General features: G+C 59.7%; 46 protein-coding genes and 1 pseudogene (1 of these 47 only partly in view). 19 read left to right on the top strand and 28 right to left on the bottom strand.

Annotated elements, in window-relative coordinates; translation table 11 throughout:
- Window positions 1-57 precede the first annotated feature (57 nt).
- From ACA072_RS22725 to ACA072_RS22710, 4 genes are all read left to right on the top strand, one after another.
- Window positions 58-1,161, top strand: coding sequence for an extracellular solute-binding protein (locus ACA072_RS22725; RefSeq protein WP_109634373.1), 1,104 nt, complete (start codon window positions 58-60; stop codon window positions 1,159-1,161).
- Between the two features lie 194 nt (window positions 1,162-1,355).
- On the top strand, window positions 1,356-2,264 hold the full coding sequence (locus tag ACA072_RS22720) for an ABC transporter permease (RefSeq protein ID WP_497620724.1): 909 nt from the start codon (window positions 1,356-1,358) through the stop codon (window positions 2,262-2,264).
- Window positions 2,261-3,109, top strand: a complete 849-nt coding sequence (locus ACA072_RS22715) for an ABC transporter permease (protein WP_094470951.1) — start codon at window positions 2,261-2,263, stop codon at window positions 3,107-3,109. Before ACA072_RS22720 ends, ACA072_RS22715 begins: the two co-directional genes overlap by 4 nt.
- Before the next feature lie 17 nt (window positions 3,110-3,126).
- The gene (locus ACA072_RS22710; RefSeq protein WP_497620721.1) at window positions 3,127-4,182 is read left to right on the top strand and encodes an ABC transporter ATP-binding protein; all 1,056 of its coding nucleotides are present in this window, start codon (window positions 3,127-3,129) and stop codon (window positions 4,180-4,182) included.
- 152 nt (window positions 4,183-4,334) lie between these two features.
- On the opposite strand, the gene ACA072_RS22705 is transcribed toward ACA072_RS22710, so the two are convergent.
- Window positions 4,335-5,264 carry an AraC family transcriptional regulator gene (locus ACA072_RS22705; RefSeq protein ID WP_497620719.1) on the bottom strand — a complete coding sequence of 310 codons (930 nt, stop codon included), beginning with the start codon at window positions 5,262-5,264 and terminating at the stop codon, window positions 4,335-4,337.
- A 335-nt stretch (window positions 5,265-5,599) separates the two neighbouring features.
- Here ACA072_RS22705 and ACA072_RS22700 point away from each other — a divergent pair, with 335 nt between their 5' ends.
- Both ACA072_RS22700 and ACA072_RS22695 read left to right on the top strand, forming a co-directional pair.
- Complete coding sequence (locus ACA072_RS22700) at window positions 5,600-5,953, top strand: antibiotic biosynthesis monooxygenase family protein (RefSeq protein ID WP_497620717.1); 354 nt, start codon at window positions 5,600-5,602, stop codon at window positions 5,951-5,953.
- 41 nt (window positions 5,954-5,994) lie between these two features.
- On the top strand, window positions 5,995-6,225 hold the full coding sequence (locus ACA072_RS22695) for a hypothetical protein (RefSeq protein ID WP_497620715.1): 231 nt from the start codon (window positions 5,995-5,997) through the stop codon (window positions 6,223-6,225).
- On the opposite strand, the gene ACA072_RS22690 is transcribed toward ACA072_RS22695, so the two are convergent.
- The 8 genes from ACA072_RS22690 to ACA072_RS22655 all read right to left on the bottom strand — a co-directional run bounded on the left by ACA072_RS22690 (window position 6,226) and on the right by ACA072_RS22655 (window position 23,720).
- Window positions 6,226-6,855, bottom strand: a complete 630-nt coding sequence (locus ACA072_RS22690) for a flavin reductase family protein (RefSeq protein WP_497620713.1) — start codon at window positions 6,853-6,855, stop codon at window positions 6,226-6,228.
- Window positions 6,856-7,096: 241 nt separating this feature from the next.
- The gene (locus ACA072_RS22685) at window positions 7,097-8,416 is read right to left on the bottom strand and encodes an MFS transporter (RefSeq protein WP_497620711.1); all 1,320 of its coding nucleotides are present in this window, start codon (window positions 8,414-8,416) and stop codon (window positions 7,097-7,099) included.
- A gap of 297 nt (window positions 8,417-8,713) precedes the next feature.
- On the bottom strand, window positions 8,714-10,048 hold the full coding sequence (locus ACA072_RS22680) for a sigma-54-dependent transcriptional regulator (protein ID WP_497620709.1): 1,335 nt from the start codon (window positions 10,046-10,048) through the stop codon (window positions 8,714-8,716).
- Entirely contained in the window at window positions 10,042-11,808 is a 1,767-nt protein-coding gene (locus tag ACA072_RS22675) for a sensor histidine kinase (RefSeq protein ID WP_497620708.1), read from the bottom strand. Before ACA072_RS22675 ends, ACA072_RS22680 begins: the two co-directional genes overlap by 7 nt.
- Before the next feature lie 86 nt (window positions 11,809-11,894).
- A complete protein-coding gene (locus ACA072_RS22670; protein WP_497620706.1) occupies window positions 11,895-14,645 on the bottom strand; it encodes an RHS repeat domain-containing protein in 2,751 nt (916 codons plus the stop codon).
- A gap of 40 nt (window positions 14,646-14,685) precedes the next feature.
- Window positions 14,686-17,442: an RHS repeat domain-containing protein gene (locus tag ACA072_RS22665; protein WP_497620704.1), complete on the bottom strand. Its 2,757-nt coding sequence runs from the start codon at window positions 17,440-17,442 to the stop codon at window positions 14,686-14,688.
- A complete protein-coding gene (locus tag ACA072_RS22660; protein WP_497620703.1) occupies window positions 17,439-21,959 on the bottom strand; it encodes a SpvB/TcaC N-terminal domain-containing protein in 4,521 nt (1,506 codons plus the stop codon). The genes ACA072_RS22665 and ACA072_RS22660 overlap by 4 nt, the downstream gene beginning before the upstream one ends.
- A 237-nt stretch (window positions 21,960-22,196) precedes the next feature.
- Window positions 22,197-23,720 carry a fumarate hydratase gene (locus tag ACA072_RS22655; protein WP_461976267.1) on the bottom strand — a complete coding sequence of 508 codons (1,524 nt, stop codon included), beginning with the start codon at window positions 23,718-23,720 and terminating at the stop codon, window positions 22,197-22,199.
- A gap of 521 nt (window positions 23,721-24,241) precedes the next feature.
- Between ACA072_RS22655 and ACA072_RS22650 the strand changes: the two genes are divergently transcribed.
- Genes ACA072_RS22650 through ACA072_RS22640 form a run of 3 tightly spaced genes read left to right on the top strand, consistent with a single transcriptional unit; the run spans window position 24,242 to window position 27,057 of the window.
- Window positions 24,242-25,348, top strand: coding sequence for a GGDEF domain-containing protein (locus tag ACA072_RS22650; RefSeq protein ID WP_497620701.1), 1,107 nt, complete (start codon window positions 24,242-24,244; stop codon window positions 25,346-25,348).
- Entirely contained in the window at window positions 25,341-26,276 is a 936-nt protein-coding gene (locus ACA072_RS22645; RefSeq protein ID WP_497620699.1) for an iron-sulfur-binding ferredoxin reductase, read from the top strand. Before ACA072_RS22650 ends, ACA072_RS22645 begins: the two co-directional genes overlap by 8 nt.
- Before the next feature lie 31 nt (window positions 26,277-26,307).
- On the top strand, window positions 26,308-27,057 hold the full coding sequence (locus ACA072_RS22640; RefSeq protein ID WP_497620698.1) for an enoyl-CoA hydratase-related protein: 750 nt from the start codon (window positions 26,308-26,310) through the stop codon (window positions 27,055-27,057).
- A 171-nt stretch (window positions 27,058-27,228) separates the two neighbouring features.
- Here ACA072_RS22640 and pyk read toward each other — a convergent pair whose 3' ends face one another.
- Window positions 27,229-28,680: a pyruvate kinase gene (pyk, locus tag ACA072_RS22635; RefSeq protein ID WP_438662260.1), complete on the bottom strand. Its 1,452-nt coding sequence runs from the start codon at window positions 28,678-28,680 to the stop codon at window positions 27,229-27,231.
- Between the two features lie 157 nt (window positions 28,681-28,837).
- On the opposite strand from pyk, the gene ACA072_RS22630 reads away from it, so the two are divergent.
- Together ACA072_RS22630 and ACA072_RS22625 are read left to right on the top strand one after the other, a co-directional pair.
- Window positions 28,838-29,221 (top strand): tetratricopeptide repeat protein, encoded by a 384-nt coding sequence (locus tag ACA072_RS22630; protein ID WP_462028430.1) that lies wholly within the window; start codon window positions 28,838-28,840, stop codon window positions 29,219-29,221.
- A 245-nt stretch (window positions 29,222-29,466) separates the two neighbouring features.
- Complete coding sequence (locus ACA072_RS22625) at window positions 29,467-29,826, top strand: PilZ domain-containing protein (RefSeq protein WP_497620696.1); 360 nt, start codon at window positions 29,467-29,469, stop codon at window positions 29,824-29,826.
- Window positions 29,827-29,973: 147 nt separating this feature from the next.
- Here ACA072_RS22625 and ACA072_RS22620 read toward each other — a convergent pair whose 3' ends face one another.
- The 8 genes from ACA072_RS22620 to ACA072_RS22585 all read right to left on the bottom strand — a co-directional run bounded on the left by ACA072_RS22620 (window position 29,974) and on the right by ACA072_RS22585 (window position 37,866).
- Entirely contained in the window at window positions 29,974-30,357 is a 384-nt protein-coding gene (locus ACA072_RS22620; protein ID WP_497620695.1) for a DUF6124 family protein, read from the bottom strand.
- A 259-nt stretch (window positions 30,358-30,616) separates the two neighbouring features.
- Window positions 30,617-30,832: a hypothetical protein gene (locus ACA072_RS22615; protein ID WP_497620693.1), complete on the bottom strand. Its 216-nt coding sequence runs from the start codon at window positions 30,830-30,832 to the stop codon at window positions 30,617-30,619.
- Window positions 30,833-30,973: 141 nt separating this feature from the next.
- Window positions 30,974-32,305: a DUF58 domain-containing protein gene (locus ACA072_RS22610; RefSeq protein ID WP_497620691.1), complete on the bottom strand. Its 1,332-nt coding sequence runs from the start codon at window positions 32,303-32,305 to the stop codon at window positions 30,974-30,976.
- A gap of 175 nt (window positions 32,306-32,480) precedes the next feature.
- Window positions 32,481-33,482: an AAA family ATPase gene (locus ACA072_RS22605; RefSeq protein ID WP_497620690.1), complete on the bottom strand. Its 1,002-nt coding sequence runs from the start codon at window positions 33,480-33,482 to the stop codon at window positions 32,481-32,483.
- Window positions 33,479-34,642 (bottom strand): DUF4350 domain-containing protein, encoded by a 1,164-nt coding sequence (locus tag ACA072_RS22600; protein WP_497448599.1) that lies wholly within the window; start codon window positions 34,640-34,642, stop codon window positions 33,479-33,481. The genes ACA072_RS22605 and ACA072_RS22600 overlap by 4 nt, the downstream gene beginning before the upstream one ends.
- Window positions 34,639-36,180, bottom strand: a complete 1,542-nt coding sequence (locus ACA072_RS22595) for a DUF4129 domain-containing protein (protein ID WP_497620689.1) — start codon at window positions 36,178-36,180, stop codon at window positions 34,639-34,641. The genes ACA072_RS22600 and ACA072_RS22595 overlap by 4 nt, the downstream gene beginning before the upstream one ends.
- Window positions 36,167-37,144 carry a stage II sporulation protein M gene (locus ACA072_RS22590; RefSeq protein WP_497620688.1) on the bottom strand — a complete coding sequence of 326 codons (978 nt, stop codon included), beginning with the start codon at window positions 37,142-37,144 and terminating at the stop codon, window positions 36,167-36,169. Before ACA072_RS22590 ends, ACA072_RS22595 begins: the two co-directional genes overlap by 14 nt.
- On the bottom strand, window positions 37,141-37,866 hold the full coding sequence (locus tag ACA072_RS22585) for an RDD family protein (RefSeq protein WP_497620686.1): 726 nt from the start codon (window positions 37,864-37,866) through the stop codon (window positions 37,141-37,143). Before ACA072_RS22585 ends, ACA072_RS22590 begins: the two co-directional genes overlap by 4 nt.
- A gap of 182 nt (window positions 37,867-38,048) precedes the next feature.
- On the opposite strand from ACA072_RS22585, the gene sbcB reads away from it, so the two are divergent.
- Window positions 38,049-39,479, top strand: coding sequence for an exodeoxyribonuclease I (gene sbcB / locus ACA072_RS22580; RefSeq protein WP_497620684.1), 1,431 nt, complete (start codon window positions 38,049-38,051; stop codon window positions 39,477-39,479).
- 99 nt (window positions 39,480-39,578) lie between these two features.
- Here the strand turns inward: sbcB and mvaT are convergent, their stop codons facing one another.
- Window positions 39,579-39,956 (bottom strand): histone-like nucleoid-structuring protein MvaT, encoded by a 378-nt coding sequence (gene mvaT / locus ACA072_RS22575; protein WP_007933316.1) that lies wholly within the window; start codon window positions 39,954-39,956, stop codon window positions 39,579-39,581.
- Window positions 39,957-40,296: 340 nt separating this feature from the next.
- On the opposite strand from mvaT, the gene purU reads away from it, so the two are divergent.
- Window positions 40,297-41,145 (top strand): formyltetrahydrofolate deformylase, encoded by an 849-nt coding sequence (gene purU, locus ACA072_RS22570; RefSeq protein WP_262172206.1) that lies wholly within the window; start codon window positions 40,297-40,299, stop codon window positions 41,143-41,145.
- Between the two features lie 154 nt (window positions 41,146-41,299).
- Complete coding sequence (locus ACA072_RS22565) at window positions 41,300-41,476, top strand: hypothetical protein (protein ID WP_497620682.1); 177 nt, start codon at window positions 41,300-41,302, stop codon at window positions 41,474-41,476.
- On the opposite strand, the gene gpgF is transcribed toward ACA072_RS22565, so the two are convergent.
- The 5 genes and pseudogenes from gpgF to ACA072_RS22540 form a co-directional block, all read right to left on the bottom strand.
- Window positions 41,463-42,458, bottom strand: a complete 996-nt coding sequence (gpgF, locus tag ACA072_RS22560; protein WP_497620680.1) for a glucosaminyl phosphatidylglycerol flippase — start codon at window positions 42,456-42,458, stop codon at window positions 41,463-41,465. The two genes, ACA072_RS22565 and gpgF, sit on opposite strands and share 14 nt — an antisense overlap.
- Window positions 42,455-43,231 carry an N-acetylglucosaminyl phosphatidylglycerol deacetylase gene (gene gpgD, locus ACA072_RS22555; protein WP_497620679.1) on the bottom strand — a complete coding sequence of 259 codons (777 nt, stop codon included), beginning with the start codon at window positions 43,229-43,231 and terminating at the stop codon, window positions 42,455-42,457. Before gpgD ends, gpgF begins: the two co-directional genes overlap by 4 nt.
- Entirely contained in the window at window positions 43,224-44,345 is a 1,122-nt protein-coding gene (gpgS, locus tag ACA072_RS22550; protein ID WP_497620677.1) for an N-acetylglucosaminyl phosphatidylglycerol synthase, read from the bottom strand. The genes gpgD and gpgS overlap by 8 nt, the downstream gene beginning before the upstream one ends.
- 191 nt (window positions 44,346-44,536) lie before the next feature.
- Window positions 44,537-45,301 (bottom strand): methyl-accepting chemotaxis protein, encoded by a 765-nt coding sequence (locus ACA072_RS22545; RefSeq protein WP_427701491.1) that lies wholly within the window; start codon window positions 45,299-45,301, stop codon window positions 44,537-44,539.
- 93 nt (window positions 45,302-45,394) lie between these two features.
- Window positions 45,395-46,426: pseudogene (locus ACA072_RS22540) on the bottom strand (HAMP domain-containing protein); the annotation flags it as partial.
- A gap of 188 nt (window positions 46,427-46,614) precedes the next feature.
- Between ACA072_RS22540 and ACA072_RS22535 the strand changes: the two are divergent.
- A complete protein-coding gene (locus ACA072_RS22535; RefSeq protein WP_497620675.1) occupies window positions 46,615-48,102 on the top strand; it encodes a helicase HerA-like domain-containing protein in 1,488 nt (495 codons plus the stop codon).
- Between the two features lie 134 nt (window positions 48,103-48,236).
- On the opposite strand, the gene ACA072_RS22530 is transcribed toward ACA072_RS22535, so the two are convergent.
- Window positions 48,237-48,692 carry a DUF721 domain-containing protein gene (locus ACA072_RS22530; protein ID WP_497343234.1) on the bottom strand — a complete coding sequence of 152 codons (456 nt, stop codon included), beginning with the start codon at window positions 48,690-48,692 and terminating at the stop codon, window positions 48,237-48,239.
- Window positions 48,693-48,999: 307 nt separating this feature from the next.
- Here ACA072_RS22530 and secA point away from each other — a divergent pair, with 307 nt between their 5' ends.
- From secA to ACA072_RS22510, 4 genes are all read left to right on the top strand, one after another.
- Window positions 49,000-51,735, top strand: coding sequence for a preprotein translocase subunit SecA (gene secA, locus ACA072_RS22525; RefSeq protein ID WP_497620674.1), 2,736 nt, complete (start codon window positions 49,000-49,002; stop codon window positions 51,733-51,735).
- A gap of 121 nt (window positions 51,736-51,856) precedes the next feature.
- Window positions 51,857-53,074 carry a bifunctional glutamate N-acetyltransferase/amino-acid acetyltransferase ArgJ gene (argJ, locus tag ACA072_RS22520; RefSeq protein ID WP_497620673.1) on the top strand — a complete coding sequence of 406 codons (1,218 nt, stop codon included), beginning with the start codon at window positions 51,857-51,859 and terminating at the stop codon, window positions 53,072-53,074.
- Between the two features lie 156 nt (window positions 53,075-53,230).
- The gene (locus ACA072_RS22515) at window positions 53,231-53,863 is read left to right on the top strand and encodes a glutathione S-transferase family protein (protein ID WP_497313252.1); all 633 of its coding nucleotides are present in this window, start codon (window positions 53,231-53,233) and stop codon (window positions 53,861-53,863) included.
- A complete protein-coding gene (locus tag ACA072_RS22510; RefSeq protein ID WP_497620671.1) occupies window positions 53,860-54,810 on the top strand; it encodes a Nudix family hydrolase in 951 nt (316 codons plus the stop codon). Before ACA072_RS22515 ends, ACA072_RS22510 begins: the two co-directional genes overlap by 4 nt.
- 126 nt (window positions 54,811-54,936) lie before the next feature.
- On the opposite strand, the gene ACA072_RS22505 is transcribed toward ACA072_RS22510, so the two are convergent.
- The 3 genes in view from ACA072_RS22505 to ACA072_RS22495 are tightly spaced (at most 45 nt apart) and all read right to left on the bottom strand, a layout consistent with a single transcriptional unit that may run on beyond the window.
- Window positions 54,937-55,518, bottom strand: a complete 582-nt coding sequence (locus ACA072_RS22505) for a cob(I)yrinic acid a,c-diamide adenosyltransferase (protein ID WP_497620669.1) — start codon at window positions 55,516-55,518, stop codon at window positions 54,937-54,939.
- Between the two features lie 3 nt (window positions 55,519-55,521).
- Entirely contained in the window at window positions 55,522-57,558 is a 2,037-nt protein-coding gene (locus ACA072_RS22500) for a sensor histidine kinase (RefSeq protein WP_497620667.1), read from the bottom strand.
- A 45-nt stretch (window positions 57,559-57,603) separates the two neighbouring features.
- Window positions 57,604-57,671 carry the 3' portion of a putative 2-dehydropantoate 2-reductase gene (locus tag ACA072_RS22495; protein WP_497620665.1) on the bottom strand. It continues 850 nt past the right edge of the window, so the window shows 68 of its 918 coding nt (coding positions 851-918); its start codon lies beyond the right edge, outside the window; its stop codon occupies window positions 57,604-57,606.

The raw sequence follows: 57,671 nt of genomic DNA, 5'->3' as shown, positions 1-57,671 counted from the left end.
GCGCGGATGCAACAGTTTCGACCTGCCTTATACCTACAAAAACAAAGGGAGTCCGTAATGGGCGAGCATGATCTGAACAGACGTCAATTCATCAAAACCGTGGGCGTGGCCTCGGTGGCAGCGGCGGCCATGAGCTTGCCCTTCGTCAAGGCCAACGCCAGCGACACTCGATTCCAGGGCAAGACCCTGCGCTTGCTGACCTGGTCCGATGACACCGGCCTTGCTGCATTGCGTAACATCGCGGCAACTTTTGAAGACAAGTACGGCTGCAAGGTCATCGCTGACCGCACCGGCAGTACCTCGGAAATGGTCGCCAAACTCAAGGCCGCCGGCGATCGTCCGCAGTACGACATCATCACCCTGGCCGGCGTCGGTGCCGAAGGTTTGGCCGCGGCCAACCTGCTGGAAAAACCCGACCTCAACCGCATCCCCAACCTGGTCGACGTGCCGGAGAAATACCGCACCGGCGCCAACGGCCACGGCATCGGTTACCTGCTGTGGTGCAACAGCCTCGTCTACAGCACCCGCACCATCAAGGAAGCCCCGGACAGTTACGCCGCCCTGTGGGACGCCGAGTTGTCGCCGAACATCTTCCTGCCGCCGCCGAACTGGACCGAGGCCATGGACCTGATCATCATCGCCGCAAAACTGGCCGGTGGTGACGAGCACAACATCGAGCCAGGCTTCAAGAAACTCGCCGAGCTGAAAGATCGTGTGGTGACCCTGGGCGAAAACCCGAACCAGATCGCCGAGCTGTTCCGCACCGGCTCCCTGGACATGGGCGGTCTGTACGCGCCGGCGTTCTTCCCGAAACAGATCCGCGATCCGGCCTACGGCCTGGGCGCCACGTTTGGCATGAAGGAAGGTTTCTACACCGACCTGATGCTCTCGGTGATGCCGAAAAATCGTCCGGGCGATACCGATCTGGTCTACGCCTTCATCAACCACTCTCTGGACCCGCTGGTGCAGGGCAAGATGGCCGAGGACATCTACAACGGTCCGGTCAACAGCAAGGCGATCATCTCCGCCGAAGCGCGCAAGAGCCCGTACATCCTCACGCCGGAGCAGATTGCCGAGAAAGCGATCATGCACGACAACGCCTTCCTGGCCTCCGTGCATGACCAATGGATTCGTCGTTACACGGAAATCTTTTCTTCCTGATCGAGTGACGAACACAAGTCTTCAGAACACTGCAAATCCCTGTGGGAGCTAGCCTGCTAGCGATTGCGGTCTGACATTCAGCATTGATGTCGACTGACGGATCGCTATCGCTAGCAGGCTAGCTCCCACAAGGGGCCAAGGTGATTTTGAGGGCTGTGTTTGTCAGCTGCTTTCCATTGACGAGACCCTTTGCTATGGAACACCAACCTCTGACTCATCCGGTCGCCGCCCCCCCCGTGCGCGCCAACCGGGGTGTTTCGCCGACGACGCGAGCCTGGTTTTTCCTCTCGCCGTCGATGCTGTTTCTGGGCGTGCTGATTGCCGCCAGTCTGCTGGTGCTGCGCATGAGCGTGGGCACCAAAGGCGCGGAATGGACCGGGTTCAGCCTGGCCAGTTACGCCCAGCTGCTCGAACCCTATTACCTCAAGTCCTTGCTGCTGACCCTGCGCCTGGCGCTGATCAGCGCGGTGATCGCGGTGGTGCTGGCGATCCCGGTGGCCTACACCATGTCGCGCCTGACCTCGCCGTTTGTGCGACGGATCTTCCTCGCCGCGGTGCTGCTGCCGTTGCTGGTCAACCTGCTGCTGCAAAGCTATGGCTGGCTGGTGATTCTCGGCCCGGGCGGAATGCTCAATCAGGCGCTGATGGGCCTGGGCCTGATCAAGCGCCCGATCATGCTGCTGTACAACCAGAACGGCGTCTTGATGGGCCTGGTGCAAACCGCGTTCCCGCTGGCGGTGCTGCCGATTGCCAGCGCCATGCGCGGCGTTGCGCGGACGTATGAAGAAGCCGCCGCCACCCTCGGTGCGAGTCGCTTTCAGGTGTTCCGCCAAGTGGTGTTGCCGATGAGCATGCCCGGGATCATTACGGGTGCGACGTTGGTATTCGCCTACAACGCCAGCAGTTTCGTGGTGCCGTTGCTGCTCGGCGGCCGCCGGGTGCCGATGCTGGCGGTGATGGTGCATGACCAGATCGCGCCGCTGATGAATTGGCCCGCCGCGTCCGCTGCCGGCGTAGTGCTGATCGTCACCACCCTCGCGATCATGACCTTGTCCGAATTCATCACTGGCCGTCGTCGGCGCATGCTGGAGGCTTCCCAATGAGCACGTTGACCAAAAAGCGTTATGGCCTGCTGCCCGGCGAGACCGGCAAGTTCGCCGGCATCCTCTCGGGCTTCATCCTGTTGCTGGCGGTGTTGCCGATCCTGACGATGATCGTGATGTCGTTCAGCGGTGCGTCGAACCTCGACTTCCCGCCGAGCAGCTACAGCCTGCAATGGTACAAGGCCGCCTGGCACACCTTTGTGTCGCCGGATTCCAGCGATGTGCTGAGCCTGGGCAAAGCCATGACCACCAGCCTGATGGTGGCGTGCCTGACCATGGTCTTCGCGACCATTGTTGCGGTGCCGGCGGCGTACGCGCTGACCCGTTGCGAGTTCCGCGGCAAAGCCGTGGCGCTGCAACTGATGTCGCTGCCGCTGGTGTTTCCGATGGTGGTGTTGGGCCTGGCGTTGCTGCTGGTGTTCGACAGCCTGCCGTTCCAGATGACCACGTCGCGGCTGGTGATTGCCCACGTGATCCTGGCCCTGCCGTTCGTGGTGAAAAACTGCACCGCCGCGATGCTGTCCATCGGCAGCGAAGTCGAAGAGGCCGCGCAAATGCTCGGCGCCTCGCCGCTGCGGGCAATTATCGATGTGGTGGTGCCACTGATGAAGTCGGGGATTCTGGCAGGGATGCTGCTGGCGTTCATCGTCTCGTTCAACGAGTTCACCGTGACTTACTTTCTCTACACCATCGACGTCATGACCGTGCCGATCTGGATGTACAGCCGCACCGTGTCATCGCTCGACCCCACTGTATTCTCGTTTGCCGTGCTGATCGTGCTGATCGACTTCGTCCTGATCTGGGCGCTGGAGAAGCTGGTCGGTGAAGGTGGCGTTTCGTTCTGATTCTTGAGGTGATTCATATGTCTGGTCTGATTCTGGAAAACGTCGAGAAACATTACGGCTCGGCCTGCGCGGTAAAGGATGTGAACCTGCATTTGCCGGAAGGCAAACTGGTGTGTTTCCTCGGCCCGTCGGGTTGCGGCAAAACCACCTTGCTGCGGATGATCGCCGGGCTCGAAACCCTGAGCGGCGGCGAGATTCGCCTGGACGGTGAAGACATCGGCCACACGCCGGCGCACCAGCGCAATTTCGGCATGGTGTTCCAGTCGTTGGCGCTGTTTCCGCACATGACGGTGGGGGAGAACATCGCCTATCCGTTGAAACTGCGCGGGGTCAGCAAGGTTGATCAGCAGGCGCGGGTGGTGGAGTTGCTTGAGCTGATTCAGCTGAGCGAGATGATTGATCGTCCGGTGGCGAAACTCTCCGGCGGTCAACGCCAGCGTGTGGCGATTGCCCGGGCGATTGCCAACCACCCGAAGATCCTCTTGCTCGACGAACCGCTGTCGGCGCTGGACGCCAAGCTGCGTGAGTCGATGCAGGTGGAAATCCGTCAGCTGCAACAGCGCCTGAACATCACCACGATCATGGTGACCCACGATCAGCGTGAGGCGATGACCATGGCCGATATCGTGGTGGTGCTGGGTGAGCATCGGGTGCAGCAAGTGGGCACGCCGATTGAAATCTACCGGCACCCGGCCAACGAATTTGTCGCGGACTTTATCGGCTCGGGCAACATCTTCCCGGCCACGGCGTTGGGCAACGGCAAGATTGGCTTGCCAGGTGGCGATGCGCTGGAAGTGCCGATCTGCAGCAGCATTGTGGTCGGTGAGAAGGTGAAGATGCTGATTCGCCCTGAGGACCTGCAACTGTCCCATCCGCAGGCGACGGCGGGGAACCGCTTGCTCGGTACGGTGACGTTTGTGCGTGATATCGGCGCGACGATTGAAACGACGGTCGAGTGTTCCGGGGTGTCGTTTACGGCGTTGAGCACGCCGTGTCAGGGGTTTGGGTTGAGCATTGGCAACCCGGTGTCGGTGACCCTTCCGGCCGAGGCTTGCCGCGTGCTCGGCGCCTGAACCAGATTTGATGTTGGCCTTGCTGGCCTCATCGCTGGCAGGCCAGCTCCCACAGGTTACATCGGTGTTCACTTGATTGTGTGATCACCCACAATCCCTGTGGGTGCTGGCCTGCCAGCGATGAGGCCATCAATTACACCCTCAATGCTGAATCAGACACTCAACCGCAACCGCGCCAAATCCCGCAACGGCGGCGCCCCGAACAACCGGCTATATTCCCGGCTGAACTGCGAAGGGCTTTCATACCCCACCCGATACCCCGCCGCCGACGCTTCCAGCCCCTCGGCCAGCATCAACCGCCGCGCTTCCTGCAACCGCAACTGCTTCTGATACTGCAACGGACTCATCGCCGTCATCGCCTTGAACCGGTGATGCAACGTTGACACGCTCAGGTTCACTTCCTTCGCCAGATCATCGATGCGCAGCGGTTGCTCATAATTGCCGTTGAGCCACTTGATCGCCTGGCTGATGCGATGGCTCTGGCTATTGGCGATGGCGATTTCATACAGCCGATGGCCCTGCTGGCTGCGCAACAACCGATACAGAATCTCCCGACGAATCAGCGGCGCGAGCATGGCGATGTCTTTCGGGGTATCGAGCAATCGAGCCAGGCGCAGCACGGCGTCGAGCATCGCCGTGTCGATCTGTTCGACATACAAGCCGCGTCCCGTCGGTCGGGTAGGGACGCCGAGGGGGCCGGCGTCGGCAATCAGTGAAGTGATTTCCGCCGGATCAATGTCCAGCCGCACCGCGAGAATCGGCTCTTCAGACGTGACATTCACCACTCGTCCGCTCAACGGCATCGAGACCGACACCACCAGGTAGTTCAGCGGATCGTAATTGAAGTATTCGTCGGCCAGCCGGACTTCTTTGCGACCCTGCGCCATGATGCACAACGCCGGTTGGGCCAGCACCGGGGCAAAGTCATGGGACTTGCTGTGTTTGGACATGAACAGCGATCCGACGGCAGTGGCATAAGTGCCATCTTCCATCGTGTTGCGACGGATGATAGCGGCCAGTTCCGCGCGCTGCTTCTCCATGTCGGCATCCAGCGGGGCTTGAAAGTGATCGAGCGACGACATGCAAGGCATCCTCGGCGGTGCGTTGGTAATGAAGCGAGCTTAAGTTTGTGCAAGACGATGCGGTAGACACATCCTGCCTCAAGCTTGCCTGATTCTGCACGGGGTGAATTAACGGCGCTTCTATGACAGGCCAGCCCAAGGGAAACTTGCTTGAAAGCCGTGTTTCATTGGCACGAGGACTTTTACAGGTTGTTACAGGTTTTGCGAAACGCCGCGCAGGATTGTGCAAAAAGCCGGCAGGAATCGACTAACCGCGCTTCCACCGGCGCGCTTAACCTTTGATCCTGTCGCAGCCCGTCCCACGGCTGCCACTCGACTACCTGGGAGGGTTGAACATGTCTACGCAGATCCCCGTCAGTCACATGGCCTTTGTCCGTGCCCGCGCCGGGCGTTCGGCGGAACTCGGTGTGCGCCTGAGCGCCTTGATCGAGCCGTCCCGCAGCGCACCGGGTTGCCTGAGTTTTTCCCTGCAGCATTCGCAATGCGATCCGGAGTTGTGGCTGGTGTCCGGTTTCTGGACCCACCAGCAAGCGATGACCGCTTATTTCGGCACCCCGGCGATGGAGATTTTCGCCGAGCTGGTGCAGGAGCTGGTGGTCAACAGCCTGGATTTTCATACCTTCAAGGACGTGTCGGCCGAACAGGCGAAGGGGCAGTCCCGGTCGTGGGTACACAAAATGGCGGGTTGAGGGTTTAATGGCTCCATTCTCAATCAGCCAGGATCCGCGCCATGGCACGTAAAGCCTTTGAAACCTTCGAAGCCGTATCCGCCGTAATGCCGGCCGAAGGCGGTTACAACGCCGCAATCGCTGTTAAAGCGCTGGGTGGCTCAGGTGCACCGCGTTTCCACAAAATTCTCGAAGATCAGGTCTTCAAGACCGCCCATGATGCCGATGAAGCCGCTGCGCTGAGGCTGACCAGCCTCAAGAACGTCAGCGACGACGCCGAACTCGTCTGGTAATTACTTGACCGCCCCCGGGCGGAACATCTTGAACAAGGCCTCTGGTCCCAGCTGAAAGTAATCCGCTGGCCCGCCGCCGCGCAGAATCGGTTCTGCCGCGGCGGTGTCGTACACCCCATCCTTCAACAGCCACTTGGCGATATGCACGGCGACCACTTCGCCCAGGATCAGCCAGCTCGGCACCACGTTCCCGTCCGCCCGCTGCAACTGAATGATCTGCGTAACCTTGCACTCGAACGACACCGGGCTTTCGGCGACGCGCGGTACCTGAATGATTTTTGAAGCCGCCGGGGTCAGGCCAGACAGCTCGAACTCGTTGACCTCGGGCGGGACCATCGCGCAGCTCTGGTTCATCTGCTCGGCCAGCGGACGCGTGGCGAGGTTCCAGGCGAATTCACCGGTCTGCTCGATGTTGTTCAGGCTGTCTTTGCGCCCGACGCTGGAGAAACCGATGATCGGCGGAATGTAGTTGAAGGCGTTGAAGAAGCTGTACGGCGCCAGGTTCAAGCGGCCGTTGGCGTCCTGGGAGGAAATCCAGCCGATGGGGCGGGGGCCGACGATGGCGTTGAACGGGTCATGCGGCAAGCCGTGGCCGTTGGCGGGTTCGTAGTAGTGGATTTCGTCGGGCATGGATGGCGTTCCTGGGGCATATTCGGAGATCGCGCCATAGTGCAAGGCCGAACGGGTTATTTCCAGCGATGAGATTCAAATGTGGGAGCGAGCCTGCTCGCGATAGCGGTGTGTCAGTCAGCCAATTTGTTGCTGATACACCGCTATCGCGAGCAGGCTCGCTCCCACAGGTTTTGTGTCGGGGCAATGAAAAGGGGCAGACCCGCTAAGGTCTGCCCCTGTTTTTGTTGCGCTGACGAAATCAGTCCGTCTCGATCCGCGAATGCTTGCGGGTGTCTTTCATGGTGATGTACACCAGCAGCGACACGGCAATACATGCCGTCACATACCAGTAGTAACCGGTTTCCATGCCGATGCTCTTGAACCACAGCGCGATGTATTCAGCGGTGCCGCCGAAGATCGACACGGTCAGTGCGTACGGCAGGCCGACGCCCAGTGCACGAATCTCGGTCGGGAACAGTTCGGCCTTCACCACCGCGTTGATCGAGGTGTAGCCGCTGACGATGATCAGCGCCGCCATGATCAGGAAGAACGCGCCCCACCAGGATTGAATGGTGTGCAGGGTGGTCAGGATCGGCACGGTGAACAGCGTCCCGAGCACACCGAAGGCAATCAGGATCGGACGACGGCCGACTTTATCCGACAGCCCGCCAATGATCGGTTGCAGGCACATGAACAGGAACAGCGTGGCCGCAGAAATGGTGGTGGAGTCGGAGATGCTCATGCCGACGGTGTTCACCAGGTATTTCTGCATGTAGGTGGTGTAGGTGTAGAACGCCAGGGTGCCGCCCATGGTCAGGCCGACCACGGTCATCAGTTCCTTGGGATGGCGCATCAAGGTGCGCATCGCGCTTTCCTTGGCCTTCACTTTCTTGGTGAACGACTCGGTTTCTTCCATGCCACGACGCAGGTACAACGCGACCACGGCACACAGCGCGCCGATGGCGAACGGGATGCGCCAGCCCCAGGCGTACAGTTCTTCGGTGGTCAGGACTTGTTGCAGCACGATCAACACCGCCAACGCGATGAGCTGACCCGAGATCAGGGTCACGTACTGGAAGCTGGAGTAGAAACCGCGACGCTCCTTGGTCGCCATTTCGCTGAGGTACGTCGCCGAAGTGCCGTACTCGCCGCCGACCGACAGGCCTTGCAGCAGGCGGGCGAAAATCAGCAGGATCGGTGCGCCGATGCCAATGGTTTCATAACCGGGGCTCAGGGCAATCAGCAGCGAGCCGAAACACATCAGGTACACCGAAGCCATCAGTGCTTTCTTGCGACCGGCCTTGTCAGCGTAGAGGCCCATCAACCAGCCGCCGATCGGGCGCATCAGGAAGCCCACGGCGAAGATCGCGGCGGTGTTCAGCAGTTGTGCGGTGGTGTCGCCTTTGGGGAAAAAGGCCTTGGCGAAATACAGGGAGAAGGCAGCGTAGACGTACCAGTCGTACCACTCGACCATGTTGCCGACAGAGCCGCTGAAGATCGACTTGATGCGACTGGCAGTGGTTCTTTCTTTGGCAGGCACGGCAGCCGACCCAAGGGGCAGGGCGTTGGAGTTATCCATTGAAGGATCCTTCGTTTAATTGTTTTTGTGGAGCGCGTTGAAACGCAGCCTGACTGGGCTATAGCAGGAGGTGTGCCAGATCAAAGAGGGCCGGGCTAGAGGGGTTTTGAAAGTCGAGTGAGCGGAAATCCGCTTATGCTGGATTGGGCGTGAGCGGAAAACTGCTTATAGGTCATGAGGTGCTTTGTTTTTGCCGGCCTCATCGCGAGCAGGCTCGCTCCCACAGGGGACTGGTGTACACCGTTCAAATGTGGGAGCGAGCCTGCTCGCGATGGGGCCAGTCCAGGCACTGAAAATTCAGCTGTCTTGCAGGAACATCTCCCGCGTCAGTCCATGCCGCTGCATCTTTTCATTAAAGGTCCGGCGCGGCAGTTGCAGTTCTTCCAACACCGCTTTTACATCGCCCTTGTGCCGGGTCAACGCCGAGCGCAAACAATGCGCTTCGAACGCTTCCGCCTGCGCTGCCAGCGACTGCCCGGGATCGATGCCCGCAGGTTCCGGCTCACCCAACCCCAGCACCTGCCGCTCGGCGACATTCGCCAGTTCACGCACATTGCCCGGCCAGTCGTGGCTCAGCAGATGGCTCAGTTGCGGGCCGCTCAATGGTGGAAAAGTCCGCCCCAAACGCTCGGCGGCGTTCTGTGCAAACGACTCGAACAACAACGGAATGTCTTCACGCCGTTCACGCAACGGCGGTAGCCGCAACTCGGCCACATTCAACCGATAAGCCAGATCCTCGCGAAAACGCCCGGCCCGCGCCTCATCCAGCAGATCCGGTTTGGTGGCGGCGATGATCCGCAGATCCACGCGAATGCTCTGGTTGGAGCCCAATCGCTCAAGCTTCTGCTCCTGCAACACCCGCAGCAATTTCACTTGCTGGGCCAGCGGCATGCTTTCTATTTCATCGAGAAACAACGTGCCGCCATCGGCGTATTCAAGCTTGCCGATGCGCTTGCCCGACGCGCCGGTGAACGCGCCGCTCTCATGGCCGAACAACTCAGCCTCGAACAGCTGTTCGGGAATCGCCGCGCAGTTCAACGCCACAAACGGCTTGTCGGCGCGCGGCCCGAAGTCGTGCAGGCAGCGTGCGACCAGCTCCTTGCCGCTGCCGGTTTCACCGCGGATCAGCACGTTGACCGGCAGTGCCGCCAGATCCAGCACCTGCCGACGCAACGTCTGCAAGCCACGGGATACGCCCAGCAGCGTCGCGTCGAGTTTGGCGCGGTTGTCGGCTTGCTCGTGCAAGGCGCGGTTTTCCAGCACCAGCCGGCGCTTGTCCAAGGCCCTGCGTAAACTGCTCAGCAGGGTTTCCGGGCTGAAGGGTTTTTCGAGAAAGTCATAGGCGCCGTCGCGCATCGCTTCGACCGCCATCGGCACATCACCGTGGCCGGTCAGCAGAATCACCGGCAAGTCGGCATCGCGCCGCTGAACTTCGGCCAGCAGCTCAAGCCCGGTCATGCCGGGCATGCGCACGTCGCTGAGGATCACGCCGGGGAAGTGACGGGGCAATTGCGCCAGGCACTCATCGGCGCGGCTGAACAACTGCACCTCGAAACCCGACAGGCTCAACCATTGCTCAACGGCGCTGCGAATGCTGCTTTCGTCGTCGACCACCATCACGGAATTCAGCATGGGCCGGGAGCCTCCAGGTCGATGGGCAAGGTCACGGTGAACACCGCGCCGTTGGCGTGATTATCGGCGCTCAAGCGCCCGCCCGATTCGTGAACGATGGCAAACGATACCGCCAAGCCAAGGCCCAAACCATCACCCACCGGTTTGGTGGTGAAGAACGGATCGAACACATTCGGCAGATGCTCTTCGGCGATGCCGCCACCGTTGTCGGTGACGGTCAGGCGCCAGAGTTGCTCGTCGGCTTCGAGGCGGATTTCCAGGCGTTTGCAGGGTTTGTCCTGCATCGCGTCCAGCGCATTGCGCAGCAGATTAATCAACACCTGTTCCAGGCGAATCGCATCGCCGCGCACCCACGCCGGACGCGTCAGGTGCAGCACGGTGCTGACCTGCTCATCACGCAAACGGGCGTCGAGCAGTTGTAGCGATTGATCCACCACCGTCGCCAGATCAAGACGTTCGCGCAAACCGCTGGGGCTTTTGCGCGCAAAGGTTTTCAGGTGGCCGGTGAGGGCGGCCATGCGCGTCAGCATGTCGTCCACCGGTTTCAACGCCTTGTAGGCGTCGTCGACCCGGCCGTGATCAAGCAGCAGCCTCAGTGTCGCAAGCTGCATGCGCTGGGCGGTCAGCGGCTGATTGATTTCATGGGCGAGGGCGGCCGACATCTGACCGAGGGCCGCGAGCTTGGCCGATTGCACCAGGCCGTCCTGAGCGGTGCGCAGGTCGCGGGTGCGTTCTTCCACCAGTTGTTCGAGTTCTTCACGGCTGCGCTGGCGCATCTTGGCCAGGCGCCAGCGCTGGTTGAGGAACAGCAACAGAAACACCAGCGCCAGCCACAGTCCGGCAGCGGCGAGCGCGCCGTTGCGGCTGTCTTCGAACGCGACTTGCGGGCGCCGCAGCAAGTGCAAGGTCCAGCCTTCCGTGGTCAACGGCAAGGATTCCCACAGATAATTCGCCGTGCCGTCAGGACCGACGACGCGCGCCAGATCACTGTTGTCGTCGAAGCGCTGCAGCGATTGATAGTCCAGCGGTGTCAGCGGTTGTTTGTCGTATTGGCGAGTGACCTTGAGCTCGGCGTGATCGCTGTCGCTCAAGGGCTTCAACAGGCGATAGCGCCAGCCCGGCTGGTTGGCGATGAAGATGATTCCGCGGGCATCGCTGACCAGCAGCGTGTCGCTGCCCTGGCGCCATTCGCGCTCCAGTTCCGGAAACTCGAGCTTGACCACCATCGCGCCGAGGAACTCGCCGCTGTCGCTGGTCACCGCGCTGGACAGGAAATACCCCGGAATGCCGCTGGTGACGCCCACCGCATAAAAACGCCCGGTGCCCTGGGTGCGGGTCTGGCTGAAGTAGGGGCGAAAACCGTAGTTGTGGCCGACATAACTGCTGGGCAAACGCCAATTGCTGGCGGCCACGGCGAGGCCGGTGCGGTCGAGCAGTTCCAGGGTCGAGGACTGCGCAGCACCGTTGATTTTTTCCAGTTTGCGGTTCAGAGCGTCCTGTTGCTCTGCGGTAACCGGGCCATCGAGCGCGGCGCGCAGCTCAGGGTCCAGCGCCAGCACGGCGGGGAGGGCGCGGTAGCGATCAATCAGGGTGTGCAGGGAATTGGCATAGAGCGCCAATTGCTGATTGGCACGAGCGGCGTCCTCGACCAGCGCCTGACGTTCTGCGTGGCGCAGGGCAAAACCGGCCGCCAGCGCGGCACCGGCGACGATCAGCAAGGTGTACAGCGTCAGGCGTAACGTGCGCGAACGAGCAAGCATGGTGTCTGAAACAATCAGCAATAGGGGCGCGCACCATACCATGACGTCGCCCCGAGATTTCAGGGGCGGCGCCACGGTGCAGTCGGTCAGGCTGCTGATTTTTCGATGAGGTACTGAGAGACTCTTCCCACCAGGTTTCTGGCTTGCTTGATCCCGCTTCGTGCGACTTTGAATTCCTGCTCGAGTCTCGACTTATCAAGGGGGCCGGAATTCATCGGCATGTTCAGGGCACCGATCAGCCTGTCATCGCTGACGGCAGAGTCTGCCAGGGTTTCAAAGGCTTCGTGGACTTGCGCTTCTACGTCATTGAGGTAGGTGTCCAACGCATTCAGATTGGCCGTTATCTTGTCGAGATCGCCTTGGCCAAGGGAATCGTTGAGCGCTTCGGTCAGTTGAGAGGCTTGACGCGCGATGGCCAGGGTTTGTTTGAGGTAAGGCACTTTGAGGTGTTTACCGATGACGCGGGCGGTCGTTTCGATCGCCGTTTTGGTCAGGCCAGCCGAATTTTCCGGGCTGAAGCTTTTCGCCACGGCCGTCACACTGAAGGGCTCGGCGCGGGATTTACTTTTGATGTTACTGACCGAGAAGCCTGTCGGGTCCGGTGTGATGGTGTAGCCCAGCCCGGTTTCTTCGCCGATTTTATCCATGACTTTGGCAGTCGCTTCAGCGGCAAAAATACCTCCAACTGCCGCTGCTACTGGCACCGCAACGGGTGCCGCCGGGCCAGTCAGACTGCCGACTCCCGATCCTATCGCCGCTCCAGCTGCCCCAGCATGAAAAGTGGCGGCAAACGACGCGATGCTATAGAGCAATTTCTTGCCTGCGGTTTTGTAGATGTCGCGGGTTCGAGTGAGATTGTAGAGTTGATAATTGAGTTTCTTCATCTCGCTGTTGACGGTTGAAAGCACGTTTGAAGTGTCGATGACCTGCTTTTCTGCAGCCTCCTCCTTTTGCGTGCCGCCGTTGTCCACATAGCGCAGCGGGTTGTTTCCCACAAACGCATACAGGTTCAGCCCGTCCACTGTCCAGGCCGGATCAGCGCTCACCCAACGCTGTAACCACGGCGCGTAGTAACGCGCGCCATAATAATAAAGCCCGCATTCATCCATTTCCTTGCCTGAATACCGAATGGTTTTGTAATCGGCCTCCACCTCTGAACGCGCGGCCCACCACGCCGTAGCACCGAAGGCGTAATAGAACTCAAGGCTGATCAAGGCGCCATGACGATCCAGTTCCAGTGCGCAGGAACCCAGGTGGTCGTCGAGGCTGTAGCGCAGTTGATCAGGTTCCAGATCACCCGGCCCCCCGCTGGCCCAGTGCAGGCATCGGACGCTGCCGAAGGCGAGCGGCAGGGTAATGACGTGCAACACACGGCCGTCGTCGCGGGTGTGAATGTCCAGCCCCGGCAGGTAAAGGACCTCCCGGCTGTGTGTCATTGACCGGGTGTGGGTGACGTGACGTTTGCAGACCCGTTCACCCTGGCTGTAGAGGTAGCTTTCGGTATCGTCCGCCAGGCCATTGTCGTGGGTGAGCAAGGTCACTTTTTTCAGTTGGTCGCGGGCGTTCCAGGTCAGGGGTTGTGCACCGTCTTGCAGATACAGCTGGTTGCCATGGGGGTCGAAATGCTCCTCGAAAACGGGCTCCTGTTCGCCTGTTTTCCAGCGTACGCCACGGTTGCTGCCAGGATCGATGCGCATGTGCAGGGTGAAATTATGGCCGTCGCGCTGATGGCGCTTCTCAGTCAGATTGTTGCCCTGATCGTAGGTGAAGGATTCGATGTAGCGATAGCGGCGGCCCGGGTCGATGGGCTGGATCAACTCTGGCAAACCGGCTTGTGAATGGGGGACTTCTGCCTCGAAACCGCTGGCGCTGATCAGCCTGTACTTTGAGTCATAGGTGAAATCCCGATGGCCATCGACGCGCTGGTTGGCGAAGTACACCGTGGTCAGGGTGTGATCCTCGATGCGCAGGATGTTGCCCATCCGGTCATAGAAGTAGTGAAGATTCTGCTGCAAGGTCTCGTCGGGTTTACCGGACTTGAGCGTGCTGAGGCGACCATCCTCCGGGCAGTACGTCCATTGGCTGATCACACCATTACCGGCCGTTTGCATCGTGATCTGGCCGGCAGCGTTGTACTGCGCATCCTGCAGGACGCATTGCGATTCGCCTGCGCGTAGTTGCAGAAAAACCTGCTTGAGCTGCCCGGCAATGTCGTAGTGCAAGCGCTGCTGATGGCCACCTGCATCGCTCTGGATCAGCACGTTGCCAAGAGGGCCATAAGTACTATTGCTGCAGAAGGTTCCGGCACCGTCAATCGATCGTTTTTCACTCAGCGGCGATCCCTGGAGGCTGAAACTGCTCAATTGGAGTGAGCCTGCTTGATCGACAAGCTTGATCATCTGGCCACGCAAGTTGAAGTCGGGGTCAGCCGATAGGCCGGCATAGCTGAAGGTTTCGACATTCTGCTGATCGTTTTCATCGACGGCAACGACGCGCAACTGGCCATCGTACCGGGTGCGCCAATGATTGCCGCGTGAGTCCCAACGTCGAAGTTCTGCGCCAGCCGGACAAGGCAAGATCAGGCGCTTGCCGCCGTCTACGCTGTGGATGCTGATCGCTTCGCCAGAGAGACGATAGACGTTGCTCAAATTAGGGATGGGCAGCCGCGGATCCCATTCCTCGATCAACTTCCCGGCGGGGTTATGGACCTGCCGGGAGATGAGTGATTCCAAGGCGTCACCGGCTTTCTTGCGCAGATAGGTCACCTGTCGAATCGGCAGGGCTCTGCTGTCATTGGCAGTGACATCAGGGGTGCGTAAATACACGGATTCGGTCATCGCGGTGACCCTGGAGCATTCATCAAGTCACCTCGCCCCCTCAATTGGATGTCATCTGGGCAGTGTGCTTACGGTATCGATTCAGTCCTGCTGTTGTATTGGCAATGCTATCCAACGCTCGCTCTCTGAAAGGTTGAGCCGTTTTTTTATTGACGGTATTCGCTTTGCTGGTGCCTACGCGCCCCAACCCGAGGTCAACCAGATAATCCATGCCGTGGTGGCTTTGGTCGTAAAACTGATTGATGCCCAGTTCTGCATAGTTCGCATTGATCAACGCTGTGGCTTCGTTTACTGCCTGGCCCAGTTGCTCAAGTGTTGACTCGATCTCATCCAATTCGAAATTGAACAAGCCTTCCTCTGCCCTGTTGGCGTCTTCAGCGACTTTGGCCAAGGCAAAGGCCTCTCCGACACCCGGGATATAAGCCCCGGCAGTTTTCGAGACCAGATCAATCGAGTTTTCCAACAATTCATCACCTGAGTAGGCGCGTAACCCGCTGGGACTTTCAGCGTTTGAGAGTCCTGCTCTTTCTCTAAGCGTGTCGGCGCTGAAGGCGGAAGGGTCCGGCACAATAGGGGTATTAAGTTTCGCTTTACTCATCACCTTTGCATAAATCCCGGTGCTTTTATCGGCGACCCTGTTGCCTAACAGCATGCCGGACACGGCACCTGACAGATGAGGGGAGGCAACGCTGAAGTCGGGAAAGGCTTCACCAGCCTTACCTGCGACATAGGCTGAGGAGTACCATCCGACAGCAATGCTGCCCGCCTGATAGACAACGTTTTTAAGGATGTTCAAACGAAATGCGGCGGGGCGAGACAGGTCGCTCAGTTGCTGATTCAGCGTGTTCATTTCGTGGTGCACGGAGGAAAGGAACTTGAAACCGCTGATGATTTCCGACTTCAACTGGCTGGGTGTTTTCTTTTCGCCAATGTCGTCGAAGTAGTTCAGTGGATTGTTCCCAACAAACGCATACATATTCAGCCCATCCACATCCCCCGCCGGGTCAGCGCTCACCCAATGCTGCAACCACGGCGCGTAGTAACGAGCGCCATAGTAATAAAGCCCGCATTCATCCATTTCCTTGCCCGAGTAACGGATGGTTTTGTAGCCGACCACCAGCAAGGAAACCGCGATCAGCCAGGCGGTGGCGCCGAACGGGTAATAACCTTCGTGGCTGATCAGTTGGGCGTTCTGGTCAAGTTCCATGAGACAGGAACCCAGTTCGTCATCGAGGCTGTAGCGCAACTGATCCTGTTCGATACCGTCGGGTTTTTTGTCGACCCAATGCAGGCAACGCACGCTGCCACGGCCCCCCGACAAGGTGATGACGTGCAGCTTTTCGCCGCTGTCGCGGGTGCGGATTTCCAGCCCTGGCAAGTAGACCACTTGATGAAAATGCGTGAGGGTCGCGTGCCACTCATGGCTCTTGAACACCCGTACGCCCTGGCTGTAGAGAAAGATTTCTTCATCGTTGGAGTCGTTGTCACGTTCAACCAGTGTCGCACTGGCCAGTTGATCGCGGCTGTTCCACTGCAGGGGGCGTCCCGGGGCCGAGGCCTTGAGGCAGCCATTGGGGGTGAACAAGCTGTCGAAATCCGGATCGTCACCTTCTTTCCAGCGCACCCCGCGGTTGCTGGCCGGGTCGATGAGCATTTCGTGGGTGTAACCGCCCACTGCACGTTCATGGATCAACTTGATCAGGTTGCCGCCCAAGTCGTACTTGTATTTCTGTGTGTAGTTGAGGTGATTGTTGGGATCACTCGGCGACGGGCGGCCCGGCAGATCAACGCTTGGGGGGGCGTCATGGCCGGTGGCCCTAATCAACTGATAGATCGAGTTGTAGGTGAATGCGCGGTGGCCATCGATGAGCTGATTTTTGAAGTACACACGTTTAAACGTCAGATCGTCGATGCGCACGACGTTACCGACCGGGTCATACAAGTACTTGAAGTGCTGGAGCGGTTCCTGCCCGGGCACACTGGCTTTCAATGTGGTGAGACGGCCATTGTCGTCATCGTAAATCCAGGTGCTGACCACCTTGTTGCCGGCGCGCTGTTCGATGATCTGGCCGGCGGCGTTGTAGCGGGCGTATTCAAGAACCGGCTGCCAGGTTTCGGTGGAAGCGAGCCGTAGCTGGACCTTTTGCAACTGCCCGGCGCAGTCGTAAAACATCTGTTGCTGATGTCCAGCGGCATCGGTCTGGGTCAACATTTTGCCGAGCGGGCTGTAGGTCCGGCTGCCGGGGAAGGTGCCGACATCGGTGATCGTTCGGCTGTCGTGCAACGGTTGGCTGCGCAGGCTGAAGCTGTGGAAAGCAACGATGCCGGAGGAATCGACCTGTTTGATCAACTGGCCGCGCATATTGTGGTTCGGGTCACCCTGCGCGGTGGCGTAGGTCGAGGTTTCGACGATGCCTTGATCGTTCTCTTCAAAGGTGAGCAAGCGCAACAGATTGTCGTAAACGGTGCGCCAATGGTTGCCCTGTCCGTCCCAGCGCCGGAGGATTTCACCGGCCAGCCCGGGGAGGATTGTCTTCTTGCCGGCATCGACGCTGTCGACCATGACCGGTTGCTCGGTAAGGCCATAGACCGTGGTCAGGTTGGGCTTGAGAGCATCGGCCAGTCGCGGGTCCCGTTGCTCCACCATTTTCCCGAGAACATCATGGCATTGCCGGGTGATCAGGGGTTCAAGAGCATCACCGGGCTCATTGCGCAAGTAATCGATCTGGCGCACGGGCAGGCCGCGCGGGTCAATGGACGTTACCGATGGCGTGTTCCAATGGACAGAGGTCGTCATGGCGTGCCGACCTTGCTTGCTTGCGAAGGTCGCGTACCCTCATCAGTGTCATTAAAGTCCAGACTGCTCTTGTACCAGGGATGGATGAATATGCGTGAGAAGTAGCCTTTGGCGTTGATGATCTTGATCAGGCGACCCAGCACATCGTAGAAACTTTTATCGTGAATGCCGAATTCCTTGAAGCAATCGTCGTTGACGTAGCCGTAACGGTTGACGAAATAGGGACGGTAGGTGCGTACAGGTAATCCCTTGTTGTTGTATTCCACGCGTTCGCTGATACGCCAGCGCTCGTCGGCGGGCGCAACCTTTGGCACGCCGTTTTCGATCACCAGTTTGCCGTCTTCAACGACGTAGGCATCGCCAGCCTCTACCCGTTGCTGGGTTTGCAGGGTGCGGCCGAAGCCATCGACGAATGTCAGGATGATGTGGATCTGGCGCAGTTCGGCTATATCGTAGGCGTAACGATCAGCGCTAAGAACGACGCTGTGCACCGGAATCCGTTCGACGCGCAGCAGCAGGTCCCACAACGCCTGCTCGGCCGACGTCCGGGATTTGAGCCTGCCCAGGCGCAGTCGGGCACTGGCGCGGATGTGCAGGCTTGGCAACACGTAACCGTTAGCAATCCATTCGTTCAGCCAGTCGAGTGTTTGCCTGACGGATTCGGGGAGTTGGCCCATCCAGCTGAACAGGTCCTTGCGAAAGGTACTGGCGGCGTCTTGAAGTGCCTCTTTGGGGAGTTGGATCGCCGTGCCTGGGCTTGCGTCGTCGGGGCGGATGTACTCGGCAATGGGCTTGAAGCCGGCGAGAGCGCCGGATTCTGTTCCAAAATAGGTGAAGGTGTGCGGACCGGACGGATCGTAAATGACTTCTTCAACGTTGTCGTTGGCATCGATGATCTGCATCGGTTGCCCAGAGCAGTAGTCGAACACAACGCTTGTGGTACAGCCATCCGGCCGCTTGACGCTGATGAGCATCAGGTTGTAGTCGTCGTATTGCGCCTTCGTAACACCGTGGCTGAGCGTTTCGTTGTATTCCACCACTCTGTGGAAGTGATTAAGGTCTGCGTACGTGGCAAACGTGTATCGGGCGGACCAAAGATTTTGCTGTTTATCCTCTTCTTCGTCGGCTTCTTTGTCCGTACCCAGAAACAGCTTCATGCACAAATAGCCAATTTTCGTCAGCTCTTCCCGGATGTCGATCGGTGGTTCCACATTGCCGTAGACCTCCAGCGCTGCCTTGTTCAGTTGAGCGATTTCCGTCGGCCCAGCCAAGCCTTCAAACTCGGCAGTGCCTTCCTCCAACTTTTCGTTGGCCGTATTGACGTAGCTTTGCACCGATTGTGAGGTTAACTCTCGCTGAGCCACCCATTCGGCTGAGGGGAACAGAACAATGAACTGTTCATAGGAAATCGTTTCCGGATTCAGACCCGCAGGTGTAGCGCCTTTGGGCAATACCAGCGCATTACCGCGTTGTCGCCAAGGCAGGCCGAGCCTCCAGCCTTGTAGATCGACCAGGTGAATAAACGCGGCGAGGGTTTCTTTCAAATAGTAGAACTGCTGAGCCGGATCATGAGCATCAACCCACCATCTCCTTTCATCGACATCGGTAAACGGTGGCTCGTCTGTCTCGGTCCGGCGCCGGGCATAACTGACCGTGATGGTGTGGGTTGTCAGTCCAAAGGCGTCCCGGCTCAAGTTGATGACATGACGGCACAACGGGTCTTCGACGAAACGCTCATAGTGGTAGCTGATTTCTTCCAGCAACGACGCCATCAACACCGCATCGGGATAGTGTTCGCCACGCTCACGCACTTCACGGACGATGTAGCGGTACTCGACAATCAGGAAGGGAAGCGCCGGGCGCTGGTCATTCGCGGCATAGGTTTCCATTCTGCGTACAGACCCGGCGAGGGCGCGGGCGATTTCGTGAGCGGTAGCTTCATCGGCAGGCTTAATGATTTCTTCGACCTTGTCGCCCGGGTGATATCGACAAAACAGCGTGTCGCCCAGCGCATGTGCCTCATTATCAAGATCGAAGTAACCGTCGCGAGGCATGTCGATCTGTTTGCCGGTATGAAACCAGGTGCACACCAAAGCCGGGTCGGTGAAGCTTTCGTCTTCGCCCGAGCCGGTTTCGCTGTCGGTTTGGTGCAGGCATCCGAAGCCACGCAATTCCCGGTCCAGAGGGTCGTACCAGGCCTCGAAATAACTGAAAAACTGATTCAGGCAATTGCCGGTGATTTCATCCCGCTGGGTTTGTTGACTGACGACTTGCATGGCGAAAGGCAGGTAGCAGACGGGCAGGCGCTTGAGCTTGAGAATTTCCTTTTTTTCGTCCAGCCAGTACTGCGCAGAACTCCTGTGCACCACCTCAGTGCTGCAGCCCATGTTGTTATTGCTGGCGATCATCAAGTACGGCTTGTTGCGGACAAAATCATAACGCCAGTGTTGAGGCTTCATGTGCGTTACGGTGAGGATCAGGCTGGCACAGCCGAGCCCTTGCAGGTCGGCGAAAGTGACCTGACACAGGTTGTCGTAACGCACGCCTTCGGGCCAGGGGACCGAAATGGGCTCCAGTTCAAAACCATTGCCACCGTGGTTGAGGTAAATATCGAAACTGTCGGAATTCAGGTAAATGATGGCAGGGGCACCGGACCCGTTCAGATCCGCGATTCGCACCCGCGCTGCGTCGAACGTTTCGTTATTGAAACGCGGGCCTTTGATGGTAAAGCCCGCACCGAATTGTCCGTGGCCCAGGTTTGGCCAGCATTTGATTTCGTCGTGACGGATTCGGCACAACTCGGTCATGTCGCTGCCCAGCAGATTGCTCAAAATCACCAGTTCGCTGCGGGAGTTGCTGAACGATGGAAAACGGTCGCCTGCCAGCTTATGAGGGACATCCTCGCCTTTGGCAAATCCCTCTGCACGATGATTGGCATAAAGGCGCACGGAGTTGGGGCCGATCAGCGCCAGCGAGCTGAGCCCGTTACCCGTCAAATCGCCCAGCTGGGAAAGGGTGTTGAAAAACTCTACCGGGAAGGCCGAAAACGGTATGAAACCTGACCAGGTGCGATCCGGGTTCAGCGTATAAAAACCACACATTCCAGGTTGGGCGATAATCCAGTCCAGACGACCGTCGCCGGTCATATCCATGAGAGCTTGATGCGCCGGTTTATTGCGGTCGCCCACCGGGATTTTCGTCAGCGCTGTCCACGGTCCGTAGTGGATGTCGTCGGGGCCTGTGGTGGCACGCAAGGGCTCGCGGTAGTACCAGCATTGGTCATAACGACACAGAAAGCCCGGCAGGCCTTCACCGAACAGGTCGACGCACTGATAGAACTGGCCGTCTTCGATACCCGGAATGTTCTCGAACGGGAAGAAGCCACTCGGTTCTTTATTGAGTTCGAAAGCCGAATAGTCGAACTCCACCGGTGGCATGTTTTCCACGGTGCCGCTGGCGTCATACGCCTGATAATGCGCCGCTGCGATCAGGCTATAGGACCAGGGGGCGGTATTGGCCGCGTACTCCAGCAGCAAGCGGCGGACCAGCACCGGCTGGGGACCCAAAACCGGGAAACTATGGAACATCAGCACTTGTTGGCATAGGCGGCGAGTGCCTACTTCAAAGCCCTGTCGATAGGACGAAAAGGGGTCGTTACGGATCAGCCAGGGCTTGAGCGTCGGGCCGTCATAAACAGGTTTTTCAGTCAGGTCCCGCGTGCGTTCGCCGTAATCGAACACCAGGTGGAAATGCCATTCAGGCGTCGGCGTTTGCGGCGTGCTCCAACCGTACAATTGGTCGTACGCCGCAACGTTGCCATACAACACACGATGCACGTAGCGTTGGGCCCGGTAGTCATGTGAGGCATGCTCTTCGTCAGGATCCTCGTCTTTCAGGTACTCGTAGCAGATATGCTCGCCCAGAGCATTCATGCTCTCCTGCAACAACCAGGCAGCAATTCGCTCCGGATTCAGAGGGTCAGCCTTGCGCGCACTCTCGATTTTGCCGAACAGGTGCAGGCTGCCATCGGCCCCGTGCACCAGCCAGAAACCGATGGAGCCGGCCTCGGGAAACCAGTACTCAATCAAATCAAAAGTGCTTTCGACACGTGGCCGATATCGCACGACACTGTGCTTGCCTATCGCCAAACCACGGTATTCAGAGACTTCACTTTTCCAGATCTCACCGTTGACGTCCCGCTCAGCCATCAGCTCCTCACCCGTGGGGCCAATGAACACATCACCCTCGGTATAACGCGGCACACCTTTGCTGGTCTGGCGGGTGATGGCGCTGAGGTCCAACAGCCAACCGATGCCAACCGGTCCGTTGCCCGCCTGGCTGCTGTAACTCAATGAGTGGGCGGGGTCAAAGCCGCGTCCGGGGGACAGCGGCAGCGACAGCTTGAAGGAAGCGGCTCCCGTCCAGCCGACCTTGCCCCATTCCTTACCGATGCTGGTGACTGAAGCACTCTTGGTGATCGACGGTTCAACAATACTCAGGGACGCTTGGTCTTCCATGGGGCTGATCCTGTTTTGGCCTGGCGCTCGCCCGTGGCAACGGTGTCGCTTGATGGATCAGACGCTAACAAGATGGGAGACGTACGTAACCTGTCAGATCTGACAGGTCGGGTGGGTTTGTCTAGATCAAATAGCTGTAAGCGGAAGGCTTTTAATGCCATTGTTGTTCTGCCAGGCAAAAAAAACGGCCGGGTCGTCCATTCAGACGAGCCGGCCGTATTTGGCCAGTTAAAGCGCTTATTGCACTTCGATCGCCAGGCTTTCACTGATCTTTTGCTGCCAGATGGCTGGACCGGTGATGTGTACCGACTCGCCTTTGCTGTCCACTGCAACAGTCACCGGCATGTCTTTGACGTCGAACTCGTAGATCGCTTCCATGCCCAGTTCGGCGAACGCCACCACGCGGGATTTCTTGATGGCTTGCGCCACCAGGTAAGCCGCGCCGCCAACAGCCATCAGGTAAACAGCCTTGTGGTCCTTGATCGCTTCGATGGCGGTCGGGCCGCGCTCGGATTTGCCGATCATGCCCAACAGGCCGGTTTGTTCGAGGATCTGACGGGTGAACTTGTCCATCCGCGTTGCAGTGGTCGGACCGGCAGGCCCAACCACTTCTTCGCGCACCGGATCAACCGGGCCGACGTAGTAGATGAAGCGACCCTTGAGGTCCACCGGCAGGGTTTCACCCTTGTTCAGCATCTCGACCATGCGCTTGTGCGCTGCGTCGCGACCGGTGAGCATTTTGCCGTTGAGCAGGACGGTTTCGCCCGGCTTCCAGCTCTGCACGTCTTCCGGGGTCAGGGTGTCGAGGTTGACGCGACGGGCCGACGGGCCGGCTTCCCAGACGATTTCCGGGTAGGCGTCCAGCGGTGGCGCTTCCAGGGACGCCGGGCCGGAACCGTCGAGCACGAAGTGCGCGTGACGGGTGGCGGCGCAGTTCGGGATCATGCACACCGGCAACGAAGCGGCGTGGGTCGGGTAATCCATGATTTTCACGTCGAGCACGGTGGTCAGGCCACCCAGGCCCTGGGCGCCGATGCCCAGTTGGTTGACCTTCTCGAACAGCTCCAGGCGCATCTCTTCGATACGGTTGGACGGGCCGCGTTTTTTCAGCTCGTGAATGTCGATGGATTCCATCAACACTTCCTTGGCCATCACGGCGGCTTTCTCGGCGGTGCCGCCGATGCCGATGCCGAGCATGCCCGGTGGGCACCAGCCGGCACCCATGGTCGGAACGGTCTTGAGCACCCAGTCGACGATCGAGTCGGACGGGTTGAGCATGGCCATTTTCGACTTGTTCTCGGAACCGCCGCCCTTGGCCGCCACGTCCACTTCCACGGTGTTACCCGGAACGATGGAGTAGTGGATAACGGCCGGGGTGTTGTCCTTGGTGTTTTTACGAGCGCCCGCCGGGTCGGCGAGGATCGAGGCACGCAGGACGTTTTCCGGCAGGTTGTAAGCCCGGCGCACGCCTTCGTTGATCATGTCGTCCAGGCCCATGGTGGCGCCATCCCAACGCACGTCCATACCCACGCGGACGAAGACGGTGACGATGCCGGTGTCCTGGCAGATCGGGCGGTGGCCGGTGGCACACATGCGCGAGTTGATCAGGATCTGCGCCATCGAATCGCGGGCTGCCGGCGATTCTTCGCGCAGGTAGGCCTCGTGCATCGCCTGAATGAAGTCAACGGGGTGGTAATAGGAAATGAACTGCAGGGCGTCGGCAACGCTCTGAATCAGGTCGTCTTGCTTGATCACGGTCATGAGTCGCGCTCCTCTAAAAGACGGGAACATTCAATAAGGTGCTTGCAGCTTGGGTGCATCGGTCGGTTGCAAGCACCTTTCAAGGCACGCCGGGGTAGCTGGCGCGACGCTAAAAAGGCGCGGCAGTATAGCGCGCCTCGGTTCCGGGCACACCCGCCGGTAGTCAATCGTTGGTCGCATAACACCGCGATCCCTGTAGCAGCTGGCGAAGCCTCGGGCCGCGTTCGGACGTTCGGCGGCGAAGCCGTCGTGAAATCGGACACCTCGTTGTGTCAGGCAGACCATAAACACAGGTTTTACGACTGCTTCGCAGCCGAACGTCCGAACGCGGCCCGAGGCTTCGCCAGCTGCTACAGGGACCGTGGCAAGGAGGAGGATCCAGGCGAAAACGGGACATGCTTTTGACGCCAGTTTTCTGCCCCGAAAATTGAATGGTCATTTATCAGACACCCCACTAAAGTGGCATTCGGTCTGTAGAGTAGGACACTCGATCAGCCTCCTTTCCCACGGTGAGTCAACGATTGACCCATAACGCCATCCAACGGCTTCTGCTCAAACGCTTTGCCCTCGCAGCCGGCACCTACGCCCTGGCTTTGGTCTTGCTGTGGCTGGCGTTTTTCACCGGGCATTACGACGAACCGCTGGCCAGCGTGGCCATCGGCAGTGCGCTGGTGGTGATCACTCAGGGGGCGTTGTTCGCGGTGTTTTACAGCGGCTGCAACCTGCGGTTTTCCGATCCGAGCCTGACCGAGGCGCAAGTGTTGATGGGCCTGGGTTGGCAGACATGGCTGATCGCCAATCTGGATGAGGCACGCGGTGCGTTCCTGGTGTTCTACCTGTTGATCATGCTGTTCGGGTTGTTCCATCTTTCCCGTCGTGCGTTTGTACGCTGTGCGCTGCTGGTGTTTTTCAGTTTCAGCTCGATCACGCTGTGGGAGGGTTACCACTTCGAGTTGACCGATCCGGCGCTCGCCGCGTTGCAAGTCTGCGTGTTGTTTATCGTGCTGATCTGGCTGGAGCTCTACGCCCGTTATGTCCAGGCCTCGCGCCAGCGTATGCGCCAACGCCGGTTTGCCTTGCAGGCGCATCAGGACACCCTGCGCGGGATGATGCGCCAGCTCGAAGACCTGGTCGCCACCGACGAACTCACCGGGCTGTTCAACCGCCGGCATTTCCTGCGCCTGGCTTCCCGCGAGCTGAACGCCATGGAGGCGGGCGTGGTGCATGGCTTGGCGCTGATCGACCTCGATCACTTCAAACGGATCAACGATGTGCACGGCCACGCGGCCGGCGATCAGGTGTTGCAAGCCTTCGCCGCCGTGGCCATGGCCTGCCTGCGCGACGGCGATGTATTGGCCCGTTATGGCGGCGAAGAATTCGTGGTGCTGCTGCCCGACTGCAACGCAGAACGCTTGACGTCCTGCTGCGAACGGCTGCGCATCGCCTTCACCGATGTCGAACTGATCGGCCTCAACGTCGCCCACCTCAGCTTGTCCGCCGGCATGACCTTGCTGGAGCTTGGCGATGATCTCGACGATGCCTTGCAGCGTGCCGATCAGGCGCTGTACCGCGCCAAGCGTGACGGTCGCAACCGATGCGCGGCGGCGTGGGAGAACGTCGATGCCTGAGTTGCGCGTCGGCGAGCGTCACTGGTCGGTAGCGCCGGGCAGCAACCTGCTCGATGCCCTGAATCAGAATGGCGTGGCCGTGCCCTACAGTTGCCGTGCCGGCAGTTGCCATGCGTGCCTGGTGCAATGCGTTCAAGGCTTGCCCAGCGACAGCCGCCCCGATGCCTTGAGCGCCGAACAGCGTCAGCAAGGCTGGCGACTGGCGTGCCAATGCCAGGTCATCGAAGACTTGCAGGTGCATACTTTCGATCCACAAGTCGACGGCCGCCCGGCCCAGGTCGCTGCGGTCGATTGGTTGAGCGCCAGCGTGCTGCGTCTGCGCCTGACCACCGAGCGGCCGTTGCGTTACAGCGCCGGGCAGCATCTGGTGTTGTGGGCGGGTAACGTGGCACGGCCTTACTCTTTGGCCAGCCTGCCGGAAGAAGACCGCTTTCTGGAATTCCACCTCGACTGTCGCCAGCCGGGGGAATTCAGCGACGCGGCCCGTCAGTTGAAAATCGGCGACCCGATCCGCCTCGGCGAACTGCGCGGCGGGGCGCTGCACTACGACCCCGACTGGAACACCCGGCCACTGTGGCTGATGGCCGCCGGGACAGGGTTGGGGCCGTTATTCGGTGTGTTGCGCGAAGCGCTGCGTCAGGATCACCAAGGCGCCATCCGCGTCATTCACCTCGCCCATGATGCCAGCGAGCATTACCTGGCCAAGCCCCTGCAAGCCATGGCCGACGGTCGTGAAAACCTCAGTCTCGAATGCTGGACCCCGGCCGAGTTGCCGCAGGCGTTGGCGCAACTGCGGCTTGTTTCCCGGCAAACCCTGGCCTTAGTCTGCGGAGCCCCCGACAGCGTCGACGCCTTCGCCCGGCGTTTGTACCTGGCCGGATTGCCGCGCAACCAACTGCTGGCGGATGTCTTTGTTCCCCGTGGTTGAGCGCTGATCGTTTAACGACGCGAGACTCGCCATGACCGATGCCATCCAGCTTGAACGCGAACGCGGCCTGCTGACCCTGCGCCTGAACCGCCCCGACAAGAAAAACGCCCTGACCCGCGCCATGTACAGCCGTTTGGCCGAGGCGCTGAAACAGGCCGACACCGATCCCGAAATCAACGCCGTGCTGATCGCCGGCAGCGCCGAGTGCTTCACCGCCGGCAACGACATCGCCGACTTTATCCAGCAACCGCCGGGCAACCTCGACAGCCCGGTGTTCCACTTCATGCTCAACTTGCTGGAATGCCGCAAACCGGTGATCGCGGCGGTGGCGGGCGCGGCGGTGGGGATTGGCACGACGATGTTGCTGCATTGCGATCTGGTGTATGTCAGCCGGGATGCACGGTTAAGGATGCCGTTTGTGAATCTCGGGTTGTGCCCGGAGTTTGGTTCCAGCCTGATCCTGCCGCGATTGCTCGGGCATGCCAAAGCGGCAGAATTATTGCTGCTTGGCGAGAGTTTCAGCGGAGAACAGGCCGCCGCTTGGGGCATGGCGACCGAAGCGTTGGGCAGTGGCGAAGCGACGTTAGCCAAAGCGCGGGAGATGGCGTTGCGCCTTGAGTCGTTGCCACCGGAAGCGGTGCGGATCAGCAAGCAATTGATGAAAGCACCGGACCGGGAACAGCTGCGCAAAGTGATCGAAGAAGAGGGCGCGTTGTTCACCCAGCGGTTGCGCTCGCCTGAGGCGATGGCGGCGTTGTCAGCCTTTATCAAACGGCACTGACACCGATCGTTCCCACGCTCTGCGTGGGAATGCAGCCCGGGACGCTCCGCGTCCCTTCAACAGCCGAACGCGGAGCGTCCGCAGAGGCATTCCCACGCAGAGCGTGGGAACGATCACCAAAAAGCCCCGCCATTCACATGGCAGGGCTTTTGTTTTTCAGCAACCGGTCACTCAGACCATCGGGTCGCCAACGTGCAGGATTTTCATCCCGTTGGTGCCGCCGATGGTGTGGTAGCTGTCGCCCTTGGTCAGGATGACCCAGTCGCCTTTCTCTACAACGCCGCGCTTGAGCAACTCGTCGATTGCGGCCTGGCTGACTTGCTCAGGCGGCAGCGATGCCGGGTCGAACGGTACGGTGTAGACACCACGGAACATGGCCGCGCGGGCCTGGGTTTCGCGGTGCGGGGAGAACGCGTAGATCGGCACCGAAGAACGGATGCGCGACATGATCAACGGCGTGTAACCACTTTCGGTCAGGGCGATGATCGCTTTCACACCCGGGAAGTGGTTGGCGGTGTACATGGCCGCTAGGGCGATGCTCTGGTCGCAGCTTTCGAAGACCTTGCCGATGCGGTGGCTGGAGGTCTTGCTGGTCGGGTGCTTTTCAGCGCCGACGCAGATGCGCGCCATCGCCTGCACGGCTTCCAGCGGGTACAGGCCGGCAGCACTTTCTGCCGAGAGCATCACGGCGTCGGTGTAGTCGAGCACGGCGTTGGCCACGTCGGACACTTCGGCACGGGTCGGCATCGGGTTCTGGATCATCGACTCCATCATCTGGGTCGCCACGATCACAGCCTTGTTGTGGCGACGTGCGTGCAGAATGATTTTCTTCTGGATGCCCACCAGCTCGGCGTCGCCGATTTCCACACCGAGGTCACCACGGGCAACCATCACGGCGTCGGAAGCATTGATCAGCGCATCGAGGGTGTCGTCGTCGGCCACGGCTTCGGCGCGTTCGATCTTCGCCACCAGCCAGGCAGTGCCGCCGGCCTCGTCGCGCAGTTGACGGGCGTATTCCATGTCGGCGGCGTCACGCGGGAAGGACACGGCGAGGTAGTCGACCTGCATTTCTGCGGCGAGCTTGATGTCAGCCTTGTCTTTCTCGGTCAGGGCCGGCGCCGTCAGGCCACCGCCGCGACGGTTGATGCCTTTATGGTCGGACAGCGGGCCGCCGATCAGCACGGTGCAGTTCAGTTCGGTGGCGGTCGCGGTATCAACGCGCATCACCACACGGCCGTCGTCGAGCAGCAGCTCGTCGCCCACGCCGCAGTCTTTGACCAGGTCCGGGTAGTCGATGCCGACCACTTGCTGGTTGCCTTCGGTCAGAGGATGGCTGGTGGAGAAGGTGAACTGATCACCGATCTTCAGCTCGATCTTCTTGTTGGCGAATTTGGCGATACGGATTTTCGGGCCTTGCAGGTCACCCAGCAGGGCGACGAAGCGGCCGTGCTTGGCAGCGAGGTCACGCACCAGCTTCGCGCGAGCCTTGTGCTCGTCGGGGGTGCCGTGGGAGAAGTTCAGGCGGGCGACGTCCAGGCCAGCCAGAATCAGCTGTTCGAGAACTTCCGGCGAGTTACTGGCCGGGCCAAGGGTAGCGACGATTTTGGTACGACGGACGGACATGCAAAGACTCCTGAGTTCAAGCGCTGAGTGAGGCTACTATGCTCTCCGGTTGTAGTCATTGTTCATGTGCACTACTTATTCGTTTGTTTATTGAATCGAACATTCCTGAAGATTTTCGCCAACGGGTCGATACAGAGCTCAAGACAGGAGAACCCCCATGCGATTCGTGCCCATTGCCGCCCTTGCCCTCAGCGTCCTCAGCGTCACGGGCTGCACCCGTTGGTCGATGAACCATCATTTGAATAACGCCTACAGCGCGTACGATCGTGGCAATTGCGAGCAGGTGATGCTCGAACTGTCGAAAGTCGAACGCTCCAGCCGTGCGCGGCCTTATGTGTGGCCGGAAGTGTCGATGATGCGCGGCCAGTGCCTGGAACGGCAGAAGCTGTTCATCGATGCGGCGCAGACGTACCAGTACATCATCGCGTCCTACCCGCAAAGCGAATACGCCTACCGCGCCCGCGCGCGTCTGGAAACCTTGCAGAGCCTGGGTCACTACCCGATGCGCAGTGCCGCGGCGGTGCGCCCGACGCGCTTCTGATTGCAGCTGTCATGCAACGGCTGGCCGCCCGGCGGTGGTGAGCTATAGTCCAGAAGATCGGTTTTAGAGCCTTGCCTCTAAACCGAGGTCATACCTGTGATCGGCAGGAGTAAGCGTCAGCGGTTTCATGGACTGACGCACCGGGATCGGGGAGAGCGCGCCAGGCTTTTTCGACAAGAGCAAAAACAGGCACGTTCCGAAGCATTAGTGCGGCCCTGCTTAAGGGCCTAGCTGGGCCATTGCGCATGTTTACCGACCGCCGGATCGAGCGGCATCAACTGCCGTATTTTTTGAAAGTGTTCAACAGCGTCACCGACAAACCCATCGGCTTCCTGGGCAACGTGTCCGCCGACGGGCTGATGCTCATCAGCCAGTTGCCTATGATGGTTGGCGTCGACTTTGACCTGCGTCTGAAAATTCCCACCCTCGACGGCTGCCAGCAGGTCATTGACCTGACGGCGTGTTGCCTGTGGTGCCACGAAGACGAAACCCCCCACCATTACGACGCCGGGTTCAGCCTGCAACGGGCACCGCCGGAGTATGGGCAATTAGTGGAGGCGTTGACGCAGTACTTCAGTTTTCAGCCGTTGCCTGCATCGGCGTGAGGTGAGTCGTCAAAAGCATCGCGAGCAGGCTCACTCCCACATGGATATCGGGTGTTCACAAATGTTGTGGTCACCGAAAATCCCCTGTGGGAGTGAGCCTGCTCGCGATGGCGTCAGCCCAGACAACAATGAAATAAAGGCTGAACGCTACGTCACCTTGATCGCCTTCTCGTTATCCAGCGACCGCTCCACCAGCATCAACCCCAACTCACTTATCCGGTAAATCGCCATCGCCAGATGCCGCGGCTTGTCGTCCAGGCTGTCCGCCAGGTCGAGCAGCAAAGTGCTGACCGTAGAAAAGGTTTCGTAGGTCTCGATGGTCAGGGCCTCGGGATTGGCATCGGGGACAACGGTGAACATTTTCATGGAGCGTTCCTCGGTGGTGCGTTCGTTAGCAAAGCACGATTTGGTATTTTTTTGAGTGAGATAGTGGCTCAGAGCTTTTTGGGCGGCTGCATGTAGTTTTTTTGGATCGAAAGTGGCATAGGGTGAGCACGGAGGCTCGGAAGGGTCAGGTATAGCCGTCGACATCGGGTTAACTCCTTATTGGATCGCTGATGAGCAGCGATAGGAGAACCTTAAATCGGGGTGACCCTCGCTCGCAGTCAGTCGGGGGCATCGCAGGTTGTAGGCAGAAGCGCCTGATTATGTAGCCGTTGTACTGCTGCTTGAATGTACGTGTAGGACCAGAGTGAATGCAGGCTTTAACCATGACCATCAGCCACTGCAAAGCGTTTATCTCCACTGCATCACTCTTAGTTTTGGGCAAAAGGTCTAGAAACTTGAATGCCTACTCTTTGAAGTCAGTTGACACAGAGAGAAGTGCCAAAGAGATAAATTCTTGATTTTGATCCAGTGTTGCTAGCACATCTCTTATGTGACCTGCGACTTCGATCGCACCTCGCTGCTCAGCCCAAATAATGAGCTCATCTATAGCTGCACCCAACGCCAGCTGGTTCTGGTTGATTTTGGTTAGTACAGAGGCGAATAGATATTTATCGTCCATGATTTACTCCTTTATAGGTCTTTGGTTTTTCGGATTTTTATGATCATTGGAAGTATTAACTGCAGCTTTGCTACATCGCCGAGACCTGACATTGCCACCTTTTTTATCACCTAGGGATGGCTACTTACACGACTATCGCTATTACATCGCTCCTGATTTCTTCCAGCCTAGATACCGCGTCACCAACTCGGCCCCCAACTCTGAGGGCCGGGCATCCACCACCGGCACTCCATGAGCACTCAACCGCTCATGGAGCTGCGCTCGGTCATTCAAATAATCCACCGTCCCGCAATAGGTCAGCGCTTCCGGCAAAGTCTGCACCGGCGCGTGTCGCAAATCGTCGAGCAAGTCTTCCCGCAGGCTCGCCACCAACACTCGATGCAGTTTGCTCAGGCGTTTGACGGCGGTGAGCAGTTCTTCATCGTCTTCGTCGCGCAGGTTGGTGACCAGCACCACCAGCGCCCGGCGTTTTTGTCGGGCCAGTAGTTGCGTAGCGGCAGCCTGATAGTCGGCGGGGCGTTGGGTGCTGTCGAGGTCGTAGACGGTGTTGAGCAATACATTGAGTTGGCCCGTGCCTTTGACTGGGGCGAGGTAATGCGCTCGGTCACTGGCGAAGGTGCTCAAGCCCACCGCATCGCCTTGGCGCAGAGCGATGTAACTGAGCAACAGGCAGGCATTGAGTGCGTGATCGAAATGGGCCAGTTCGCCGTCCTGGCTGCGCATCCGTCGGCCGCAATCGAGCATGAAGATGATTTGTTGGTCGCGCTCGTCCTGGTACTCGCGGGCGATGGGCGTGCGTTGGCGGGCGGTGGCTTTCCAGTCGATCTGGCGCAGGCTGTCGCCTTCGCGGAATTCGCGCAGTTGATGGAATTCCAGGCCCAGGCCACGCCGTTGGCGCTGGCGCACGCCGAGTTGGCTGAGCCAGTTATCCACCGCCAGCAGTTCACCGCCGTAGAGACGGGCGAAGTCGGGGTAGACGCGGGTGCTGTCGGTCACGTTGATGAGGCGTTTGCCGGACCACAGGCCCATTGGACTGGGCAGGTTGATTTCGCAGAGTTCGAAGGTGAAGTGACCGCGCTTGAGGGGACGCAGGCGGTAGCCGACAAGGCTCTGTTGACCGGGTTGCAGTTCTGCCAGAAGCGGGAGGTTTTCGAAACTCAGGCCTTCCGGCACATGGTCAAAGATCTGAATGTTCAGAGGTTGAACGAAGTCATGCTTGACCTCCAGTCGCACTTCGCTCCATCGACCGAGCGCGAGGCTGCCGGGCATTTGCCGGTTTACGCGAGGCGAGGGCAGGCGTTTGAGGCGGACGGCATCAAGTGTTGCCAAGGCCAACAGAGCCAGCAGTAATCCCCAGTTGATCGACAACAGGCGCGACGGTACGTCGAACTCCAACGCACGCAATGTGCCCAGCACGATGCCGATGGCCAGCAGGATGGCGAGCCAGATCAGCAACAGGCGAGAGGGTTTCATGACTGTCCGCCTTTTGTGGCAAAAGAGTTTTTTGTGGCGAGGGAGCTTGCTCCCGCTGGGTTGCGCAGCAGCCCCAAAACCATCCGGCGCAGAATGTCAGATAAAACGTGTACTTCTGATTTGCGACTGCTGCGCAGCCGAGCGGGAGCAAGCTCCCTCGCCACAGGGTTTGTGTTCACAGCCGCGGCGCCGGCACTTGATCGAGCAGCTGCCTGAGCACTTGATCAACGTCCAGCCCTTCGATGTCGAGCTCCGGCGCAATCCGCACGCGATGACGCAGCACCGCCAGGGCGCAGCCTTTGATGTCATCGGGAATCACGAAATCGCCACCGCGCAGCAGCGCCCGGGCGCGGGCGCAACGTACCAGCGCAATGGAGGCGCGTGGCCCGGCGCCGAGGGTCAGGCCCGGCCAGGTGCGGGTGGTGCGGGCCAGGCGCACGGCGTAATCGAGGACCTGATCGTCCAGCGGCAGATCGCTGGCAATGCGCTGCAAGGCCATTACGTCTTTGGCTTGCAATACGGTGCGCAGCGGTTGTACGTCGAGCATGTCGGCGCGGGTCGAACGGCTGACCTGACGAACCATGTCCAGCTCTTGATCGGCGTCGGGGTAATCCATGCGCACCTTGAGCATGAAGCGGTCGAGCTCGGCTTCAGGCAATGGATACGTGCCCTCCTGTTCAATCGGATTTTGCGTGGCGAGCACCATGAACGGTTGCACGATGGGCAGGGCGCGACCTTCGAGGGTGACCTGGCGTTCCTGCATGGCTTCGAGCAGCGCGGCCTGGGTTTTCGCCGGGGCGCGGTTGATCTCGTCGGCCAGTAGCAGGTTGGTGAACAGCGGACCTTTGCGCAGTTTGAACTGCTCGGTGTTCAGGTCGTAGACCGCGTGCCCGGTGACGTCGCAGGGCATCAGGTCCGGGGTGAACTGGATACGCGCGAACTCACCGCCGAAGCAGCGGGCGAGGGCACGCACCAGCAGCGTTTTGCCCAAACCCGGTACACCTTCGAGCAGCACGTGGCCGCCGGCGATCAGCGCGGTGAGGACGTCGTCGATCACGCTGTTCTGGCCGATCACGGCTTTCTGCAACTCATTGCGCACGGCCTGGGCCAACTGACTGGCGCGCTGGCGTTGCTGGGCCGCGTGGGTCGCGCTGCCGGGCTCGATCTGTTGACTCATAGCGTGTTCCTCAAGGTTTGCAGGTGCGCGACCTGACGGCTGAAATCAGCGCTGGACAGCCGCTTTTTCGGTCGCGGGCTCATCGCCTGACTGATGGCGCGTGTGGGTTGGCCGGTCAGGCGCGCAAGCACCAGCCATTGCTCGGCAACGCCGAGTTGTTCGAAACCGGGATGACGGTGCCGCACACGCCGCAGAATGTCTTGTTGCAAGGCTTGCAGCAGGTGCTGCTGGCCGTTGCGGCGGAGCATGAAATCGGCGCTGGCGCGCAGATGCTCCTGAAGTTGCCGGCGACCTTTCGCTGCCGGTTCCAGCAGCGGACCCTGGCGCACCGCGACATGCCAGAGCGCAAGACCGATCAGGGCGATGAGGGCGACCAACGCCTGCGGGAAGTTGCGCAACAACAACGTCAGCAGGCTGTCGTGATCGGTGTTGAACAGCAGGGTCACGCTCGTGTCGGCGGTCAGGTACCAGAGCAGCCAGGCGTTGTCGTATTGGTCGATGTCCGGGGTTTTCCACAGGTCGGCATCGGTGACCACAGTGATCGATCCGAGCCCGTGGTTCAGTTGCATCATGTGCGTGGCCTTGCCGCTGTTGGCCCAGGCTTGCGCGAGGTTTTTCGGGTCTTCGAGATGGAACGCGGTATCGAAGCTGGCGTAGGCCGGCGCGTCCTCATCTTCCAGGTACAGCTTGGTCAGTTTGGGGTAAGGGTCGTCGAGAGGGTCCGGCGGCGGGTCCTTGAGGTCTTTGCTCAGCGATTGGTGCAGCTGCACGCGATCAAGCAGCAGGTCATTGCTCTGGCCGGCCTTTTCATCCCACAGCGACTGGGCGACAAACAGCAGACGTCCGCCGGCCCGGGTCCAGTTCATCACCTGATCAATCTGGCGTGGCGTCATGTTGTAGCGATCACCCAGCAACAACAGGCTGTGCTGATGGGGATCGAGGGTGGGCAGCACGTCGAGGCTGTTGGCATGGCCGACGGTCAGGCCCTGTTTACGCAGGAAATGCTCGGCGGCCAGATAGGGATTGGCCTGGGCTTCGGGTGTGGGGCCGTGATCGATTTCTGCCTGATAGGGCGTGGCCTTCAGGTACAGATAAACACTCAGCGCGCCCACCAGCACGGTGATAAACACACCGACCGAAAGCCACAAACGCCGGCTCAACGGGCGGCTCCCGGGCCGAACAATGTTCGCCAGCCGTCACACAGTTCCTGTTGCAAATGCGCGGGTGGCAGGCGATGCCCATAGGCCATGTTCTGCCAGTGCCCGGTCAGGGTTTTGCTGAAGGCGAGCAAGGCCGGTTGCTGCAGTTGCTCGACGCGTTGCAGCACTTCGCCTTCGGTGTCGGCGGGTTTCAGCGCCATGTTGTGGTCGTGCAACAAATGGCTGAGCAGGGCACGGTAAAGCAGCCCGAGGGCCGCGCGCGGATTGGTTTGCCAGAGGCTTTCGGCGCTGGCGGCAATGTCGGCGGGCAGGGTTTCGCGGCTCAGGTCCAGACCGAACGCTTGCTGTGGCAACGGGCGTGCGGCTTTACGGTTTAACACCGGCCGACGGCTGACGAACGCCAGCAACCAGTCGCGGTAACGCCAGATCAACACGCCGACGCCACCGATTAACGCACTCCACAGCAGCACTTCTATCAAGTTGGCGATGAAGCCGAACCGGTGACTGTCGAGCAGGCTGGCCAGCGCCTTCAGCCATTCAGGAGTTTTCCCGTCGTCCGGGGTTTTGCTGTCGGGCTGGTCTTCACCAAATCGATAGCGGGTCACCGTTTCCTTGTTCTTGAACGGCGGTTGATCGAGGAGGGTTTTGATGCTGTCCCTGGAGGCCTGGCTGGTCAGCGGTTGGTCCAGCAGGCGTGGGCTGTCCGGGGTAATGACCGGCTCGGCGGCCCACACGTTTTGCACAGGCACCAGCAGGATTGCCGCCAAAAGCAACGTGACCGCCGTGGTGTTGAGGCGTTGGCGCAATCGGCGGAACACCAGTTCGATGTCCCAGGCTTCGAGCACTGTGCGCCGATTCAGGTAAAGGCTGAAGCCGCAGGCCACGTAAATCGGTTCCCAGACAATCAGCACCAGCACGTAAAAGGCGTTGGTCAGGTGTTCCAGCCATTTCCAGTCCTGTGTGGCGGCGGTGATCAAGGTCTGCCAGCTCCAGTCGAGTTCGACCTGTTGTGGCAGGAACATGTAGAACAACACCATCAAGCCGATCCACAGCGCGCTTTCCAGGTGCACGCCGATGATGGTCAACCACTGCGCGGCACCGGCGTTGCGCTGCAGCAGTACCCGCAAGCGCTGTTGTCGTTCGTCACCCGCCAGGCCTTCGAGTTGCACCACCGGCATCAGGAAACTGCGGCTCAGGCTCAGGCGTCGCCAGGTCAGGCTGGCCAGCAATTGTGGCTTGAGCAGACGCGGCCATTGGCGCAGCGCCTGGGTCAAGGTCGGCGTTTCACCGAACATGGCTTTGGACAGGATGTACAACGGCAGTCGCTCGAACGCCGGTTTCAACCACCAGAAGATGAACACGGCGAGGGAGGGTGAATCCCACAGGAAAAAGGTGAGCAGGGCGAAGATCGGCAAGGTGATGATGGCCCAACTGGTCATCAGCAATCGTCGATGGCGCTGGCTCAGCAGCACGCCCAGGTCCATGGCTTCCCAGGAGGTGCGCGGGCGGATCACCACCGTGGCGTCACTCAGGCGCATGGCGGGTTCGTCCGGCATACAGCAGGTAAGTTGCCACCAACAACCAAAGCGCCACGCCGACCAGGTATTTGGTCATGGGCGCCGGCGCGGTCATCGACGACCAGTAGGCTTCGATAAACGCCGCAATCAGCAGAAACAGCATGACACCGCAGATCAGCAACACGCTTTTACGCGCTGCCAGCCGCAACGCTTCGGCACGGGGCAGGCGCCCCGGTGCGATCAACGCCCAGCCCAGTTGCAGCCCGGCAGCACCGGCCAGGGCGATGGCGCTCAGTTCGAACGCGCCGTGACCGATCACGAACGACCAGAAGGTTTGCCCGAAGCCGATGTGCGTCAGGTGCCCGGCCACCGCGCCAATCATCAAACCGTTGAAGAGCAGGAAAAACGCGCTGCCCAGACCAAACAGCAAACCGCTGGCGAAGGTCTGAAAGGCGATGCCGATGTTGTGCATGATGTAGTAGCCGAACATCACCCAGTCTTCACTGGCGGCGCGTTCCGCCGAGCGGCCCAAATGACCGGCGACCGGGTCGTACATGCTCTGCATCTCAGTGACCTGTTCGGCCGGGATCAGGTTGTAGACCAGGTCCGGGAACAGATACACCAGTAGCGCGAAGCCGATCAGGCTGCCAAAAAACATCAGGCCGGCGGCGAGCACGAAGCGCCATTGTTCGCGCACCAGTCGAGGAAATCCGGCAAGGATGAAGCCCAGTACGTTGGCGCCCAGTCGACTGCGATGCCGATAAAGCTGTTGATGCCCGCGCAGTACTTGTTGCTGCAAGGAGTCGATCAGGAAACTGCTGTAGCCGCGCTCCTGAGCCAGTGCCAAATGCTGGCAGAGCCGCCGATAGTCCTTCGGGAAACTGGCGATTCCGGATGCTTTCCTGCCGCGCTCCAGTTGTACGAGCATCAGGGAAAACTGCTCCCATTCGGCCTTGTGGCGATTTTCGAAAAGGCTTTGTTTCATGCGGGCCCCAACAAACCACGGGCGATGCCGTTGAGTTCAGCCACAGCGCGTGGTTCAGAGACCTGCAACGGTTGGGCAAGGATGGACGCGAGTTCATGGGTCCGCGCCTGGGAGAGTTCACTCTGGCGTTCGGCAAACCCGAGGATGGCCCGTTGTTCGGGCAGCGTCAGGGCAAAGGCCGGGCGTTGAGGCGGGGCGTCGGGCAGTTGTGGTCGGGTCAACGGTTGTTCGCGGTAGATGACCAGCGTGCCGGCGGCCAGGTCGCCGAGGCGTTTGAAGGAGGGGTGTTGCAGGCAGCTGATGGCGCCGAGGAAGTAGCCAAACGGCAACAGGTCGACGAATCGCAACAGGTTACGCAACAGCGAAGCAGACCAACCGATCGGGGTGCCGTCGTCCTGCACGACGCGCAACCCCATCCATTGTTTGCCCGGCGACCGGCCCTGATTGAGCACCTCGAACAGCACCATGTACCACCAGCTCACGCCGAACAGCAGAATCGAGCCCAGCCCGGCGCCGAGTTTTCCGAGAAACGCCAGGACGATAAACAGCACGCCGAGAATCAGCCCGCGCAGTACGAGGTCGATGGAGAAGGCCAGCGCACGCACCATCAACCCGGCCGGGCGCAGTGGCAAGTCGATGCCTTCGGGCGTTTCGACTTGATACCGCGTATCCAGTGGCGGGGACAGCGTCGCTTTCCTTGGCAGTGCTGTGGTCTCGAGCATGGGCAACCTTGATGTGGCCTGTTCGGGATTCGATGTCTGTCCGATGCTAGCAGCCTCTCGGGGGAAAACGACATAACTATGTATTGCACGGTGAGTGGCCAGAGGTGGTTGAATGACAGATTACTGGCCGGGGCGGGATGTGAACGCCTAGACTTTGCCGATCTTCAGTTCAGGAACAGCCCGTGACCTCGATCTTCTGGTACGACTACGAAACCACTGGCATCAACCCCCGATGCGACCGCCCGCTGCAGGTGGCGGGGATTCGCACCGACTTCGATCTCAATGAAATAGACGAGCCGGTCAACCTGTTTTGCCAGCCCAGCGACGACATCCTGCCGCATCCGGCCGCTTGCGCGATCACTGGCATTACGCCCGGTCAACTGGCCGAACACGGGTTGAGCGAAGCCGACTTCATGACCCGGGTGCACGCTCAACTGGCGGCGCCGGGTACGTGCGGGGCGGGTTACAACACCTTGCGTTTCGATGACGAGATGACCCGTTACAGCCTGTACCGAAACTTTTTCGACCCGTATGCGCGCGAGTGGCAGGGCGGCAACAGCCGCTGGGACCTGATTGATGTGGTGCGTGCAGCCTATGCCTTGCGTCCCGATGGCCTCGTCTGGCCAACCGATGATGAAGGGCGGGTGACGCTCAAGCTGGAACGGCTGACCGCCGCCAATGGCATTGACCACGGTAATGCCCACGAGGCGCTGTCGGACGTTCGCGCCACCATCGCCCTCGCTCGCCTGATTCGCGAGAAGCAGCCGAAGTTGTATGACTGGCTGTTTCAGTTGCGCAGCAAACAAAAGGTGATGGATCAGATTCGGCTGTTACAGCCGATGGTGCATATTTCCGGTCGATTCTCGGCGGCTCGCAGTTATGTGGGGGTCGTGTTGCCACTGGCCTGGCATCCGCGTAACAAAAACGCCTTGATTGTGTGTGATTTGCATCTGGACCCCCAGGGCTTGCTCGATCTGGATGCAGAAACCTTGCGTCAGCGGCTGTATACCCGCCGCGATGAACTGGCCGTCGGCGAACTGCCGGTGCCGCTCAAACTCATTCATATCAACAAGTGCCCGGTGGTGGCACCGTTGTCGGTACTTCGCCCTGACGATCAGCAGCGTCTGGGGCTGGACATGGCCCTTTATCAGGAACGTGTACTGCGGCTAAGTGACGCACAACAAGTTTGGCGAGATAAAGTGTTGGCGATTTATGCCGGCGAAGATTTCACCTCGAGCCTGGACCCCGAGCAACAGTTATACGATGGTTTTATCGGTGATCGTGATCGTCGGCTATGTGAGCAAGTCAGAGCCGCCGACCCTGCCCAATTATCACAAGAGCAGTGGCCTTTCGATGACGAACGTTTACCTGAATTATTGTTTCGATATCGCGCACGCAACTTCCCCGATACGTTGAATTTCGAGGAGCAAGAGCGCTGGAGAATATTCTGTCAGCAACGTTTGTCAGACCCCGAGTGGGGCGCGCCAAATACGCTTGAAAGTTTCGTAGAGGCCGCGGCCCAATTGAACATTACTGCTACATCGTTTCAGCGAGAGGTGCTGAATGAATGGCAGAATTATGTCCAGGCATTACGCAAACGTTTGAATCTCTGAAAACGAAAAATGCCCGGTGCTTTATACCGGGCATAAAAAACGCCAGCATCAGCTGGCGTTATTTTTTGTCGCGGATAAGTCTTTGACAACCTGTGGGGATTAGCCCAGCAGGGTAGCCCAACCTTCAACCACGTCACCGCCCCACTTGGCTTTCCACTCTTTCAGAGTCTTGTGGTTGCCACCTTTGGTTTCGATGACTTCGCCGTTGTGCGGGTTTTTGTATTGTTTAACTTTGCGAGCACGCTTGGTGCCAGTAGTTTTTACTGCGCCGCCGCGTGGTGCTTTGGTCTTGGACTCTGGATCAAGCAACGCGATGATGTCACGCAGGGACTTGGAGTATTCGCCCATCAGGGTGCGCAGTTTGCCTTCGAATTCCAGCTCGGTTTGCAGTTTGTCGTCTTGGGACAGGTTCTTCAAACGGGCTTGCAGCTCTTTGATAGCTTCTTCGGTGGCACGATATTCGTTGATCAAGGACATGAGGACTACCTTATGTTGGGCGCTGGATGGCAGGGTGACAGTGCCGCAATAATAGTCAGGGTGTTTCATCAAGTAAACATTTAACCGGTGTTTTATTTAAATTAGTTGCGGTGAATAGGGCGCAAATTGAACGCAGAGTTAAAAGTGTGATGCAGTCATCACAGATATTCACAATTGAACGCTTGAAGATTGACTACAAGAACACCATCGCGCGGGCGGCGAGGGGATGCCAGAACCTGTTCCGCTGACCCGTGTGCAGCTCAATGTGTCATCAATACTGCAGTTTTGCTGCGCAATCGCTAGAATGGCGGCCTTTGCGAAGTTCTGGAGTTTCCCCCTCATGCGCACTTTTCGGCTGGTGATTGCTTGCCCGGACCGCGTCGGCATCGTTGCTAAAGTCAGTAACTTTCTGGCGTCACATAACGGCTGGATCACTGAAGCGAGCCATCACTCGGATAATCTGAGTGGCTGGTTCTTCATGCGTCACGAAATTCGTGCCGATTCGCTGCCTTTCGGTATCGAAGCCTTTCGCGAAGCGTTTGCACCGATTGCCGAAGAGTTCTCGATGAACTGGCGCATTACCGACACCGCGCAGAAAAAGCGCGTTGTGTTAATGGCCAGCCGCGAGTCCCACTGCCTGGCTGACTTGCTGCACCGCTGGCACAGTGACGAACTGGACTGCGAGATCTCCTGCGTGATTTCCAACCACGACGACTTGCGCAGCATGGTCGAGTGGCACGGCATTCCTTATTACCACGTACCGGTCAATCCACAGGACAAAGAGCCGGCCTTCGCCGAAGTCTCGCGTCTGGTCAAACAGCACGATGCTGAAGTGGTGGTACTTGCCCGTTACATGCAAATCCTGCCGCCCGAGTTGTGCAGCGAATATGCACACAAGGTCATCAACATTCACCACAGCTTCCTGCCGTCGTTCGTCGGAGCCAAGCCGTATCACCAGGCCTCCCTGCGTGGCGTGAAGTTGATCGGCGCGACCTGCCACTACGTGACTGAAGAGCTGGACGCCGGTCCGATCATCGAGCAGGACGTGGTGCGCGTCAGCCACAGTGACAGTATCGAAGATATGGTGCGTTTCGGCCGTGACGTCGAGAAGATGGTGTTGGCCCGCGGTCTGCGTTATCACCTCGAAGACCGGGTGTTGGTACACGGCAACAAGACCGTGGTGTTCTGATCGCCACACAACACGGTGCTGATCGTTCCCACGCTCTGCGTGGGAATGCCTCAGGGGACGCTCCGCGTTCCAACTCGCGAAAGGGACGCGGAGCGTCCCGGGCTTCATTCCCACGCAGAGCGTGGGAATGATCTGGTAAAGAGAGGACATGACCATGGCCGATCCACTCGATAAAGCCACCTCCAAGGCCCCCGCTACGTTGGGGGAGGGCTGTTTGAGTCGCTACGACCCGGATGACATGAGCGCCGAGGATGGCACTGAGTTCCCCGGCGCCGCCGAGTTGTGGGAGCAGTTGCAGCAAGAACCCGATGACAAGCCTAAGCCTGTTTGAACTTCATCAACTTCTTGAGCAGCGGCCGCCCCAGCATCAGCAAAAACACCGGGCCACCCACCACCAGGTAGAAGTAATACGTCACCGCCCGCCAGATCAGAATCGCCGCCGCGGCGGTGGATTTCCCCACCATGGGCGCCAACAGCGCCGCCGACGTCAACTCTGCCGCACCGGCACCGCCCGGTAACAGGCTGAATTGCCCGGCACTCAGCGAAAGCATCTGGATCAGGAAACACCAGGCCCACTGTAAATCCGCGCCGAGCCCGCGCAACGCCAGATACAACACGCTATAACGCAGAAGCCAATGCACGCACGTCAGGGCAAACACCTTGACCAACGTCAGAATCGGCAACTTCAGCGTGTCAGTGAACGCCGCCAGAAAGTGCAGGAGTTTGCGTGCCCAGCGCAGGCGCGTGGTGCCTTTGACATTCAGGCGAACGAGCAATCGCCCGCTCAGGCGAATCAGCAGTCGATGGTAGCGGGCCACCACCACGCAGCTGAGCAACCCGCCAAACATCGAGACGGCGCTGACGATCAGCAGCCATTCCAGGCGTTCGCTGAGGTGCTGAAACAACGCATAAATCAGAATCCCGCTCAGCGCGCAGAGGAAAAACAGCAGGTCGCTGAGTTGGTCCATGGCAAACACCGCGCTGCCCCGAGCCGGGCGCACGCCGTTACGCGCCAGCAAGGCCATGATGGTCAGCGGGCCGCCGCTGCCGCCGGGCGTAGCGCAGTAGGCGAATTCGGCGGCCATCACCACGCCCAGGCTTTTCACCCGACCCACCTTGTCGCACTGATCGCCCAGCAACAGGCGCAAGCGCAAGGTGTTCACCACCCAGCACAGCAGGATCATGCCGAACATGATCAGCAGTTCATTCAGCGGGAAATTTTGCAGCCGCGACCACGTCTCGTTGCCGCCCAGCAGCAACGGAATCAGCACCGCGGCGAGCAGGGCGATAAACAGCAGAATCCCCCGGCTCATGCGGCGCAACCGAGACGGTCAGTGTGCCGCGAGAGCCACTGAACCTTGGTCATCGGTACACGCCCCTCATCGAGTAAACGCTTGAGGGTTTGCAGCCAATACCGGCGCGAAAACCCGTGGCGCATGTCCACCGGGTGCAGGCCGAGACGAATCACCGGCGCTTGCCGCCAGCGCTGTTCACGTTGATCGCTGACGAATTTCGACACGCCACGACGCCAGGCACTGCGCGCACTCCAGACCAGCCCCGGCGCATCGATGGCAGTGAAATCCGGCAGCCGATAGAGATGCTGTGAATCGCTGGTGTAGCTCAGCGGCAACTGACGCAACGCCTGACGTGTACCTTCGCTCATCAGCCACGCTGGAGCGACGAAGCCTTCCAGCGGCCAGTGATAGCGATGGAAGACCTCGATGCCGGCACGCAGGCGGGCGAGGGCGGCAGCTTGCGACAAGCTGTAAAACTCGCCTTCGTGGGTATAGATCCGACGCATGAACCAGTCTCTTGGATTGCTGGGAGGAGGGGCTTCATCGCAATGAAAGTAGCCGTGCAACGCCAGTTCGTCACCGCGGGCGACTCGGCGGGTGAGCAAGCGTCTGAATCCCGGATGCTCGTCCAGCTCATTGTGCTTGTGGAAATTCGGCACCACCAGCCAGGTCATCGGCACGTCGCCCAAGGCATCGACGGCTTCGACAAAAGGCTGGTAATCGGCCCAGGTCTGTGGCGCGACGTCGTGCAGCACGAGTAACAGGCTGGGCGGGTTCATGGACTCAACCATTGGCGGTCAGCGGCCATTGGCTGCCGAGTACGGCGTGATAGTGACCCAGAAGGCTGTTGACCACGGTATCCCAGGCGTAATGCTGTTCGACATGGCTGCGCGCTTGTTTGCCCAAAGCGGCGCTGTCCTGACTGAACAGATCGCGCACCGCGTTGGCCATCGCCATGGGATTGTTCGGCGCGCAGAGCAGGCCGCATTGATCGGTCACGATTTCCTGAAAAGCCCCGGCGGCAACCGCCACGACCGGAATGCCACTGGCCATGGCTTCGAGGATCACCAGGCCGAAGGTTTCCTGATCGCCGGCATGCAGCAACGCATCAGCGCTGGCCATTAACCGCGCGACTTGCGTGGCCGGGCAGAACTCATCGACGACGGTGACGTTGTCCGGCACCACGGCGGGCATCGACGAGCCGACCAACAGCAAATGATAACGAGGCCCCAGACGCTGCATGCAGCCAAGCAGCACCGGCAGGTTTTTTTCCTTGGAGCCCCGGCCGGCGAAAATCAGCAGATGAGTGTTTTCAGCGATGCCCAATTCGGCCCGCAAGCCGCTGTCCCTGGCTGCGGGATTAAACGTTTGCAGGTCAACGCCCAGCGGTTGCACAAACACATTCTTGACCCCCAGACCGATCAGCTTGTCGGCCATGACCTGGCTCGGTGCGAGCACCCGGTCGAAGTTGCCATAGAGCTTGCTGACATAGGCTTCGACATTCGGGGTGACCCAATTGCCCATCCGATTGCTCACCAGCAGCGGCAAGTCCGAGTGATAAAACCCGATCACCGGCACATCCAGCTGCCGACGGGCATCCAGGGCCGCCCAGGCGGTGAGGTAAGGGTCGCCGACTTCGATCAGGTCGGGCTGCAGATCCTGCAGGACATTTCGCCAAGGTGCGAGACGGAGGGGGAAACGATAACCCTTGCCGAAGGGCAGGGCCGGGGCAGGAACGGTGTAAACGCCATCCTGTTCACTCAGGTGTGCTCCCGGGATCAGCAAACTGTGGCGAATGCCTGGCTTGATACTCAGGCGACGGTGCTTGGCATCCAGATACGTGCGCACGCCTCCGCTGGCCGGGGCGTAGAACATGGTTATGTCCGCGATATGCACAATGAGCATCCCTCCGGTCCGTTGTTCTCCCTTGGTTGACCTTTATGAAGGATAGATGTTCGGTCGGGGTTTTGTGGCGGGGGGATCCAGCGAGGTTTTTGCGGTGTGTTACAGACCGCCATCGCGAGCAGGCTCGCTCCCAAAGGTTCACACCAGATCCTGTGGGAGCGGGCTTGCCCGCGAAGAGGCCAGTTCAGACACTAAATACGGAAACTACCTACCAACTGCTTAAGACGCGCCGCTTGCTGCTCCAGGTCCGAGCAAGCCCGCAACGTCGACTGCAAGTTCTCGACACCTTCCTGATTCAGCGTATTGATCTCGGTAATGTCGACATTGATCGATTCGACTACGGCCGTCTGTTCCTCAGTCGCCGTCGCCACCGACTGGTTCATCCCGTCAATCTCACCAATACGCAACGTCACGCTGTTCAACCGCTCGCCCGCCAGGTTGGCGATTTCCACGCTGTCCTGGCTGTGGCGCTGGCTGTCGCTCATGGTGCTGACGGATTCGCGGGCGCCGACTTGCAGCTCCTCGATCATGGTCTGCACCTGTTGCGCCGATTCCTGCGTGCGGTGCGCCAGATTGCGAACCTCGTCGGCCACCACCGCAAACCCCCGTCCGGCTTCACCGGCGCGCGCTGCTTCAATGGCAGCGTTGAGCGCCAGCAAGTTGGTTTGCTGGGAGATGCTGGTGATCACTTCGAGAATTTGCCCGATGTTCACGGTTTTGCTGTTCAGCGATTCAATGTTGGTGCTCGAAGCACTGAGCATGCTCGACAGCTGATTCATTGCTTTGATGCTGCGATCCACCACTTGCTGGCCATCTTCGGCGAGGCTGCGGGCATCGCTGGCCTGACTGGACGCCTGGGCGGCGTTGCGGGCGATTTCCTGAGCGGCGGCGCCGAGCTGGTTGATCGCGGCGGCCACGCTGCTGGTGCGCGAGGCTTGCTGGTCAGAGTTGAACATCGACGAGTTCGACGCGGCGACCACACGCAGCGCGACTTCGTTGACCTGGCCGGTGGCCGAGGACACTTCGCGGATCGAACCGTGAATACGTTCCACAAAACGGTTGAACGCAGTGCCGAGGACGCCGAATTCATCGTTGTTGACGATGGTCAGGCGTTTGGTCAGGTCGCCTTCACCGTCGGCGATGTCTTCCATGGCGCGGGTCATGACGTGCAGCGGCTGGATCAGGATGCGGATCAGCATGCCCAGCAGCGCGATGATGATCGCCACGGCAATGATGGTTGCAACGACCGCCGAGGCGCGGAATTCGCTGAGCATCGAGAAGGCTTTGTCTTTATCCACCGACAGCCCGATGTACCAGTTGACCGACGGCAGGCCTTTGATCGGGGTGAAGGTGACGATGCGAGTCTTGCCGTCGACCTCCACTTCACTGAAGTCGCTGCTGATGCGCGGGGTGTTTTTCGGGTACGCCTCGCTCAGGGATTTCATCACCAGGGCTTTGTCCGGGTGCACCAGGATCTTGCCGTCGGCGCTGACCAGGAAGGCATAACCCATGCCGTCGAAGTCCCGGGCGCTGAGGGTGTCGATCAGGGTTTGCAGGCTCAAGTCGCCGCCCACCACGCCGACGCTTTGCCCGGCCTTTTTCGAGGCGGTGGCGATGGAGATGATGGTCTGGCCGGTGGCCGCATCGATGTAAGGTTCGGTCAGGGTCGCTGTGCTGCTGCTTTCGGCGCCTTTGTACCAAGGGCGCACCCGTGGATCGAAGCCGGCGGGCATTTTTGCGTCCGGGCGAATCGTGAAGCTGCCGGTGGCATCGCCCAGGTAGGACGCCATGAAGGTCGACGTCAGGGCTTTCTGTTCAAGCAGGCTGGCAACGTTGGCCTGTTCAGGATTGACCGCGATGTTTTGAGCGAGGTTATCGATCAGCAGGATCCGACCGGCCAGCCAGGTCTGGATGTTGCTGGCGGTGACGTCTCCCATCTCATTGAGGTAATTGTCCAGGTCTTCGCGAATGGCGTTGCGCTGTAGATAGTCGTTGTACAGTGTGAACGAGGCGAAGGCGGCAATGACAATGAGGGCGGCGGCAAGCAAAATTTTATGGCTGAAGCGCAGGTTTTTGTTCATGGCTTGGGGTTCCGCTAAGGTCTTAATGTCCTGAGCATGCTTTTATAAAGGCACGCTAAATGGGCAATGTTGAAAAAAAGCTGATATTTCCATCCTCTCCTTAGGGAATTACCGACGCTATTTTCGGATTGGTCTCACAACTGTTTGTATCGGCCATGCAGGATCAAAGATTAACCATGGGTGACAAAATGCCTGACTCATTGCAACTCGTTATCGGCGCCGACCTGACCGGCCAACCTGTCTCCCAGGCCATGCGCCTGGCGAACCGTCACGGTCTGGTCGCGGGCGCTACCGGGACCGGGAAAACCGTCACGTTGCAGCGTCTGGCCGAAGCGTTCAGCGACGCTGGCGTGGCGGTGTTTGCAGCCGACATCAAGGGCGACCTGTGCGGCCTGGGCGCCGCCGGCAATCCGCAGGGCAAAATCGCCGAGCGGATCGCCGGGATGCCGTGGCTGAATCACAAGCCGACGGCTTATCCGGTCACCCTGTGGGACATTCACGGTCAGTCCGGTCATCCATTGCGCACCACCTTGAGCGAAATGGGCCCGTTACTGATCGGAAGCCTGCTGGAGCTGACCGACAGTCAGCAGTCGGCGCTGTATGCCGCGTTCAAGGTGGCGGACCGCGAAGGGCTGTTGCTGCTGGACCTGAAGGATTTGAAAGCGCTGCTCAATCACCTGCGCGACAACCCCGAATTGCTGGGGGACGACGCGGCGTTGATGACCACCGGTTCCAGTCAGGCGCTGTTGCGGCGTCTGGCGACCCTGGAGCAACAAGGCGCCGAAGCGCTGTTCGGCGAACCGGCGCTGCAACTCGAAGACATTCTGCAACCGACGGCCGATGGCCGTGGGCGCATTCACTTGCTGGATGCCAGTCGTCTGGTTCACGAAGCGCCGAAGGTGTATGCGACGTTCTTGCTGTGGTTGCTGGCCGAGTTGTTCGAGCAACTGCCGGAGCGGGGCGATTCGGACAAACCGCTGTTGGCGCTGTTTTTCGACGAAGCGCATTTGTTGTTCGCCGGCACGCCCAAGGCGTTGCAGGATCGTCTGGAGCAGGTGGTGCGGCTGATTCGTTCCAAAGGTGTGGGCGTGTATTTCGTCACCCAATCGCCGGGCGACTTGCCGGACGACGTGCTGGCCCAGCTCGGCCTGCGCATCCAGCACGGTTTGCGCGCCTTCACCGCCAAGGAGCAGAAATCCTTGCGGGCAGTGGCGGAAGGCTTCCGGCCTAATCCTGCGTTCGATGCCTTGTCGGTGCTGACTGAGCTGGGGATCGGCGAGGCGCTGGTCGGCACCTTGCAGGACAAGGGCACGCCGGGGATGGTCCAGCGCGTATTGGTCGCCCCGCCGCAATCGCGGATCGGGCCGTTGACCGAAACCGAGCGCACGATGCTGATCGCCGGGTCGCCGTTCAAGGGACGGTATGACAAGCCGGTTGATCGGGAGTCAGCGTATGAAATATTGATGGGGCGCAAAGGGTTGGCCCCAGAGCCTGACGCCGTTCCGGGTAAACCAGCGGCCGAAGAGCCAAGCTTTACCGACAAGGCCGGGGAGTTCCTCGGCACGGCGGCGGGGCAGGCGCTGAAATCGGCGATGCGCCAGGCGGCCAATCAACTGGGCCGACAGCTGGTACGCGGACTGATGGGCTCGCTACTGGGCGGCAGCAAACGGCGCTAACAAACGGGCACAATGATCGTTCCCACGCTCCGCGTGGGAATGCAGCCCGGGACGCTCCGCGTCCCAAAGCGTGACGCAGAGCGTCACAAGAGGCATTCCCACGCAGAGCGTGGGAACGATCGGTATCGGTGATCTCAGGTTTTGGGTTTGGCGTGCGCCGCCAGGCGTTCCAGCGCCGCCCGCAGATTCGGATCGCTGATGCCATCGGCCGTGGCCTGAATGGTCGCGCCGGCATCGGTCGACAAACTGATCGTATGGCCCGTCGCCCCTTGCTGAACGGTCGGCGGCTGCACTTTGAACAGAATCCGCGTCAGGCTGGCGAATTCGTCGAACATCTGTAACTGGCGTTGCAGACGCTTCTGCTGATAACGCAGGCGGGTGGCCCAATGACCGTCGGTGACGATCAGCAATAAACTGCCTTCGCGCCACGAGGCCACATGGCAATGCTCGCGCGCGGCAGGCTGCAACTGGCTTTCGAGCAGACGTTGTAAATGACCCAGGCGTTGAGCGTGGCCGAAAATGGCTTTCAGCGGTTTGGCTTCGCGAAGCAGAACGGCGGGTGCTCTGGCCGTAAGAGGGCGAAATGCCATGATCAGACACCTGAAGTAACAGAGCCGCCATGGTAGCAGAAAGCGCCTCATGCACCCGACCCATTGCTTTGCGAGCGCTTTACCCATTAAATCAACAAGTAACTTCTGCCGTGAATGGCTTGAAGTTCAGCAAAAAGCCCTTATTTTAAGTGAGCCCCGTAACAGCGCAGTGCATGCATCGTGGAATAACGCCACTTTCCTCACCATCGTTTCCGGGTAGAATGCTCGTTCGCATGCGGCCATGAGGGCTGCACGGGCGACTCACGGGGCCGCCCTCCATCCCTTTAGTGTGGAAGATCCTGCCGATATGTTTGCGCCTTTGTTAAAGAAACTTTTTGGAAGCAAGAACGAGCGTGAAGTCAAACGCATGCTCAAGACGGTGCAACTCGTCAATGCCTTCGAAGAGCAAATGGTGGCCCTTTCGGACGATCAATTGCGTGCCAAGACAGACGAGTTCAAGGCCCGCATCGCCAAAGGGGAAACCCTCGACAAGCTGCTGCCAGAAGCCTTTGCGGTCGCCCGCGAAGCCGGCAAGCGCGTCATGGGTATGCGCCACTTCGATGTCCAGCTGATCGGCGGCATGACCTTGCATGAAGGCCAGATCGCGGAAATGCGTACCGGTGAAGGCAAGACCCTGGTGGCAACACTGGGCGTTTACCTCAACGCACTGTCCGGCAAGGGCGTGCACGTTGTGACGGTGAACGACTACCTGGCCCGTCGTGACGCCAACTGGATGCGTCCGCTCTACGAATTCCTCGGCATGTCGGTCGGTGTTGTCACGCCGTTCCAGCCGCCGGAAGAGAAACGTCTGGCCTACGCTGCCGACATTACCTACGGCACCAACAACGAATTCGGTTTCGATTACCTGCGCGACAACATGGCGTTCAGCATGGAAGAAAAATTCCAGCGCGAACTCAATTTTGCCGTGATCGACGAAGTCGACTCCATCCTCATCGACGAAGCCCGTACCCCGCTGATCATTTCCGGTCAGGCCGAGGACAGCTCCAAGCTGTACATCGAGATCAACAAACTGATCCCGCAGCTGGAATTGCACGTCGAAGAAGTGGAAGGCGAAGTCACCAAGGCTGGCCATTACACCGTCGACGAGAAGACCCGTCAGGTCGAACTCAACGAAGCCGGTCACCAGTTCATCGAAGACATGCTCACCCGCGTCGGCCTGCTGGCTGAAGGCGAGAGTCTGTATTCGGCGCACAACCTGGGCCTGCTGACCCACGTTTATGCCGGTCTGCGCGCTCACAAACTGTTCAACCGCAACATCGAATACATCGTGCAGGACGGTCAGGTTGTCCTGGTCGACGAACACACCGGTCGTACCATGCCGGGTCGTCGTCTGTCCGAAGGCCTGCACCAGGCCATCGAAGCCAAGGAAAACCTGAACATCCAGGCCGAGAGCCAGACCCTGGCCTCGACCACGTTCCAGAACTACTTCCGTCTGTACAACAAGCTGTCCGGCATGACCGGTACCGCGGACACCGAAGCGTTCGAATTCCACCAGATCTACGGTCTGTCGGTGATGGTTATCCCGCCGAACAAACCGCTGGCGCGTAAAGATTACAACGACCTGGTGTTCCTGACCGCCGAAGAGAAATACGCGGCGATCATCAATGACATCAAGGAATGCATGACCCTGGGCCGTCCGGTGCTGGTGGGTACTGCAACCATCGAAACGTCCGAGCACATGTCTGCGCTGCTGCAGAAGGAAGGCATCGAACACAAGGTCCTGAACGCCAAGTTCCACGAAAAAGAAGCCGAGATCATTGCCCAGGCCGGTCGTCCGGGCGCGCTGACCATTGCCACTAACATGGCCGGTCGCGGTACCGACATTCTGTTGGGCGGCAACTGGGAAGTGGAAGTCGCGACCCTGGAAAACCCGACCCCTGAGCAGATTGCCCAGATCAAGGCCGACTGGCAGAAACGTCACCAGCAAGTGCTGGAGTCGGGCGGCTTGCAGGTGATCGCTTCCGAGCGCCACGAATCGCGCCGTATCGACAACCAGCTGCGTGGTCGTGCCGGTCGTCAGGGTGACGCCGGTTCAAGTCGCTTCTACCTGTCGCTGGAAGACAGCCTGATGCGCATCTTCGCCTCTGACCGGGTGAAGAACTTCATGAAGGCCCTGGGCATGCAGTCCGGTGAAGCGATCGAGCACCGCATGGTGACCAACGCCATCGAAAAAGCTCAGCGCAAGGTTGAAGGCCGCAACTTCGACATTCGTAAACAACTGCTCGAGTTCGACGACGTCAACAACGAACAGCGTAAAGTGATCTATCACATGCGTAACACGTTGCTGGCCGCCGACAACATCGGTGAAACCATCGCCGACTTCCGTCAGGACGTGCTCAACGCAACCATCAGTGCGCACATTCCACCGCAATCGCTGCCTGAGCAGTGGGACGTGGCTGGTCTGGAAGCTGCGTTGCAGAGCGACTTCGGTGTGGCATTGCCGATCCAGAAATGGCTCGACGAAGACGATCACCTGTACGAAGAAACCCTGCGCGAGAAGCTGATGCAGGAGCTCATCGCTGCCTACAACGAGAAAGAAGACCAGGCCGGCGCCGATGCGCTGCGCACCTTCGAGAAGCAAATCGTCCTGCGTGTTCTGGACGACCTGTGGAAAGACCACCTGTCGACCATGGATCACTTGCGTCACGGCATCCACTTGCGTGGTTATGCGCAGAAGAACCCGAAGCAAGAGTACAAGCGCGAGTCGTTCACGCTGTTCTCCGAGCTGCTGGATTCGATCAAGCGCGACTCGATCCGTGTGCTGTCGCACGTTCAGGTTCGCCGCGAAGATCCGATCGAAGAAGAGCAACGCCTGCGTCAGGAAGCCGAGGCACTGGCTGCGCGCATGCAGTTTCTGCACGACGAGGCGCCAGGTCTTGAGCAACCGGAACTGCTCGGTGAAGAGGTCGATGTAGCCCTCGCCACCGCACCGGTTCGCAACGAACAGAAGCTGGGCCGTAACGAACTGTGCTACTGCGGTTCGGGCAAGAAATTCAAGCATTGCCACGGGCAGATCCAGTAAACCCCGTTTCAATCGCTGAAATACCCGCGCCGCGACCGGCATCAGCCGTCGCGGCGTTTTGCCATTTACACCACCGTTCTTCCTGAAAGCGGTGCTGACATCATTTATAAGGAGCGCATTCATGGCTGTTGGTCTTGGTCCTTTGCCAACGTTGCACCCGGTTGCCGGTTTTGAACTCGGTATCGCCTCGGCCGGCATCAAGCGCCCGGGGCGCAAGGATGTCGTGGTCATGCGCTGCGCCGAAGGCTCCACGGTGGCGGGCGTGTTCACCCTGAACGCGTTTTGCGCAGCACCTGTGATTCTGGCCAAGCAACGCGTGCAAGGCCCGGTGCGTTACCTGCTGACCAACACCGGCAACGCCAACGCCGGCACCGGCGAACCTGGCCTTGCCGCTGCCGAGCGTACCTGCGCGAAACTGGCTGAACTGACCGGCGTCGACGCCAGCCTGGTGCTGCCGTACTCCACGGGTGTAATCGGCGAGCCGCTGCCGGTCGAGAAAATCGAAGGTGCTTTGCAGGCTGCCCTTGATGATCTGTCGGTCAACAACTGGGAAGCGGCCGCCACCGGCATCATGACCACCGACACCTTGCCAAAAGGTGCCAGCCGCCAGTTCCAGCATGACGGCGTAACCATCACCGTCACCGGCATCAGCAAAGGCGCGGGCATGATCCGTCCGAACATGGCGACCATGCTCGGCTACATCGCCACCGACGCCAAAGTCGCCCGCGACGTGCTGCAAAACCTGCTGCTGGACGGTGCGAACAAGTCGTTCAACCGCATCACCATCGACGGCGACACATCGACCAACGATTGCTGCATGCTGATCGCCACCGGTCAGGCTGCGCTGCCGGAAATCACCGACGCCAGTGGTGAGTTGTTCGCCAAGCTCAAACAGGCCGTGTTCGAAGTGTGCATGGACGTGGCCCAGGCCATCGTGCGTGACGGCGAAGGCGCGACCAAGTTCGTCACCGTCGAAGTCAACGGCGGCGGCAATCACCAGGAATGCCTGGACGTCGGTTACACCGTGGCGCACTCGCCGCTGATCAAGACCGCCCTGTTCGCGTCCGACCCGAACTGGGGCCGCATCCTCGCCGCCGTCGGCCGTGCCGGCGTGCCGAACCTGGACGTGAGCAAGATCGACGTGTTCCTCGGCGAAGTCTGCATCGCCAGCCGTGGCGCCCGCGCCGCGACCTACACCGAAGCCCAGGGCGCGGCGGTGATGCAGCAGGAAGAGATCACCATCCGTATCGAACTGGGTCGCGGCGATTGCAGCGAAACCATCTGGACCACCGACCTGTCCCACGAATACGTGAAGATCAACGCCGAGTACCGTACTTGATCACCTCATAGACCGAGTCGCTGCAATCGCGAGCAGGCTCGCTCCCACAATGGATCGAGGTGTACACAAATCCAATGTGGGAGCGGGCTTGCTCGCGAAGGCGGCCGACCAGGCACTAAAGAGTCTGGACATTACCCTTCTCAAAAGGTCCCGAACATGAGCCTCCACCTGATCATCGGCGACAAACTGCTTTCCTCCTGGTCCCTGCGCGGCGCTCTGGCCCTTGACCTCACCGGCGCCCCTTACACCGAAGAACTGATCAAGCTGAATCAACCGGACACCCGCGAACGGCTGCTCAAGCACTCGCCGACCGGTAAAGTCCCGCTGCTGAAAACCGAACACGGCACCATCGCCGATTCCCTGGCGATTGCCGAATACCTGGCCGAGCAATTTCCCGACGCCGGGCTCTGGCCTAAAGACCCCGCCGCCCGTGCCCAGGCGCGTTCGGCCTGTGCGCAAATGCACGCCGGGTTCTTTGCCATGCGCGGCAACATGCCGTTCGACCTGAGCCGCGACGCACCGCTGTCGCCGACACCTCCTGAGGTGCAAGCGGACATCGAGCGCATGCTGGCGTTGTGGGCTGAATGTCGTGCGGCCGCCACTGAGACCGGTCCGTTCCTGTTTGGCGGTGCGACCCTCGCCGATGCCTTCTTCGCACCGATTGCCGTGCGCCTGCGCACTTATCAGGTGAAGTTGCCGGCAGCGGACGAAGCCTATGTTGAAACCGTCTACCAATGGCCGTCGTTCAAGGCTTGGCAGAAGGCAGGCCTGGAGGAGATTGGGCAGTGAAACGAGTACACGTAGCCGCCGCCGTTATCCGTGACAGCAGCGGCAAGATCCTGATCGCACGCCGTGCCGACACCCAGCATCAGGGCGGTTTGTGGGAATTCCCCGGTGGCAAGGTCGAGGACGATGAGTCCGTCGAAAGCGCCTTGGCTCGCGAACTCCAGGAAGAGCTGGGCATTGTGGTCAGCGCCGCGCGCCCCTTGATCAAAGTCCGTCACGATTACCCGGACAAGCAAGTGTTGCTGGACGTTTGGGAAGTCTCGGCCTTTACCGGCGAACCCCACGGCGCCGAAGGCCAGCCGCTGGAATGGGTGGCTCAGCGTGATCTGCTGAACTACGAGTTCCCGGCGGCCAACCAACCGATCGTTGCGGCCGCCCGTTTGCCCGCACAGTATTTGATTACGCCTGAAGACCTGGAAACCCCGGCCTTGCTGCGCGGTATCCAGAAAGCCATCGCTGGCGGTATCAAGTTGATCCAGCTGCGTGCACCCAACGGTTACGATCCGAAATACCGGGATCTGGCGGTGGATGCGGCGGGGCTGTGTGCCGGCAAGGCGCAGTTGATGATCAAGGGCCCGTTCGAGTGGCTGGGCGATTTCCCGTCCGCCGGCTGGCACATCACCGCGGCACAGTTGCGCAAATACGCGGCAGCGGGTCGGCCGTTACCGGCGTCGCGCTGGTTGGCGGCGTCTTGCCACAATGCTGAAGAGCTGGCGCTGGCCGAGCAGATGGGGGTGGATTTTGTGACCTTGTCGCCGGTGCAGCCGACGCTGACTCATCCGGATGCAATGCCGTTGGGTTGGGAGCAGGCTGCGGCGTTGATCGAAGGTTTCAGCAAGCCGGTTTTCCTGTTGGGCGGTGTTGGCCCGGCGGAGCAGCAAAAGGCTTGGGAGGCGGGGGCGCAGGGTGTGGCGGGGATTCGGGCGTTCTGGCCTGATTCTGTGGTGTAGCCACTGGCCCCATCGCGAGCAAGCCCGCTCCCACATTTGATCGCATTTCTTCTGAAAGAACTCGGTCAAAAGTGGGAGCGGGCTTGCTCGCGAAGGCTGCTTATCTGACGAAAACTATCTTCTGGATTAAATCCCAGGTTTAGCAGCCGGCTGCCAAAGAATCTCGGCAACCCCCTGGCGCTTGGCAATCACCCTCGCCACCACAAACAACACATCCGACAACCGATTGATATATGCCAAGCCAACCCCGGCCAACGGTTCAATCGCATTCAACTGCTGGCACCGCCGCTCCGCGCTGCGCGCCAGGCTTCTGCACACATGGGCCTGGGCAATAAGCATTGATCCACCCGGCAGAATGAAATTCTCCAGCGGTCCCAACTCTTCATTCCACAGATCAATCGCCGCTTCCAGCCGTTCGATTTCCGCTTCATTCAACGCCTGATACACCGGCATCGCCAACTCGCCACCCAGGTCGAACAACCGATGCTGGCAAGGCGCCAACACCTCGATCACTTCGTTCAAACCTGGATAGGCAGCACTTTCTGATGCCAACCCGGCCAGCAGCACGCCTACCTGGCTGTTCAGTGTGTCGACCTCGCCAATGGCCTCGATTCGCGGGTGATCCTTGGGCACGCGGCGGCCATCCCCGAGTCCGGTTTCGCCTTTGTCGCCGGTGCGGGTGTAAATCTTCGACAAGCGAAAGCCCATGGGTTACCTCGATAGCTGATTGAGTTCTTGGGAGATGACGGGGCTGCCCGCCAGCGGCAGGCGCAAGGTGAAACAGGTGCCTTGGCCCAGTGTCGATTGCACCTCCATCTGACCCTTGTGGTTATTGGTGATGATGAAATACGAGACCGACAAGCCAAGACCTGTGCCCTGACCGATTTCCTTGGTGGTGAAGAACGGCTCGAAGGTGCGTTTGCGCACGTTCTCGCTCATGCCGATGCCGTTGTCCTCGACCTGGATCTCGGCCCACGGCGGATTCAGCCGGGTGCGCAAAATGATCCGGCCGGGTTCGCTGTCGTCTTCACGTTGGTGAATGGCCTGGGCGGCGTTTTTCAGCAGGTTGAGCAGCACTTGTTCCAGTTCGTTGGCCGTGCCGGGCACCGGGCCCAGCGCCGGGTCAAACTGACGGATGATCGCCTGACCCTTGAAGTCGAAACCGATGGCCAGGTCAAAGTCGTTACCGGCAATTTCCACCGCCTGATCGATCAGCGCCGGCAGGTCGCACGGGGCCATTTGCCGGGTGCTGCGGCGGCTGAAACTGAGCATGTGCGTGACAATCTTCGCCGCCCGGGCGCCGGCCTGTTGAATGCCATCAAGCAGCTGCGGTACTTCGCGTGCTTGCAGGTATCTGTTGACCGTTTCCAGAGAAATGCCGGCTTGCTCGGCTTGCTCGAGGTTCTTCGGCAGATCAGGCGACAGGCGTCGTCGAATGTTCTGCACGTTGTGCAGGATCGCGCCCAACGGGTTGTTGATTTCGTGGGCCATGCCGGCGGCGAGACCACCGACCGAGAGCATTTTTTCCGACTGCACCATCATTTCTTCCAGCGACAAGCGCTGGGTGATGTCGTCGATGCGGATCACCACACCGCGCCCGGCCCCGCCCATCAGCGGGTAAAAGGTGAGGGCGTAATGCTTGGGTTCATCGTCCTTGAACCAGGTCACACGCTCGATTTTCGCCACCGTATGTTGTTCAACGGTTTGCTTGAGCTGCGGCAGAAACGGTTTCAGCGGCTCGAAGGCAAGGAAGATCGGCTGGTTCAAGGCTTCGTCCAGACGCGTGCCGGACAGGGCGCTGGCCTCCTGATTCCACTGGGTCACGTAGAGCTGCTCGTCGAGAGCGATCAGCGCCGACGGCATGGAGTCGATGATGCTGTTGAGGTAGTTCTGGAAACCGGTGAGTTTCTTCTCGATCTTGCTGCGCACCTGGACTTCGAGTTCCAGTTTGCGATTGGTGTGGCGGGTTTCTTCGGCCAGGCCTTGCGCCTGATCGTAAGCCGCCTGGGAGTCATCCCGGGCACGTTTGAGCTGCTGCTCCCGGGCTTCGATCCGCGAGAGCATGGTGTTGAACGCCTCGGCGAGGCTACCGATTTCATCGTGGTTGCCACGGGAGGCGCGCAGGGCGTAGTTCTCCTCACGGGTCACTTGCCGGGACAACTCTTCGAGCTGATGGATCGGCCGGGTAATCAGGCGTTTGATCTGCCGGGCAATCACCAGCCACAACAGCACACTGAAGATCAGAATGCCCAGGCTGGCGGTCAGGGTCCCGGTGTAGAACGCCACCGGCAATTCGCTGCTGGCCACCAACAACAAATGCCCCGGCGCGGTGCCGGGGCGGGGCAGGGTGATCACCTGGTTACTGCGAAACTCGGTGGCCTGCCAGGATTCGATGTGCCGATAGCGATCGGGCAGGTGCAGCTTTTCGCCATGTTGCAATTGCGCCAGTCGTTCACCCTTGCCGTCATACAGGGCCGCCGCCCGCAGCGGTGAATAACTGTTGAGTTCGTTGAGCAGGCGTTCGGCACTTTGCGGCGACTTCAAGGCGTCGGCCACCAGGCTCGGGTTGGACACCAGTCGGCCGATGGTCTGCAGGGCCTGGGGCGCCATGCTTTCCTGGGAGATGTAATACGCGGCGCTGATAAAGGTCAGGTTGGCGACCAGCAGGATGGTGATCAACAGCACGAGCAGGGCGGCCAGCAGTTTCTGGCCGACGGGGAGGTTTTCGAGACGCTGGCGCAATGGCATCAGGTTCATCGCTGAAAAGGAACAAGTGGCCAGCGTAGCCGCTGCTCAGTCGCTGGGCAATCCAAGGCTTTGAAGATGGGCAATCAGCCGCTGCTGTAATTGATTGAGGTGGG

This window comes from Pseudomonas sp. LBUM1656 (assembly GCF_059716065.1).
Note: the sequence above shows the minus strand (reverse complement) of the source record. Positions and strands in the feature narration are given on the sequence as shown.

Bases quoted from the DNA above. Each gene is read 5' to 3' on its own strand.
- ACA072_RS22660 (WP_497620703.1), bottom strand. From the start codon at position 21,959: ATGGAAGACCAAGCGTCCCTGAGTATTGTTGAACCGTCGATCACCAAG.
- ACA072_RS22685 (WP_497620711.1), bottom strand. From the start codon at position 8,416: ATGGATAACTCCAACGCCCTGCCCCTTGGGTCGGCTGCCGTGCCTGCC.
- ACA072_RS22725 (WP_109634373.1), top strand. From the start codon at position 58: ATGGGCGAGCATGATCTGAACAGACGTCAATTCATCAAAACCGTGGGC.
- ACA072_RS22530 (WP_497343234.1), bottom strand. From the start codon at position 48,692: ATGGCATTTCGCCCTCTTACGGCCAGAGCACCCGCCGTTCTGCTTCGC.
- ACA072_RS22545 (WP_427701491.1), bottom strand. From the start codon at position 45,301: ATGTTCAACTCTGACCAGCAAGCCTCGCGCACCAGCAGCGTGGCCGCC.
- ACA072_RS22665 (WP_497620704.1), bottom strand. From the start codon at position 17,442: ATGACGACCTCTGTCCATTGGAACACGCCATCGGTAACGTCCATTGAC.
- ACA072_RS22675 (WP_497620708.1), bottom strand. From the start codon at position 11,808: ATGCTTGCTCGTTCGCGCACGTTACGCCTGACGCTGTACACCTTGCTG.
- ACA072_RS22610 (WP_497620691.1), bottom strand. From the start codon at position 32,305: ATGAAACCCTCTCGCCTGTTGCTGATCTGGCTCGCCATCCTGCTGGCC.
- ACA072_RS22715 (WP_094470951.1), top strand. From the start codon at position 2,261: ATGAGCACGTTGACCAAAAAGCGTTATGGCCTGCTGCCCGGCGAGACC.
- ACA072_RS22585 (WP_497620686.1), bottom strand. From the start codon at position 37,866: ATGCTCGAGACCACAGCACTGCCAAGGAAAGCGACGCTGTCCCCGCCA.
- ACA072_RS22670 (WP_497620706.1), bottom strand. From the start codon at position 14,645: ATGACCGAATCCGTGTATTTACGCACCCCTGATGTCACTGCCAATGAC.
- ACA072_RS22720 (WP_497620724.1), top strand. From the start codon at position 1,356: ATGGAACACCAACCTCTGACTCATCCGGTCGCCGCCCCCCCCGTGCGC.
- ACA072_RS22505 (WP_497620669.1), bottom strand. From the start codon at position 55,518: ATGGGCTTTCGCTTGTCGAAGATTTACACCCGCACCGGCGACAAAGGC.
- ACA072_RS22500 (WP_497620667.1), bottom strand. From the start codon at position 57,558: ATGCCATTGCGCCAGCGTCTCGAAAACCTCCCCGTCGGCCAGAAACTG.
- ACA072_RS22515 (WP_497313252.1), top strand. From the start codon at position 53,231: ATGAGCCTCCACCTGATCATCGGCGACAAACTGCTTTCCTCCTGGTCC.
- ACA072_RS22605 (WP_497620690.1), bottom strand. From the start codon at position 33,482: ATGAGTCAACAGATCGAGCCCGGCAGCGCGACCCACGCGGCCCAGCAA.
- gpgS (WP_497620677.1), bottom strand. From the start codon at position 44,345: ATGCTCATTGTGCATATCGCGGACATAACCATGTTCTACGCCCCGGCC.
- argJ (WP_497620673.1), top strand. From the start codon at position 51,857: ATGGCTGTTGGTCTTGGTCCTTTGCCAACGTTGCACCCGGTTGCCGGT.
- purU (WP_262172206.1), top strand. From the start codon at position 40,297: ATGCGCACTTTTCGGCTGGTGATTGCTTGCCCGGACCGCGTCGGCATC.
- ACA072_RS22690 (WP_497620713.1), bottom strand. From the start codon at position 6,855: ATGCCCGACGAAATCCACTACTACGAACCCGCCAACGGCCACGGCTTG.
- ACA072_RS22695 (WP_497620715.1), top strand. From the start codon at position 5,995: ATGGCACGTAAAGCCTTTGAAACCTTCGAAGCCGTATCCGCCGTAATG.
- ACA072_RS22595 (WP_497620689.1), bottom strand. From the start codon at position 36,180: ATGCGCCTGAGTGACGCCACGGTGGTGATCCGCCCGCGCACCTCCTGG.
- ACA072_RS22620 (WP_497620695.1), bottom strand. From the start codon at position 30,357: ATGTCGACGGCTATACCTGACCCTTCCGAGCCTCCGTGCTCACCCTAT.
- ACA072_RS22565 (WP_497620682.1), top strand. From the start codon at position 41,300: ATGGCCGATCCACTCGATAAAGCCACCTCCAAGGCCCCCGCTACGTTG.
- ACA072_RS22590 (WP_497620688.1), bottom strand. From the start codon at position 37,144: ATGAAACAAAGCCTTTTCGAAAATCGCCACAAGGCCGAATGGGAGCAG.
- ACA072_RS22705 (WP_497620719.1), bottom strand. From the start codon at position 5,264: ATGTCGTCGCTCGATCACTTTCAAGCCCCGCTGGATGCCGACATGGAG.
- ACA072_RS22655 (WP_461976267.1), bottom strand. From the start codon at position 23,720: ATGACCGTGATCAAGCAAGACGACCTGATTCAGAGCGTTGCCGACGCC.
- ACA072_RS22645 (WP_497620699.1), top strand. From the start codon at position 25,341: ATGCCTGAGTTGCGCGTCGGCGAGCGTCACTGGTCGGTAGCGCCGGGC.
- ACA072_RS22700 (WP_497620717.1), top strand. From the start codon at position 5,600: ATGTCTACGCAGATCCCCGTCAGTCACATGGCCTTTGTCCGTGCCCGC.
- ACA072_RS22630 (WP_462028430.1), top strand. From the start codon at position 28,838: ATGCGATTCGTGCCCATTGCCGCCCTTGCCCTCAGCGTCCTCAGCGTC.
- ACA072_RS22640 (WP_497620698.1), top strand. From the start codon at position 26,308: ATGACCGATGCCATCCAGCTTGAACGCGAACGCGGCCTGCTGACCCTG.
- ACA072_RS22535 (WP_497620675.1), top strand. From the start codon at position 46,615: ATGCCTGACTCATTGCAACTCGTTATCGGCGCCGACCTGACCGGCCAA.
- ACA072_RS22615 (WP_497620693.1), bottom strand. From the start codon at position 30,832: ATGGACGATAAATATCTATTCGCCTCTGTACTAACCAAAATCAACCAG.
- secA (WP_497620674.1), top strand. From the start codon at position 49,000: ATGTTTGCGCCTTTGTTAAAGAAACTTTTTGGAAGCAAGAACGAGCGT.
- mvaT (WP_007933316.1), bottom strand. From the start codon at position 39,956: ATGTCCTTGATCAACGAATATCGTGCCACCGAAGAAGCTATCAAAGAG.
- pyk (WP_438662260.1), bottom strand. From the start codon at position 28,680: ATGTCCGTCCGTCGTACCAAAATCGTCGCTACCCTTGGCCCGGCCAGT.
- ACA072_RS22710 (WP_497620721.1), top strand. From the start codon at position 3,127: ATGTCTGGTCTGATTCTGGAAAACGTCGAGAAACATTACGGCTCGGCC.
- ACA072_RS22625 (WP_497620696.1), top strand. From the start codon at position 29,467: ATGTTTACCGACCGCCGGATCGAGCGGCATCAACTGCCGTATTTTTTG.
- gpgF (WP_497620680.1), bottom strand. From the start codon at position 42,458: ATGAGCCGGGGGATTCTGCTGTTTATCGCCCTGCTCGCCGCGGTGCTG.
- ACA072_RS22680 (WP_497620709.1), bottom strand. From the start codon at position 10,048: ATGCTGAATTCCGTGATGGTGGTCGACGACGAAAGCAGCATTCGCAGC.
- gpgD (WP_497620679.1), bottom strand. From the start codon at position 43,231: ATGGTTGAGTCCATGAACCCGCCCAGCCTGTTACTCGTGCTGCACGAC.